Source organism: Ruegeria sp. CDSC025, from assembly GCF_059610805.1.
On sequence record NZ_JBXWOJ010000005.1, the window covers coordinates 1 to 54288 of the forward strand.

The following is a 54288-nucleotide window of genomic DNA, read 5'->3' on the forward strand; positions in this document are numbered from 1 at the left end:
TCGACAACGCATACGGAGACCGAAACCTCATCTGCACATGCCCACCAATGGACGCTTACGAAGAAGCCGCAGAGTAAACAGACGACAACCAGATCAGCCCCCGCACTGGCCAGGGGCTGATCCATCCTGGGTCATATGCCTTTGCCTGTGGCCCAGGCATTTCAGCGGGGGAGACATGAAGCATTGCATCTTCGAAAATGACCTAGCCTATCTGGCTGAGCCAACCTCTGCTGCCTTCGTGCGAACCCACAACATCGATGTGATCGTGCGCGATAGTAGTGCATTTGCCTCGGCCGAGATGATCAGGGAATTTTATCGTGCCCTGAGCGATCTGACCGGCGACCATTCCTATGTCGTTAATCTGCGTTTGGCTGGTGCGGGGTCTGTAGGAGGACCGCAGTACTGGACCGGAAGAGCGGCTGTTTTCTGGGGCGATTTTTCGGATTGTTGGACGTTGTCCGACGCCGAAAGAACATGGGTCTCACAAGTTCTGAATCTTTCGCCACGGACCGTTCTTGTCGGTGGTGCCGTGCTTTTGCTGGCCCAGATTAGATTGTCGGAAAAAACAGTCGCGGCCATTCACCCCAACTTCGATGCAGCAGCGCGTGAAGCAGGTTTGACCAACTGTGGTACAGGCACATATCTGGCGGCGCGCGGGCGCACGCATAGCGCGACGACACGTCTGAGTACGCTGCGTTTGTTGGCGGATTTTGTTTCGTTGGACCATGGTGAGAACATGGCAGATAACCTGCGCGGGTTTATCGGCCTGTCCGAACCCAAGCGGGACTGCGAAAGCCAGCTTGCCAATCGCTTGATCCATCGTGCGGGCGGGGATCACCTGGTTATGTCAGCGGTTGAGGCAATGCTGAACCATGTCGAAGAGCCACTCAGGATCACGGACCTTTCGAACATGGTTGGCACTTCAACCCGGCAGCTTCAGAGACGGTTTCTGAACAAGACGGGGGCAAAGCTATTGACCACATACCGAGAATTGCGTCTGGAACGTGCGCATAGCCTGCTGCGGTTTACGGATTTGCCACAAATCGAGATTGCCACCGCCACAGGGTTTTCGTCTAAAACGTCACTGAAACGTGCTTTTCGAGACCAGTACAAGACAATGCCGGAAGATATCCGCAGCCTCCGCTTTTCCGGTGGAATGGCGGATCGGGGGCTGGTGAACTGACGGCTCGTGCAGTATGCCGATTAGGGCGCACGCATTTGAAATCTAAATCCGCTGTGATCGGCGAATCGAAAAAAGCCTGATCAGACCGAATGCAGGGCAGACCGACATTCGGGCTCAGTATGATCCTTTAAGTCTTTGAAACGCGGGTTTCTGCATCCGGATTCTGATTCTGTTCTGCAACATTCTCGTGATTGCTGCAATTCCGTCCCTTTTCTGCCGGAATCGTCACTGATAAACCCTTGGCCATCGGGCAGTGATTTGTTGAGGGGTACGGGCGGTAAAATGAATACCGGGGTAAACGGTCGTGTTGCCATTTCATGGTCGCAGACAGAGATTGATGGACTAGAGGCGGCACCTCTGGCATTTTTAAATGTAGGGTCGGCCTGGTCCTGGCGCGGTCAGGCATCGATGCTAGCAGGCAGCGCTGAAGTTGTCGGGCGTAAAAACGCATTTGCATCAGGTACAATCGGGCGCGTTATTTCTGCCACGACTTTTTCGGATAATGTCGTCGGAACGCTCGAGCTTATGAACGGGGCGCAACGGTTTTCAGCGTTACTGGTCGTTTCCGATGATGATGAAAGCCCGTCGCTGGTGTTTGAAAGCGGCTGTCCTTCACGCGATCAGGAATTCTGGATCAGCGCATATACTCAGATCAAGCATCAGAGTGGTGAAGTTGCAGAGCAGGACGGAACTGTCGTCGCGTTTCATCGCAAGGCCACTCAGTTCCAGTACACTGGTGTCGCGAACCTACGCGCAACTGTAAACGGTGCCACTTTAGCGGACTAAATCCCGTTAGTGGTGCCGTCTTTGAATCGAATTTCAGAAAGTTTCGGTTCCTTCCGTTCGGCATGTTGACTCTGCCAGCGCTGCGGATATAAGCGCGGCTTCATTGGTGTTGGTGGCCCCCGCAAGGGGAGGCCTGTCATGAGGGAAACCTCAAGAGGACAACGCCCTTCATAGTGGCCTATTAGGGCCTCGACCTTAAGAAGGAGATCAGCCGTGACCAAACGCACGTCTGCCAAGTACAAAATCGACCGCCGGATGGGCGAAAACATCTGGGGTCGTCCGAAATCCCCGGTCAACCGTCGTGAATACGGCCCTGGTCAGCACGGTCAGCGCCGGAAAGGCAAACTGTCTGACTTCGGTCTGCAGCTGCGCGCCAAGCAGAAGCTGAAGGGCTACTATGGCGACCTGACCGAAAAGCAGTTCCGCCGCATCTATGCCGAAGCTGTTCGTGTCAACGGCGATACCGGTGAAAACCTGATTGGTCTGCTGGAACGCCGTCTGGACGCCGTCGTCTATCGCGCCAAATTCGTCGCGACCGTGTTCGCCGCGCGTCAGTTCGTGAACCACGGCCACGTCACAGTGAACGGCAAGCGGGTCAACATCCCCAGCTACCGTGTCAAAGAAGGCGACGTCATCGAAGTACGTGACAAGTCCAAGCAACTGGCCGTTGTTCTTGAAGCTGCTGCTCTGGCCGAGCGTGACGTTCCTGATTACATCGACGCCGACCACTCGAAAATGACCGCGACTTTCGTGCGCGCACCGGGTCTGGGCGATGTGCCTTACCCTGTCATGATGGAACCGAACCTGGTTGTCGAATTCTACGCGAAGAACTAATTTGATCGACTGATAGGCCGATCTAAAGCACTGGAAAGCCTCCCAAAATCGGGGGGCTTTTTTCTTGCCGTAAGCGAATTGTAAGCGTTTCGTCAGATTTCGCCTATAAATCCTAGACGAAACCCCACTGCCTTGATGACCCGTCCCGACGTCAAGTGCTTTAGTCTGCCAACAAGCTCAGTCACGGTCCAATATTACGCGGGTATTTTGCAACATTGGCTTTGGTTCACACGCTGCTTTAATTCAACTTCGCGGCTAAAGCCTTTGCTTGCTTTGGCTTAAGGTGTACTACGATTTTCCTGGTGCGCCCAGTTCTTGCTTCGGTCAGAGTTCCCGCCACTTTCTTTTTCCCAGATTTGGAAACCCGTTTAGACCTACTCATAAGTTCGCAATTAGTTGGTGCTTCTGCGTCATTTGCATTCAGAGGCTTAGTCTGGTCGCTTTCAGACCAAATCCAGCCTTGAAGGGAGTCGAGGCCTGAGCAAACAATCTCTATTCCCTTCTCCTGAACTTTTGGGTGCGTTAATACATAATATCCAATATTTAATAAGACCTTGTATGTTTGCGGTGGAATGTACGCCATTCTTTACTGTCCTTTGTCACTTTTTACCTCGCTCCACTTGCATATTAACTCAAGCTTCTCAGCCCATTTTACGTTGGGTTAATCAGGTGAAATTTCAACCAGCGTAGAAATTACTTTAACTTAACGCATTGATATATAAAATTAAATTATTACAGGTAAGGCCTCCTGCAACCATTCCGCGAAATTCAGAATCACTGGTGGTGTACTGCTCCCCAAAAAACTTTTCATAGTGGGCCGATGGGGACCCAGACCCGGTAAGCGTGGGGACCGTGGGAGACGCCGGACAGTGGGTCGGATCAAGTACGGGTTTGGGAACGGCGGCGAACCCGTCTAAGCCCAATAGGGTGGTGAGATTTCGCCGCCCGCTTCCTTTTGACCGTGTGTTTCTTCTGTGAAAATCCTTTGCAGGGCGCGTGAAACGGCCTTCCGGCAGGGGATACCCCAAAAGGTTAGGTAACGCGCCTACGGGATGTGTATCCCTGCTCAAGACTTCTGGCGACGTTGCCGTTGCCCAAGGCCAGTTGCCGGGAAATCTCCTGAGTTGTCGCCTGAACAGCCCGTCCGATGATGACCTGAGTTTCTTGATCGCTGACCTGCCGGGTTTCGACCTCTGCGCCCGTATTGTTGATGATCGTGATATTCGGGGCGATTGCGCCCACTCCGAGATTTCCGGAACTGTCGCGGCTGAGTGGAACGACTGCTTCCGGTCCAGCTTCCCCCATAATCCCCAAACCGCCGCCTTTCGATGCGAACATAGTCGGTCCGCCGATGACGCCGCCTTTCGCCAGCTGAGGGATATTGTTCAGGCCCTGAATGGCCTCTTGGAAGGCATTGGACGGTAAACCCGGAACCCCACCGAAACTCGACATCAGAATTTTCAGGATGGAGGCTTGGAAAATCATCTTCGCCATTTCCCTGATCATCGTCTTGGCGAACTCTTTGAAATCAACCTCAGCACCCGCCAATGCGTCGGTCATTCCGTCCAATGCGCCGCCGATACCATATTCGTAAACATCCACCATCGTGGCACCCCAGTCCTTGGCGGCTTTATCGGCCTCTCTCAACTTGTCGAGAAGTTCGTTGATCTGGTCGTTCAATTCCTGTGCCGCTTCTGCTGCGGATTGGATTGAACTTGCGCCACCGCCCCCGCTCCGTGGGCTGTCCTCCGGCAGCGTGTATCCTTCTTGAATCCTGTCGCGGAATGCCTGTTGTCCAGCGCCGTAAGACTGTGCGTCCAGCATTTGCTGATAGCCGCCTTCCAGTGCGCCTTCAGCAGCCGCCCGATCTACAACCGCCTGAACCTGTTTCTGGAGAACGCCCAATATCTCTTGTTGGGTCGCCAGTTCATTGGCGTAAATTTCGAGCAGGGCTTCATTCGCAGCCGCCAGACCTTCGGTGGACCCGATTATGTCTTCATATTGCTCCTTGGTCCGTTCTAGGGTCGCGCGTGCGTCGTCATATTGTTGCAGCGTTTCCTTTGCAGCCGACAGAATGGATTTCTGTTCTTTCGCCTGTTCCGCTAGGCGCTGACGGGTCGTCAGGCTGTCAGTTTCGATCCAGCGGCGGCGGATTTCGTTCAGTTGCCGTTGCGCTTCGACCAGTTGGCGGGTGGCGTTCAATTCGCCTTCGGTGGCGACGTTGAAGCGGATGCTGTCCGCCTCATCTTTCATCGCCTGTAGTTCTTTGTTCAGCCCGTTCGCTGCGTCGTCAGCCTCTTTCATTGCCGAGGCAAAAAGGCCCAAAACCGTTACTGCGCCACCAAGAACCGCACCAATCGGACCAAACGCACCCAAGAACTGGCCGCCTTGGATGGCGAAGGCGCGCATTCTGTCTTGGCCTTGGTTCAGGACGATTGCGAGGTCAGCAATCTGGAAGCCTGCCTGACCAGCCATTCGGCGGAAGTTGTTTAGATTGGCAGTGTTGGCCTTCATCGAACGACCCATTGCGGCGGCGGATGCCCCGGTTTGGATCATTGCGTTGTTCTGTTTATGGATCGCAGCTTCGAACTGTCGGGCTTGGGTGATCGCTTGGGAGTTGTCGAGCCGGAAACGGGTCAGAAGGACTTGGTTCGTCATTGTAGTGTTTCTCCCTTAACTGGCCCAAAACTCAGGTTGTGTTCGGTAATGATTAGGTGGACAGCTTTGCGCATTGCCTCAGTGACCTTTTCGTCAGTCACGAACCGGGGATCATCACCCGTGTGCTTAATATTCAGGGCTGTTTCTGCGCCGAACCTACTTGCTTCGGTTGCTATGTCGCGCAGGGCGTCCTGAATTGCTTGTATGTCCATCCTTCTGTGCCTTTTTCAGTTCTTCTTGAACGCGGCGTTGAACGTATCTGTCGGTTGCCTGTCTGAATGATTTCGTCGGTCTGCTGCGGGTTTTCGGCATTCGTCCTTTCACTTCGATCTGTAACTCTGGCGTCGTTCCAATGCGTATTGGACGGATTTGGCGGCGGCATTCAGACCTGCGGCCTGTAGGTCGAACACCCGCCTTTCCAATTCCCAATCCTGAAGGTCGTCCAGTTCCTCCAATTTGAAGGGGCGTCCGTTCGTTACTGGGCGGCGTTTGCCTAATCCTGTTCCGGGTCCGTCGCTCATTCCGCTGGCTCCAAAAGTCTTTCTGCTTCGACTTCCGACTGAATAAGAACAATCAACTCATTGCGCCGCGCGTTCAGCGCCTCGTTGTCAGCCTGTTTCCCGGTTTTCCCCATCAGGTAGCCATCAGAGACCGCCTGAGAGATTAGGGCGCGGATAGCCTCGTCTATGAGCTGATAGTCAATCACGGTAATTCCGACCCCATTGCGTATACAGGCCACCATTCGGCAGCTTTCCCGTGGAGGCTGGTTGAACGGCCCATCTGGACCAATCCTTGTACAGTTGTTCCCTTGACCGGAATGTTTAGGTCGAAGCGGGTGGTTTCGAAGGTGCCGATTTTGACCCCTTGTTTCGTGTACTGACTGACTAAGGCCATTATGCTTCCTCCGGGGTCATAAAGTTTTGGGCCAGGATTTTGTTATCCACTCCGTTGGCAGTTTGGACGGTCAGGATCGTGTCCGGAGATACGCCCAAAGTTCTCAGCGTGTCCGAAACGGTTTCCGGGTCCGACAAGGCGGCAATCGTTATCCCGTCTTTGGCGATGCTCACTGATCCGTTTCGGGAATAGGTCACGGAGATCATTGCCATGTTACATTCTCCAGATATGCGACCGATGGTTCGATCATCCCCCAAGTAACAGGCAGGACAAACCGAAGGGCGGTTGCGTTTATTTGGAAGGTGGAAACGACTTCTGTTGGTGGGACGGTTGTTGCGGCGTCGGAAACCTGAATTGATCCGGCTTCGTCTACACCGTCTGGCGTCTGTCCAGTGGCGGTCATTGTTGGGCCGGGAAGTTCAGTGTCGGCCATCGCCAAAGTAACAGTGTCCGAAGCCAAAAACTCCGGCATATCCCGAGCCAGAACCAATGCTGCCGCGTCCAGCGCGATTACGTTCGTGTCTGGTACAGCGTTGTGGGACGATATGACCGGAACCCCAAACAGGTTGTTGTTTCGCAGCATTTCTTGGAACGGGAAGGTGCCGGACGCGCTGTCGAACAGCATTTCTAGGGCCAGACGACGAACCGAATGCATAATGATTACTGGGCGACGGGCCTTCATAATAACCAGTTGGCGAAGCAACCTGTTTATGTCCGCGACGATTTCTGCGTAGCCGCTTCCAGCCGCTGTCATCGGCGTTATACCGTTTAGGATGCCGGATGGTCGAAGGGCGGGAATTGTGGCGACGTCATCTAACAGAAACTCATCGACCCCGCTGGCTGCGTCCTCAAGAAACATTTGCCGTGCCAAATCTTCGATGTTGGGTGTCGAAACAGTCAGCAATTCGTTCGTGTAGGTCGTAATCCCGGCCAGCTTATGGCGCCAGAGGGTCGCGCTGCCGAGTGTTCCCTTTAGAACAGGAATTGTTGCTTTCTCGCTGACCCAAGCCGGTTTCATATTCCCGTCATCACCCGCCGCGCGCATCGGGATCGTGACCGAGTTGTTGCGACCAAAGGGGAGGGTGTTGGCGTAGTTCATAAGCTGAGAAAACACCGAAACTGGCTCCATCTTTCGATAGAAGTCAGCAACCATACTTTCGACCAATTCCGCCGCCCAACCTGCGGCGGTTGTGTGGGCAGGATCAGTGGCCCCCTTAACCCATTGTTCGGCGTATCGACGGATCAGACGGTGTTCATCCCCCTTGCCGAGATAGTTCAGTGTTTCACGGATAGGGGTTTTGAAGGCTTTTCGGGTTGCCTCAGCGATAAGACCCCAAAGCAATACACGATGATCTGGTTTCGCGATGGTTTTTGGTTCGGTCTTTTCCGGCAACTTGGCGATTACAGTGGTCGGTCGGGCAACTTCCCGACGCAATGCTTTCACTTCGCCCAAAATCTCTGGCAGTTCATCTACCAAGGCCAGTTGTTCGGCCAGCTTTTTCGTCGCGGCCTGTTCGGTCAGGTTTGCGCGGTATTCTGCGCCCCGCTGTTCGATCTTTCGAACCTCACGGGATGCGGAATTGCTGCTGCGGCGATGCAAATTGCTCGGCATTATTCTTCTTCCTTCGATTTGCTGGCGTCGATCAGTTCGAGCACCGTGTCTTCAAGCGTGTTTACTTTTCCCAGAAGGAAGGCGTTGGCCGCTTCCAGTTCCGTTACCGTGTCTTTGAGTTCTTGGATTTCTTGTGATTGTTTGGTGCTGGCTGATTTCACCGCGTCGATGATCAGGCCGGGAATGTTCCCCAAAAGGTCTGATCGTGCCTTACGAATGCTTTCGATCACCCATTTACGGGTGACCGAAGGCTGGGAGGATTTCGTGGGGGCTTTTCTTTCTGAGCGAAAGTCAGGAACTGAGAAATCCGGGATTTCGGGTGTGAAGTCGCTATCGTCATGCTTCATTTTCTCAATTCCTTGTTATTTTGCTTAACGCAATATTATTGCGAAAAGCAGGAATTGAGTTACATCTTTATTTATCGGCTATTATATACCCAATTCCTCAGCGAATTGCGCTGTCTTTAAATTCAAGTATTGAAGGGAATAATCATTTATTGCCTGGGATAGTTGGTTTTGGGCTTTATCAATGTCTGTCTGGGTGAATTTCTGCGGGTCGGCTTTATGGGCCATTTCGACTACACCCAAAAACTTTGCCTTTTGGATAACTGTGCGGAGTGCGTGGGCAGCATTGTTCATTTTAGGCTTCCTCATCATGAGTGAGATTGTAGAAAATGTCGTCTGGCTTTCTGCGGTTCAGTTCGATGTTCTCGTAAAAGATGCCCCAGAATGGTCGGCTGAAGTTTTCTTCGCTGATATCCAAAAAATCTTCTGCACGCGTCATTACGAAAGTCAGGAAATCTGCCCACGCTTCAGGCTTTTCGAACCAAGGGGCTGCCTTGTCGTTGTGGAGGGACGAAATCACCCGTTCCATCTTACTGTCGATGATGAGGGCCGCGCCAAGCATTGCCCCGATGCGCAACTGCCGGATGTTTTCACCATATCGCAGGTTGAAGGCGATTTCGGCCAGCCGAATGATGGGTGGATCCACGCGTGTATGGTTACAGATCGTGTGAACCCCAATCAAAACATCGTCTAAGTCGGAAGCCCTGAGGCCGTTTCGAAGGGTGGCGTTGGTGTAGTCCAAAGCCAGTGAGATATTCAGGGCGCGACGTTCGCCAAGTTCTTCTGGTGTAAGGGTCATTTCTTGGCAGTCCCAATCAATGTGTGATCTGACATCCGGGGAAACTTCTTGGCGTTGCCCGCATAGGGTTTCAGCATTTCTTTGGTCCACTGAGGATCAAGGCCCAGCATATCGCAGATGCGGTAGAACTCACGGGACACGAGGAAGGCTTTGCCGACTGGACCACCGTGGGTTTCCGGTTTCTTGGCCCGAACCCGCAAGATCATCGACATAACCCAAAGATCAATGAGGCGCTGATACTCCATCGGATCAACGCGCATCCGGTGGAAGTCGGATTGCCTGTAAAACTGGCTGAGAACTGGTTCACCGGACTCAAATGGCATTAGGCGAGCAGCCCCTTGTCATCCTCCACAGCGTCCATCTTCCGATGAAACTCTGCGTCCCGTTTGGTGGATTTCGCACTGTCGATGCCGCGCGTTGCGATACCCATCCGCCGCATCATCGAACCTTGTTGCTGTTGCAGTTTAATCAGGGCTGATAGGGCGGGGTTGGCGACCTTCTGACCTTGGGAGCCGATCCCAGTGGTTCCTTCCAGCGCGACCTCCTCTTGCGCCTCCATAATCGCATCTTCCAGCAGGCAGATTTGGCAGAGAACGCGAAGGTCAGGCTTCGACCATTTGTCGTAGGGTCGTGCTTTCAGATATTCGTAATAGGTGAAATAAGTGCTTTCTTTGAACCGTTTTGCGTAATCTGCTGGTGGTTCTGGGGGCTTCGCATTCATTGATTTGTGTAAAGTTGTGGGTTTATGCTTTGCTGGCATTTTTTGCTCTCCAATTTCAGTTGTTATTAAAATTTATATAGGGAATTGGGGCTAATCCGTTACAGAAAAAATAAATTGCCCAAAACAACCAATTAATTCATTCATTCATTGCCGATTTATTTTAATGTTTGACAGTGATTCCGCAGGGCCAAGGGGGGAAAGCGAGTTGGGGGGTTCGCCGGGCTTCTGTGTGCCATTATTTTTGACTGCCCCCGCCCCAAAGCATATCGCCCAATATGATATGAACCGAAGGGTGTTCGATTATTCTGTAGCGGATAACATTTATGTAATGATCGTTCGTGGCGACTGGATACGACCGACCGCTTGATGGGGTTGTCGATCTGTTGCTTTGTCAGGCGTGCGGTGGCGCAGGCGCGCAGGATGTGGTCTCGCGTATGCGTGCGTGCGTGTACGTATATACGTTGGGGAGGTTTGCCGGGTCATTTCCGGATAGGTCCGTTGAGCTTTTGTTCCGGTGGATGCCGCCCGTTCACCCTGAGAACTGACGAGCCGATATAACGCCGTAGGAGGGGTGTTTTGCGCTCGTCAGTAGGTCGGTCTGCGAGAAGGCTGTACCGCCTAAACGGCGTGGCGAGGTTTGGGGGCTTGGGGGTGATCGAAGGCCAGGTGGGGTAGTCCGAAAAAATTTCGTACCTAAGCACTGCGACGGGTGGCCGTTGCCGGGGGAATTTATCGGGGCAACCTATACGCTATAGGTGATGGGTGCCCCCCTGAGAAACCTGTTTACCCAAAAGCTAGAAGAGCAATACGGTAGAGGCGGCAACCATAACAGCCGCCATTGAACCCGTCGCTGGTCGTCTCCAAACTCCAGTGGCGGGTTTTCTAATTTCAACTTTACTCGACACGATGCGATCCGGTAGGATTGGGATAAGGCGGCCATATGGTCGCTTCGTTGTTTTCTCCCTACAGTGCGTCCTTTGCGTCCTGGTGCGTCCTGCGTGCGTCCTACAGCTTAGGACGCAGATTTAGCCATAGAAAACAACTTGTTATTCCCCAATATCCAGCTTGCGTCCTGCGAAAACAGAAAACCAGATGCACGACGCGGTTTTTCCTCTCCACCCGAAAACGCATCCGTCCCTTTTCCGAAAACCACAGGACGCACAGGACGCACAGGACGCAGATTATATTTATCTATATATATCAGATAATTATATATATATTATAAATAGGACGCACTAAGGACGCACTAAGGACGCGATCTAGTAAGTGCCTGATAATATGTTCTGGTCTACTTTGCGTAATTTGGTCCGGTCGGTCTCATCACCATCAACAACAATGGCTTTGACAGCATCGCTAATGCTTTCGCTCGTGGGCATAAACGTCATCAGTTTCTCATTTACAATCCGGCAGCCGCCAGCAGACAGTAGTTTCTCCACAGCAGCCGGGGAAAACAACAAGTCCATTCTCTTGCCGCGCTTCCGTTTGCTTTTGTCGCCTGTCAATTTGCTTTCCGGAACAGTCGGGTCATATTTCGCTTCCGGTCTGTACTTCGCCAGCCTTGTACGCCGCCCCTTTTGTCCTTCGGCAGTGTAGGAGGTCGGAATATGCCAATATCCACCCCGCGCCATTTGCGCCAGCGTTTCTTCTTTCGAAGGCAGCTTGTCCCGGTATTTTCCGGAGGATTGGTAGATGTGGTAAAGTTCATCGAACGAAATGATCCATTCGTCGCATCCCTCACCATCTTCTCCAATCGGGTCCGACAGCCCATCAAGATACTCCAACATATCCGCGACAGCTTTCCCGGTCTGTCTCCGAACCAGTTCCCGGCGCGAATTTGTCATCGGGGCATTTTCCTTGTCCCGAATGTAAAGCGGCTCCAGTGGGTATTTCGCCTCACCATCCCGCACATATTCCCTCGGCAAATCGTCAACCGACAGCGGACCCTCCACAGGCGTCCCATCAGAGAACTGCCCTTCGAAGTTCCGCGCCCACCAGAGCAACTTCGCATATCCATCTTCATTCCGAAGCCAGCGCGACAACTGCCCCACAGCTTCTTTCGGTATCGGGCTGTCTCGAAAGAACACGATCATCAGACGCCGATCACCCATTTCCACAAACACTGATTTCGCGCGGTTCGATGCGATCAGAAGCACACCAAAGTTTTTGTTGCTGTATTCATCTACACCCTTTTTCTCGATGTTGATCGCATCTTCCGTGATCATATCTTTGATCTTGTTGTAGATGCTCATATCACTGTCGTCCGTCTCATCAGCAAACCACAAAGTTCGGTTTTCCAGCGTCGCATTAAACCTTGCCCCGACCTTAGACCCATTGATGGAGCCGAAGTGTTCCGGCCCGACCATCGGCTTTAAGATCATATTCGCCAGAGCGGATTTTCCTGTCCCTTGGGTTCGGGAATACATAAATGCGCCAAAGTGCTTTCGTTCCGGGTAGGCAATCTGAGTCGCAATCATTCGCTTCATCTGGTACCGTTCGAACGGGTCCGGAATGGCCTCATCCAGAAAGTTCCGAAAGTGACGTAATTCTTCCGGGTCTGGCTCAATTGGAGCAAAAGGCAAAGGCTGCCATCGGTTCAGCATCTGTTGTCCATTCGGCCCAGCGATAACCCGCGCAGGGTTTCCCGGTGCGAAAGTTAAGCTGCCGAAATTTGTATCGGGGTTGGATGTAATTTTCCCCTGAACTTTTAGTCCCATTCCTTCATAGTGCTTTCGGTGGTTAAACCGACGCTCAAGGTTTTCCGCCTTGTATATCTTTCCGTTCGCTTGTCGGCTGTCGGTGAATCCGTCCAAATCGGCAATGTATACCCAGTGTTCTGGTTTACCTGACCGGACGCCATATTTGAGAACATCCTCACCTTTCTTGTCTTTCCCCCAGTAATCGTAGGTCAGCCAGGTAACATCAGCCACCATCGTCTCCGGCAGCCGCCAATCGACAGAGGACAGCAAAGGATTGCCCTTTCTCTCCTGTTCGCTTTCGAAGCGTTCGACCGCACTGAACCCGTCTGCAAATCCCCATTTGTCCGGGAAACCGGATGGATAGTGGAGAATTGCGCCTATCGGGAAATTGGCTCTACACAAAGCCTCACTGACGCGATAAGCCGCCTTGCGTCCGCTGTCATCGTTGTCGCAGATTATCGTCAGCGATCGAACATTCCTGCCGCTTAAAACTGACCAATCTGTAACGCGCACCCCCCCAGCGCCTTTCAGGTACGAAAGCACCACCTTGCCATTCAGGAAACGCGACCAAGGGTTGTCGAGTGCGGCTTGTTTCTCCTTATCATTCTTACAGTAGAGATCAGGGAATGCGACCTTCAGGGCTGCGCGTTGGTCCTTCGGTCCTTCGACCAGAACGACATCGACCGGACCCCGTTGGGAAAGTAGCATTGGCAACCCGACAAGCGGCAACCGACCGCTTTCCACGTACCACATTCCGTCATCGTAAGGCTGGAACACCTGACAGATTTTCCCGCCCTCAGAAAAATCCTTTCTCAGTTCGAGCGCGGCCAACCCGTGTTGGGTGATTATGGGGGTGATGGTAACTGGGTCTGTGTTGTCCGTATCGGTAATGTCACCCAGATTGACATAAGACCCGACAGCAAATTTCGGAAAGCCGATGTTGTCTTTCAGGTTCCCCTTCGGCCAGATATCAACTGACCCGATAACACCGTCCAAAATTGTCCGCGCATCGTCTAAGGAAACATAAGTCGGATTGGGCCATTCGATGGCGTGTCGCGCATTGTAAATCGCGGATAACTCATCCGGAAACGGTTCATATTCAGCCTCGTGTCCGATCTTGTCCCCGGCGCAAGTTACTTCGATGAATCCCTCTTTTTCACTGCTGTCTGGGAAAAAGGCGATAGTGACTTCATATTCCTTGTAGTTCTCGCTGTCCCATTCGGTAATGCGCGCCTTTCGCAATCCGATAGGTTCTGCGCCGATGCGCTTTAGGTAAGACCTAACAGCAGGCAAGGCCCATAACCCGCTATCCCAAAGGCTTGTTTCCCGCGCAACTTCGGCCAGAAATTCGTCGGTGGTGGCTGATCTTTTGCCTTTACCGCTGCGCCATTCTTCTTGTTGGCCCTTCATTTTGCCCATACCTGTTCCCTTCCTTTTTCCAGAAAGGGCAGGTATTCTTACCCAATCCTTCCCGTCCGCTGGTTTAGCGGCCCACGCGACGGTGGGGTTTCAGTGTTCTCGACCCGTTGGCTTCTTCCGGCTGGCGGGTCGTTTTTTGTCGGGGATTGGCTTTCGGCAGTGCTATCCTTCCAGTTTCACACTGTCGAAAATCAACCGTCACCCGGCCTTCGTCATCTGTTGCCCTCCAAATTCGGCAACGTCGCGCACTTCCCTTTCATTGATCTCCTTCAGCAACCGCGTGATCTCAGTTTTGGGGATAATGACGCGCCGCCCAATGCGCATTCCGCGTACAAACCCCTGATCGAACATCGCCTTCGCACCATCTTTCGATATGCCCAAGGCTTTGCCGAATTGGACCAACGAAACACACAGGGTTTCGATCCCTTCGGTGTGGTTGTGATTTCCCATTATTACCTCACATTTTGCTTACGATTATTGGTAGTCGCTTATAAAGCCTAGTGGCTACAGTCGCCTAAGTCGAATGAAAAATAGACGTAACGACTTGTAAAATAAGTACATTAACTACAACCTAACAGTAGGCATTATTTTCGTGTAGAACCTTACGCAGATTAGTTCTTATTATCTACAATGTAACAGTAGAGAAACGGACGCAGAATTAATGGCTTACACGATACGGAAAGAGACGCGGCGGGATGGGGTCTATTACTTGGCCGCTTGGCGGGCGAAGGACGTCACCGGACGCACGAAGGTCCAATATGAGCGGTACACTGGACCGGACGGAAAGCGTGGAGCCCAAAAACTGGCGACGTTGCGCGAAGCTGAGGCATCGAATCAGACGGTGGCGGCCAACCGCAATCTGACCTTTTCCGACTACATCCAGAACACCTGGCTCCCGCGCAATACGCTGGGACAAGCCTATTCGACCAAGTACAGCAAAGAACGGATCAGCCTAGACCTGTCCGAGATCATCGGAGACAAACCTTTGGGCGAGATCACCGCGTTCGATTTCAGCGACGTTCAAATAAAGCTGTCCGAACGGGGGCTGGCGACTTCCACGATTGGCAACGCGATGAAGGTTCTGAAACGGGCGATGCGGGATGCATATTCGTGGAACCTAATCGACAACCGACCGTGGGAGGGAGTGAAGCCGATAAAGCAGCGGAAATCACCCCCAAGGGTCGTGACCCGCGAACAAGCCCTGAGCGCCGAAAAACTTCTGCGCGAGGGTGGCGACGAATACAGTGCTGATCTAATCCTGATCCTGACCTACACGGGGATGCGTCTATCCGAGGCTTTGGGGCTGCACTGGGAGGACATCGACTGGGATCGGGGAACTGCACGGATTTGGCGAATCACTGCCCGAACCGACAGCAAGGAGAACCGGATACAGGTCGTGGAGACGCCCAAGACGTCAGCCGGCAACCGAACGCTGCCATTGCCCAAAGTGGTATTGGAAATGTTAGAACGCCGCCGCGCAGCTTCAAACCACTACCTTGTGTTTCCGGACCCCAAAGGACGCCCAATGTATTCGAGCACAGCGACGAAACCAATCAGTAGGACATTCCGAGATTTGGGCATTCGGGGAACAGCTCACGGGTTGCGTCACGGCGCTATAACATTCATGCTGGAGCGCGGTATGCCTTTGAACCAAGTATCAAAACTGGCCGGGCACGAGAGCAGCGACATTACCGCAAAAGTGTATCTTGCTTGGGCAGACGACAACGCCGCAATCGAAGCGATGCGGTCGATTATGGGGGAATAGATAGGAATGAATTGGAAGGAATGCGCAAGGCTGAATGAGTATCACGGCAAGTTTTCGCGCTTTGAGTGGCCAGAGGGGCCGCAGGGATTTGATTGTAGTAGTGACTTCACAATAAACGACATTTGGGGAGCTATTAGCTGGGTCTGGACCTATCCAGGTGACTACCTTCTAAGTATGGAGCCTGTTCAGGTGTTTCTTGATATGCCGAGAGAAACTGTGATCGGTAGCACTTGGTCCACCGCAATCGGGTTCGTATTGTTGTTTTTCGCGCTGACGATCTTCGCAGCAATTACTGAATAGTGTTCAACTTCGTCAGTATGCGCAGCGTTAGGTGGGGAAAGCTGCTGCAGCAATACAGAGGGACACTAAGAATGAACGACAAAGAGTTCGTGGACTGGTTCAATGTTATAACCAACAACCAGCAGGAAATGGTCAAGGGCAGACAGGAAGATTTCTATGTAGTTTTGGGTCTACTGATCGTCATCATTCTGTTGCTGGGTGTCATTCTTTGGCGGGTTTGGTGAACGAAAAATTCCCGCAGGAATTTTTGGTTTCAAATCGTAAGCGACTGTAAGCGGGTTTGCGGTATTTTAGGGATTTATAGGCTATGTCGTTACACTTTATCTAATGAAATCAATGGCATTTGAAGGCAGGGCCTTTCGCGAAAAACTAATCTTCGCCGAAATCGAAATTCGAAAGGCCGCGCGGTTGCGCGGCCTTTTTCGTTTTAGGGGGCTCTGCCCCCAATCACGACCAGCCGCGATGCCCCCCGAGCAATTTTTTTGACCAAATAAAGAGCGGATCAGATTGGCAAGGGTCGTCCTTCTGCAATTGCCTCCATCGCGAAATATGAAGTTACGCTGTCCAGCTCGACTTTTTCGATGAGGCGTTGATAGACCTTGTCGTACGAAGCCATATCCTGCGTAACAACCTTGAGCTGATAGTCGTAGTCGCCGCCAATGCGGTGGAAGTCCACGACCTCTGGTATCGTCAGAACATGCCTGCGAAAGGCCTGTAACCACTCGGCCGAGTGGTGCCGCGTACGCAGCATGACGAAGACCACAAGGCTCAGCCCTAGTTTTTCGCGCGCGATTTGCGCTGTCGATCCGATGATGACGCCCTGATCATTCAGGGCCTTCAGCCGACGCCAGCAGGCGTTTTGCGACAGCCCGATGCGGTCGGCCAGTTCACGTTGGGACAGCGTAGCGTCGGTTTGCAGTTCACGCAGCAGGCGGTGGTCAATATGATCTAGATTTTTGGACATTCCAAATCATACGACACAAGATTTATGAAAACCATCTAAAAATATGCATTATATACACAACACATATCAATCATATTTGTTGGGAAACTTCGGAGTCCGTATAATGACACTTTCCCAATTTCGTTCTGACATTGAAGCTGCTGTTCGTAGCGACACGTTGCGCGATGGCTTAATCGGCGAGAATGTTATGATCCCGGGGCTGCGCGGGGACATACCTTTGGTTTACGCGGATTATGTCGCGTCGGGTCGCGCATTGAAGCAGGTCGAGGATTTTGTGGCCGCGCATGTGTTGCCGTTTTATGCCAACAGCCACACCGAGGCGTCTTATTGCGGGGCCTACATGACCCGACTGCGCCGCGAGGCCCGTGCGGAAATCTCCCGGATTGTTGGCGCCGGGGAAAATGATGCGGTGATCTTTACGGGATCGGGCGCTACAGCGGGTCTCAACCGGCTGGTCAATCTGTTGGGGATCGAGGCTGCTGCACGACCAGTGGTAATGATCGGCCCATATGAGCACCATTCGAACATCCTGCCGTGGCGGGAAAGCAAAGCGCTGGTGATTGAAATCCCCGAAGCACCCGAAGGGGGTGTCGATCTGTCGGCTTTAGAGCGTGCCTTGGTTGAAAACGCGGATGCGGATCTGATCGTCGGATCATTTTCGGCCGCTTCGAATGTGACGGGCATAATCACTGATCCCGACCCGGTTACGCGGCTGCTCAAGGCTAATGGCGCTGTAGCGGTTTGGGATTATGCGGGCGGTGGGCCTTATCTGCCAATGGAAATGGGCCCGGCGGATGCGCGCAAGGATGCGATCGTGGTCTCTCCTCATAAATTTGCCGGTGGGCCCGGCGCGTCTGGTGTATTGATCGTCAATCAAAACGTTGTGCAGCGCACATGCCCCAGCTGGCCCGGTGGTGGCACTGTGAGTTTCGTGTCCCCTTGGGGGCATGACTACAGCGCCGATCTTGCAACGCGCGAAGAGGCGGGAACGCCGAATGTCATAGGCGACATCCGTGCCGCGTTGGCTTTCATGGTCAAAGATGCAGTTGGCGCAGACGAAATCGCAAGGCGCGAGGCGCTTTACAACCAGATGGCATTGGAAGGGTGGGGAGATAACCCAGGTCTGACCTTGTTGGGCGCGGACAATCCACATCGGTTGCCGATTTTTTCCTTTCTTGTTCATGACAGTAAAGGTCAGCCGGTGCACCAGCAGTTATTCACCCGGATGCTGAGTGATGTTTATGGCATTCAAGCCCGGGGTGGGTGTGCTTGTGCCGGGCCCTATGCCCATCGGTTGCTGGGTATTGATCGTGCAGCCTCGGAGCAGTTGCATGCGGCGCTTGGTGCTGGAGAAGAGTTGAAAAAACCCGGTTGGGTGCGTCTGAACTTTTCATATCTGATGTCCCAAGAGACTGTCCGCTTCATCATCGACAGCGTCAATGACCTGTCCCGGCGGACCGAAGAGTTTACTCCCTTTTACGACGCCGACCCGGCGACAGCCCGCTTCAAGGCGGCATAAGGGAATTGCCGCTTTTCTCAACGCTTTGAGACGGGTATGAGGGGCTTCTAAATACGGAGCCTCTTATGACCCAGATCACCCCTCAACCCGGCATTATGGACATCGCGCTTTATCAGGGCGGCCAGTCGAAGGTGGCGGGGGTCGACCATGTGATCAAGTTGAGCTCGAACGAAAACCCCTTTGGCCCCAGCCCCAAAGCGATCGAGGCAGTACGGGACAGTGCGGCCACCCTGAATCGGTATCCCAGTACAGATCACGCCAGTCTGCGTAAGGCCATTGGCGAACGCCACGGGCTGGACCCAGCGCGCATTATCTGCGGCGTGGGCAGTGACGAGGTGCTGCAATTCGTGGCACAGGCTTATGCCGGTTCGGGGGATGAGGTTATCTATACCGAACACGGATTTTCGATGTACCCGATCATCGCTCGGATGGCGGGGGCAACTCCGGTGATGGTGCCTGAAACCGATCGTCACGTGGATGTGGACAACATTCTTGCCGCTGTGACTGACCAGACCCGGATCGTGTTCGTGACCAATCCGGGCAATCCGACATCGACCATGATCCCCGAGGCTGATCTTATCCGACTGGCCGAAAGCTTGCCGCAGACTTGTCTGATGGTGATTGATGGCGCCTATGCCGAGTTTGTCGAAGGGTTCGACGGAGGCCGCGCTCTGGTGGATCGGTTCGAGAATGTGATCATGACGCGGACCTTTTCCAAGATCTATGGACTGGGCGGGATGCGGGTCGGTTGGGGCTATGCGGCGCAAGAGATCATTGATGTGCTGAACCGGGTGCGCCAGCCCTTCAACCTGTCGCTGACTGCGTTGGCCGCTGCCGAAGCCGCCATAAAGGACGAAGAGTACCTGACCTTTTGCCACAGCGAAAATGCACGCTTGCGGGTTTGGCTTTCGGCCCAGTTGTCCAAAATCGGCGTATCTTCGGATGCGTCCAGCACCAATTTTATTCTCGCCCGCTTTAAGGATCAGGCCGAGGCCGAAGCGTGCGACGATTACCTCAAGACACAGGGTTTGATCGTGCGCCGCGTCGCGGGATATAACCTGCCAAATGCTCTTCGGATCACGGTTGGGGACGAGGAGGCTTGTCGCCGTGTCGTTGCGGCCATAACCGCTTTCAAAGGGGGCGCCGCATGAGCCAGGTATATGACCGCGTTGCGCTGATCGGTTTGGGCCTGATCGCATCGTCGATGTTCTGGGCGATTAAACGTGCTGGATTGGCCGCCGAAGTAACCGGCTATGCCCGGTCCGAGGCCACGCGCGACACCGCGCGCAAGATTGGCCTATGCGACCGGATCTGTGACACCGCGCAAGAGGCCGTTGAGGGTGCAGACCTTGTGGTTCTGTGCGTGCCTGTTGGCGCGATGGGTGCGGTAGCGCAGGAGATTGCGCCTGCCCTGAAGTCGGGCGCGACCGTGTCAGATGTGGGTTCGGTAAAGCGACACGTCATTCAGGATGTCTCACCTCACATCCCGCAGGATGTTCATTTCATTCCCGCGCATCCGCTGGCCGGGACCGAGCATTCCGGCCCTGAATCCGGATTTGCCGAGCTGTTCGATAATCGGTGGTGCCTTTTGGTGCCGGTAGAGGGCTCGGACCCGGAGGCCGTAGCGCGACTACGCTCGTTGTGGACGGGTTTGGGTTCGAATGTTGATGAGATGGATGCCGATCACCATGATCTGGTTCTTGCAGTGACATCCCATGCGCCACACCTTATCGCCTATACGATGGTCGGCGTAGCGGATGATCTGCGCCGTGTGACCGATAGCGAGGTCATCAAATACTCGGCCGCGGGCTTTCGGGATTTCACCCGGATCGCGGCCTCGGACCCGACTATGTGGCGCGATGTGTTTCTGACTAACAAGGATGCGACGCTAGAGATATTGGGGCGTTTCACCGAAGAACTGTTTGCGCTGCAGCGGGCCATTCGTACAGGTGACGGCGATCAGCTGTTCGATTATTTCACGCGCACACGTGCGATCCGGCGCGGGATCATTGATGCCGGGCAGGATACGGATGCCCCGGATTTCGGTCGCGGGAAAACCAACCCATGAGGCGCGGCTGGAGCGTTCTGTCGATTGGGTGGTTGGTACTTGGTGCCACAATGGGGAATGCAACGCCATCTGAACACCGGTTGACCCCCGATGACCAACCGGTTCTGGCCTTTGCCGCTCCGGTCGGGATGCAGCCAGAGTTGCAACCGAATACGCTGGTACAGCAGGTGCTGTTCAAAAAGCGTAAGCTGCGCAAAACATCGGTCTGCGGGAATATCGAAATTCAGGGCAAGCCGGTGGGTAATGTTCCCGGCAAGATCAAAGCCTGCGGGATCAAGGAAGCGGTACAGATCACCTCAGTTTCTGGTGTGGCGCTTAGCCGTCCGTCCACCATGGATTGCGGCACAGCAATTGCGCTGAACCAATGGGTCGAGAAAAGCGTGAAGCCCACCTTCAAAAGGCGCGGTCCCGTTGTCGAACTGCAGGTCGCGGCCCACTACGCATGCCGAACGCGCAACAACCGCAAGGGTGCGCGGATATCGGAACACGGTAAGGGCCGGGCCATAGACATATCAGGTTTCAAGATGGCGAATGGCGAGGTTGTGACCGTTCTGAACGGTTGGCGCAAGAACCCGTCAAAGAAGCAACTGACCAAGATCTGGCGCGCCGCCTGCGGGCCGTTCGGAACGGTACTTGGCCCGAATGCGGACCGGTATCACCGGGATCATTTTCACTTGGACACAGCCCGGTATCGCCGTGGCCCGTACTGCCGTTAACGCAGGATCAACCGCGGGGCCGGACCAAGGGGTAGCGGGCCAAGCGCCACATAGCCCTCACGGAAGTTCAACTGCAGATCCAGCGAATCGGGATTGCCCCCCAAGCCAGCCATGAATTTCAGGGCACGTGTCACAGGGTCTACCGCCTGATCGGGCAGGGCCCCTGCGGCGTTGGCCATGGCAACCATCTCACGCCAATTTTCGGCCTTGATCGAAATCTCTCCGGTAGGAATACCCTGATCGTCTACGTCCAGCTCTCCGGCAGCGAACAGGCGCAATGCACCCCATTTCATCTCAGCCAGACGCAGGTCGATCCGGGTGGGCTGAGGTCGGCTTTGTTCCAGTGCAGATCGATCCCACGGTTTGTCAAAGGTGGCGACCATATCCATTTCCAGCGCATCGAATGTCTGGGGCAGTGTGGTGGCGGAATGCATCATGGCGCGCAGATCATCGCCGGGGGAAAAGCCATCGATCCGCGCGCTGATCGCATAGGCTTGAGGATTTTCGGTTTGCTCCATCACCAGACCAAGCGTGGTTCCCGCTGCTAGCAAATCAGCATCATTGGCAACGGACCATGGTCCGGCAGTCAGAGACATTTTCTCTAGCACCAGCGCGACACCAGGTTGCAACTGCAGCTCGGCCTGCAGGTCAGCTGCAACGATGGTCGACGTTTGATCGAAATAGGACAGCAGCTGCGGCGTTTCCGCGAAACGCAGAACCTGTCGACCCGGCCAGATCGCGGGGCTTTGGAATTCGATCCAGTCGGCGCTCCAGGCGGTGCCGTTGACCGGGTCGGCCAGAGCGGGGCTGTTCAGTCGGGTGACGTGGTTGAATGGATAGCCTGCTGTGGCTACGTCCGAAAAATCGGCCAGCCAGCCTCTTTCTTGTTGGTTGTCGAACCAAGTTGTGATCGCGTTGCGCAATCCATATCCGGCGACGAACCAATAGGCGCTCCAGATCGCAGTGATGAAAATGACTACTCGTATTAGCCCGCGCATTGCTAATGGCCCTTTTTCCCGCCTTGAAATTGATGTTTATAGGCGCAAACGGGCAAGGACCAGTGCTATGACGATGTGGGTTTTCGGATATGGGTCGCTGCTGTGGAATCCCGGCTTTCCCGTGTCCCGCAGCGAACGCGCAACCCTGAATGGATATGCGCGGTCTTTCTGCATGAGTTCGATTCATCACCGCGGAACCGAAGAGAAACCCGGCCTTGTTCTGGCGTTGGATGAACAGCGTGACACCCTGTGCAAAGGTCTGGCCCTCGCCGTCGAGGCAGGCCACGAAGAGCGTACCTTGCATGAACTGCGCGAGCGCGAGCTGATCTCGTCGGCCTATGTCGAAAAGATGCTTGATGTGCATTTGGAAACGGACGAGGTCGTAACGGCTGTCACCTATGTTATCGACGCAGATCACGTGCAGTATTGCGGGGGCATGCCGTTGGAAGACCAGGCGCAGATCATTGCCCATGCTGTCGGCGGGCGCGGTCCAAATACCGAATACCTTTATAACACAGCTGAACATCTGACCGAGATTGGTCTGCGTGATCCCGATCTTGAGTGGTTAGCGCAACGGGTGCGAAGCATTACCTCATAAACCCTTGGCGTCACCGGCAGATTTTCGGTAGATTCGCGTCAGAGCAGAAAAGAACCGGGAAAAACGCGCATGGCGCAGGCACAACAGGGCGCGAGACCGCATTTCTCGCAACCCATTCGTCAGATCGTAACGATGCTTGTGGCGATCGGCCTGGCTGGTATGGGCATCTTCATGGCGCTGCCTTACGTTTTGCCGGTTTTCTATGCAAACCCGTATCTGAACGGTTTTATCCTTCTGGTATTTTTCGTCGGCGTAATTGCCTGTTTTTATCAGGTGACACAGTTGATCGGTTCGGTGCGCTGGATCGAGTCCTTCGTTGGTGGCGTTGTTCATGAGGACGCGCGCACGCCTCAGCTTTTGGCACCGCTGGCGTCGCTGCTGCGGGACCGGGGTGCGCGGTCGCAGATCAGTTCCAGTTCGACCCGGTCTATTTTGGATTCGGTGGCCGAACGGGTCGAGGAAGAGCGTGAGATCACGCGTTATATCACCAATGTTCTGATCTATCTTGGGCTTTTGGGAACGTTTTTTGGCTTGGCCACGACGGTCCCCGCTATTGTCGACACGATCCGCAGTCTCAATCCGCAGGATGGCGAAGAAGGGCTGGCCGTGTTCAATCGCCTGATGGTTGGCCTTGAAACCCAACTGCAGGGAATGGGCGTGGCCTTTGGGTCTTCGTTGCTGGGCCTTGCCGGATCGCTGATTGTGGGGTTGCTGGAACTGTTCGCGGGCCACGGGCAGAACCGGTTTTATCGAGAGCTCGAAGAATGGTTGTCCTCGATCACCCGTGTCGGCTTTGCAGCAGGCGATGACGGCAGCAGCACCGAACTGGCGGTTCTGACACCGGTTCTGGATGCAATGTCCGAACAGATGAACGCCCTGCAGGACTTGTTTTCGGCGCAGGAAACCGACCGGGCCGAGCTGTCGGGCAAGCTGGGGCATCTTGTCGGCGCAATCGGAGATATGAACCAGCGTCAGTCTGAGACCGAGAATGTCACCGCTGCGCTGGAACGTGTCGCACTGGGGCAGGACGCTCTGCTGGATCATCTGCGGGAACAGGGGACCAGCGAAGGAATAGACGCAGAAAGCCGCATGCGCCTGCGCTCGATGGATGTTCAGTTGCTGCGTATCCTCGAAGAAATTTCTGCAGGCCGCCAAGAAAGCATGAGCGAGCTGCGCAAGGACATCGAACTGTTGGTCAAAGCTCTTACATTGCCCCGAGGCGCCGTTCGAACCGCTCCGGAAGGAGAGTAATCCATGGCTCTGTCCCGTCGCACAGGTCAGCGGTTTCAGGGGTCGGTCTGGCCGGGTTTCGTGGATGCGATGACCGGGCTGTTGATGGTGCTGACCTTTGTGTTGACCATCTTCATGGTGGTGCAATTCGTGCTGCGCGAGACGATTTCGGGGCAAGAGGATGAACTGACCGCCCTGTCCGGCGAAGTGGCGGCCCTTGCGGGTGCGCTTGGGTTGGAAGAACGGGAAAACAGCCGCCTTCAGGCCCGGTTAGGGGCGCTGAATGCGACCCTGACGCAGGCCGAGGAAGATCTGGCGCAGGCGGAAACCAGGATCACGTCATTCGAAGCACAGGTCGCATCTCTGTTGGCCGATCAGGAGCGGTCGCTGGGGGTTATCGCCTCACTGGAATCTGAGCGTTCGGAATTGCTGAATGAACAAGAGGCCCTGAACCTGGCCCTTGCCCAAAGCCGTGCCGAGGTCGATGCCCAGGCCGAGGCCGCCCGGCTTGATGCTGCCCGCCGCGAAGCGCTTGAAGCGTTGGTGGCGGATCTGGAACAAAATGAGGCCGCGCAGGCCGCATTGGTCACCGAGCTTGAAGGCCAGCTTGACGCCGAAGAGGCCGCGCGCCTGGCCGAAGCTGCGGCTGCCGAAAACCTGCGCAATCGTCTGCAGGACGCGGATGCGGAACTGACCGCTATGACGCTGGCTCTGGAAGCGCAACGCAAGCAAGCCGAAGAAACCCTGACCCTGTTGGCCGCTGCGCAAGCTGCCAAGGCTGAGCTCGAGCGGCAATTTGGTGAACTTGATAGTCAGGAGTTGCAGGCCCAGCTGCAAGCGGCATTGGCCGCCCAAACCGACGCTCTGACAGCGGAGCAGATACAGCGTACATTGGCCGAAGAACGCGCAGCCTTGCTGGCCGTTGCGCGTGAGGCAATCTCTGCCGAGAAAGCCGTTTCAGCAAAGGCGCAGCGTCAGACTGCCTTGCTAAACCAGCAGATGGCAGCCCTGCGCGAGCAGTTGGGTGGATTGCAGGCCTTGCTGGACGATTACGAAGACCGCAACGCCGCCGCTGATATTCGTATTCAAACATTGGGTCAGGATCTGAACGCCGCACTCGCCCGCGCCGCCTCGGAAGAGCGTCGCCGCCGTTTGTTGGAAGAGGCCGAGCGCGCCCGGCTTGAGGCCGAGGCCGAAGCCCTTTCGGGCCAGAACCAAGAACTTACGGCGCAGGCCGAGGATCTTCAGCGATATCGCTCTGAATTTTTCGGCCGGTTGCGCGATGTGCTGGGTAATCAGGAAGGCGTTCGGATCGAAGGCGATCGGTTTGTGTTCTCGTCCGAAGTACTGTTCGATACAGGATCAGCAGTGCTGTCGCCCAAGGGTCAGCTTGAGATCGCCAAGGTGGCCAATATACTGCGCAGTGTCGCGGCTGAAATTCCCGAAGGCCTGAACTGGGTTATTCGCGTTGACGGCCATACCGACAATGTCCCGCTGGCCGGAACTGGCCGCTATCGGGACAACTGGGAGCTTAGCCAGGGACGCGCCTTGTCGGTTGTCCGTTATATGGTCGATGCGTTGGATATTCCACCGCAACGTCTGGCGGCCAATGGCTTTGGTGAATTCCAACCCTTCAACCCCGCAAACACCCCAGAAGCGCGCGCTCAGAATCGCCGGATCGAATTGAAGCTGACAGAGCGCTGATTGCAGCAAGGAAGGCCCATTGTCAGAGTTGGGTGGTTTTCCGGGCGCCCCTGAGATTTTCTTTTGAGACAGGTGACTCGGCTCGGGCAAGAAAAAAGCCCGGCGTAGAAGCCGGGCTTTGATTTGATGCGCTGCTTTTAATCTGCAGTCAGAAGCGGGGGTTTGTCGCCAGGGATGCGCGGTTGATCGGGGCCAAAAATGTCCAGATCCAGCTCTCCCTTCTTGACCGAGACGCGAACGACACCGCCCTTGGCCAGCTTGCCGAACAGCAGCTCCTCGGCCAGAGGTTTCTTGATGTGTTCCTGAATGACGCGTCCCAATGGGCGTGCGCCCATCTTGTCGTCATAGCCTTTGTCGGCCAGCCATTCGGCGGCTTTTGGCGTCAGGTCGATGGTCACATTGCGGTCCAGTAGCTGTGCTTCAAGCTGCAGCACGAACTTCTCGACCACCTGCAGGATGACCTCTTTCGGCAGCGGCGCGAAGGAAATGACAGCATCCAGACGGTTGCGGAATTCCGGTGTGAACATACGTTCGATCGCGGCGGTATCCTCACCTTCGCGGCGGTCGCGGGCAAAGCCGATGGCCGCCTTTGCCTGTTCTTGCGCCCCTGCATTCGAGGTCATGATCAGCACCACGTTGCGGAAGTTCACCGTGCGACCATTGTGGTCGGTCAGCTCTCCGTGGTCCATCACTTGCAGCAGGATGTTGAACACGTCCGGGTGGGCTTTTTCAATCTCATCCAGCAGCAGAACGCAATGCGGATGCTGGTCGACGCCATCAGTCAGCAAACCGCCTTGGTCGAACCCGACATAGCCCGGAGGCGCACCGATCAGGCGGCTGACCGCGTGTTTCTCCATGTATTCCGACATATCAAAACGCAGCAGTTCCACTCCCAGCGTATCCGCCAGCTGTTTCGCGACTTCGGTCTTTCCCACACCGGTTGGGCCAGCAAACAGATAGTTGCCGATGGGCTTTTCCGGCTCGCGCAGACCGGCGCGCGCCAGTTTGATGGCGCTGGACAGCGCCTCAATCGCCACGTCTTGTCCGAAGACCACCCGTTTGAGCGACTTTTCAAGGTCTTTCAGAACCTCGGCATCGTCCTTGGTGACGTTCTTGGGTGGAATGCGGGCGATCTTGGCAACAACGGCCTCAATCTCTTTGACGCCGATGGTCTTGCGGCGCTTGCTTTCAGCAACTAGATGCTGGGCTGCACCGGCTTCGTCAATCACGTCGATCGCCTTGTCGGGCAGCTTGCGGTCATTGATGTAGCGTGCTGACAACTCGACCGCGGTTTTAATCGCGTCGGCTGTATATTTGATCTCGTGATGCTTTTCGAAATAGGGCTTCAGACCGCGCAGGATTTTTACGCTGTCCTCGACCGAAGGTTCGTTCACGTCAATCTTCTGGAACCGGCGGCTGAGCGCGCGATCCTTTTCGAAATGCTGGCGAAACTCTTTGTAGGTGGTCGAACCCATAGTGCGCAGTTTTCCACCCTGAAGGGCCGGTTTCAGCAGGTTCGAGGCATCCATTGCCCCGCCCGAGGTGGCACCGGCACCGATGACGGTGTGGATTTCATCAATGAACAGAACCGCGTCTGGGTGATCCTCAAGCTCGGTCACGACCGCTTTCAGGCGTTCTTCGAAATCACCGCGATAGCGGGTGCCCGCCAGCAATGCACCCATATCCAGCGAATAGATGGTGGTTTCTGACAGGACATCGGGGGCCTCGCCAGAGATGATCTTAAATGCCAGTCCCTCTGCGATTGCGGTTTTGCCAACGCCCGGATCACCGACCAGAAGCGGGTTGTTCTTGCGCCGGCGGCATAGCACCTGAATGCAGCGCTCAACCTCATCGGCACGACCGATCAGCGGGTCGATATCGCCCGCGCGCGATTTCGCGTTCAGGTCGATGCAGTATTTCCCCAGCGCGCTTTCTTTTTGCTCGCCATCGGCGGTGCTGGCCGGAGTTTCCTCTTCTGCCTGATCCGCGCCCGATACCGAACGGCTTTCGCCGTAGGCCGGGTCCTTGGCCACACCATGGGCGATGAAATTCACCGCATCGTACCGGGTCATATCCTGTTCCTGCAGGAAATAGGCTGCGTTGCTTTCGCGTTCGGCAAAGATCGCGACCAGAACATTCGCCCCGGTCACTTCGGTCCGGCCCGAACTTTGAACATGGATCGCAGCGCGCTGGATCACACGTTGGAAAGCGGCTGTCGGTACAGCCTCGGACCCGTCAATATCGGTGACAAGGTTCGATAGGTCTTCGTCGATGAATTCCACCAGAGTGCTGCGCAATTCGTCAAGATCGACGCTGCAGGCTTTCATCACGCGGATCGCATCGGGCTCTTCCAACAATGCCAGAAGCAGATGCTCCAGCGTTGCGAATTCATGTCGCCGTTCATTCGCAGCCGCCAGGGCCGCGTGGATGGCTTGTTCTAGTGTGCTCGAGAATGAAGGCACGCGGGTGCTCCTCTGTCTTGGGTCAGAAGGGGGCGGGCTGAAGGCCGGATCCCCATCCCAACCATGTCCTCATACTATTAGAGTTTGGTTGATCGGAGCCCGGCTTCAAGGGTTTTCTTGCTCTTGACAGTCACATTTGTTGTGACCGTGGCTGTGAAGTAGGTGAAATAGGTATCAAAACCGATCTTTTCTAGCCCTGATTTCAGCAAAAATTTTGGCTGGTTCGGCGCCTGCCATACCCAGATGCGCCTGAATCGCCGGGTCAGCAGCGCGCAGGAAGGGGTTAGTGGCCTTTTCCAACGCCAGAGTGGAGGGAACCGTAGGCTGTTGGGCGGCTCGGGTGCTGTCAATTTCTGCGACGCGTTTCTGCAGCGCAGAATTTCCTGAATCGACGGTGAGAGCGAATTTGGCGTTGGACTGCGTGTATTCGTGCCCTGAACAAACCAGCGTGTCATCCGGCAAGGCGCTCAGTTTACACAGCGATTCCCACATCTGCGGTGCGGTGCCTTCAAACAGGCGTCCACAACCCATTGCCATCAGGCTGTCGGCGGTAAAGACCACCGCGCTTTGCGGCATGTGAAAGGCGATGTGACCAAGAGTATGCCCCGAAACGTCCAGAACAAGGACGGGTTCCCCGCCGATTTCAAAACTGTCGCCGTCATTGACCTGTTGATCCAAAGGTGGCAGGCGATGTGCGTCGGCTGCCGCGCCGATCACCGTCGCCGGGTGCTGTTCCAAAATGGCCGGCAACCCGTCTACGTGGTCGAAATGGTGATGCGTGAGCAACACATGAGACAAGCCCCAGCCACGTCGTTCCAGTTCTGACAGAATCGGTTCGCTTTCGGGCGCGTCGATTAATGCGGTGTTGCCGCTAACCGCGTCATGCGCCAGAAATGCGTAGTTATCACTGAGACATGGGATGGTGACGATCTCAAGAGGCATGGCCTTTTGCCCTTTCGTTGCTAGACTGCGCTCAGCTAATCCGATTGGCCAGGTGTCCGCAATGCATCTTGATGTGCAGGATCTGAGGAATTTCTACTACCGCAGCACTCTTGGTCGTGCAGCGCAGGCGGCCATTCGTGGGCGAATGATTGATCTGTGGCCCGAGGCCAAAGGTCAAACCGTCGTAGGGTTTGGCTTTGCTGTGCCGTTGTTGCGGCCCTACCTGAAAGATGCGCGCCGCGTCATCGGGCTGATGCCCGGGCCGCAGGGGGTGATGCCCTGGCCTGCTGGAATGGCCAACGTATCTGTTTTGACGGAAGAGACCTTGTGGCCGATTGAAACGGGCCATGTGGACAAGCTGGTGGTGATGCATGGACTTGAAACGTCACAACGTCCCGCCGAATTGCTGGCGGAATGCTGGCGTGTGCTTGGTCCCGGTGGACGGGCGCTTTTTATCGTACCGAACCGTGCGGGGCTGTGGTCACGGACCGATCGAACGCCATTTGGATTCGGGCGCCCTTATTCTGCCTCGCAGTTGGAAAGCCAGCTAAGGGCGCATCACTTTATGACGGATAACTATTGTTCCGCCTTGTATTTGCCTCCGTCCTTCCGTCGGTTCTGGTTGAAATCCGGCAGCCTGATAGAGAAAACTGGCCAGCGTTTGCCGACGATCATGGCAGGCGGCGTTCTGATGGTTGAGGCGACAAAGCAAATCAGACCGCCCAGCGGAACCGTCACCAAAGCGACAGGGCGCCGTCAGATCAAGGCGCTGGATGGCCTGCTCAAGCCAGCCTAGCGCAACGCCGGTACTAGCTTCCATCATAAGGCCGAAACACGCGAAAATGGCTGCAGGAATCGCAAAACCTTGCGGTTTGGTAACATTTTTCACCCTCATCAGCCGTATAAAAGGGTCGCACCCAAGCTAAGTATCTGAAATAGAACGCTTTGTGGATAAGGTGCCCATGGTGATAATATGTTGCTAGCTGGGTTTACCTCTGCTACATCCCCGTTGATTTTGATCCCCGGCCTTATGGACGGGGTTTCTTCACGCCCCCGGGTAGCTGCCGCAACGCGAATTCGGGGCCCAAAATATCGGAAGGGTGGACGTGTCCGAACCAGCTTCGATTTCCACAGGCATCGCCGAGCGCTATGCCATAGCGATTTTTGAGATCGCTAAAGAGAATAAAGACCTGGCAGGTCTGGAAACCGGAATCAACGATCTGGCAGCAGCATTGGGTGACAGTGCCGATCTGCGCGACCTGATCGCCTCGCCTCTGGTTTCGCGCGCTGAACAAGAAGGCGCGATTACAGCGATTGCCGACAAGATGGGTCTGAACGCCATCCTGCGCAACACGCTGGGTCTGATGGCGCAGAAACGCCGTCTGTTCGTTGTGCCGCAACTGGTGCAGGTTCTGCGCGACATGCTGGCCGAAGAGCGTGGCGAAGTGACCGCCGATGTCGCCTCGGCCAAGGCGCTGACTAAGACACAGATGGATAAACTGTCCAAAACGCTGTCCGAGCGTGTGGGCAAGACCGTGACAATAAATGCGACCGTTGATGAAAGCCTCATCGGCGGTCTTGTCGTTAAAGTGGGCTCGAAGATGATCGACAGCTCGATCCGCTCCAAGCTCAACTCCCTACAGAATGCAATGAAAGAGGTCGGATAAATGGGAATCCAAGCTGCAGAGATTTCTGCAATCCTGAAGGACCAGATCAAGAATTTTGGTCAGGAAGCCGAAGTGGCCGAAATCGGTCGCGTGCTGAGCGTCGGTGACGGGATTGCCCGTGTATACGGCCTGGACAATGTGCAAGCCGGTGAGATGGTCGAATTCCCCGGTGGCATCATGGGCATGGCGCTGAACCTGGAAAGCGACAACGTCGGTGTTGTTATCTTTGGTTCTGACCGTGACATCAAAGAAGGTGACACTGTTAAGCGCACCAACTCGATCGTGGACGTGCCAATCGGCAACGGTCTGCTGGGTCGTGTTGTTGACGGCCTGGGCAACCCGCTGGACGGCAAGGGCCCGATCGAATCCACCGAGCGCGGCGTTGCAGACGTCAAAGCGCCGGGCATCATCCCGCGTAAATCGGTTCACGAGCCGATGGCAACCGGCCTGAAATCGGTCGATGCGATGATCCCGATTGGCCGTGGCCAGCGTGAGCTGATCATTGGCGACCGTCAGACCGGTAAAACTGCCGTTGCTCTGGACGCAATCCTGAACCAGAAAGTGTACAACGAAGCAGCGGGCGACGATGAGTCCAAGAAGCTGTACTGCGTTTACGTGGCCATCGGCCAAAAGCGTTCGACTGTTGCTCAGCTGGTGAAGAAACTGGAAGAATCCGGTGCGATTGAATATTCGATCGTTGTGGCCGCAACCGCGTCCGATCCGGCGCCGATGCAGTTCCTGGCACCCTATGCCGCGACCGCGATGGCTGAGTTCTTCCGTGACAATGGCCGCCACGCGCTGATCATCTATGATGACCTGTCGAAACAGGCCGTGTCCTATCGTCAGATGTCGCTGCTGCTGCGTCGTCCGCCCGGACGTGAAGCCTATCCTGGCGACGTTTTCTACCTCCACTCCCGCCTGCTGGAGCGTTCGGCGAAGTTGAACGAAGATTTTGGCGCGGGCTCGCTGACGGCTCTGCCGGTTATCGAAACCCAGGGTGGCGACGTTTCGGCGTTTATTCCGACCAACGTGATCTCGATCACCGACGGCCAGATCTTCCTGGAAACCGAGCTGTTCTATCAGGGTATCCGTCCTGCTGTGAACACCGGTCTGTCGGTTTCGCGTGTGGGCTCCTCGGCTCAGACCAACTCGATGAAGTCGGTTGCCGGCCCGGTTAAGCTGGAACTGGCTCAGTACCGTGAAATGGCTGCCTTCGCGCAGTTCGGTTCCGACCTTGACGCCGCAACCCAGCAGCTGCTGAACCGTGGTGCGCGTCTGACCGAGCTGATGAAACAGCCGCAGTACTCACCGCTGACCAACGCTGAAATCGTTTGCGTCATCTTCGCCGGAACCAACGGTTACCTCGACAAGATCGACGTCACCGATGTTGGCCGCTATGAAGCTGGCCTGCTGGCGCATCTGCGTGGCAAGAACGCGGATCTGCTTCAGTGGATCACGGACGAAGATCCCAAGATCAAGGGTGATGCTTCCGACAAGATCAAGGCTGCGCTGGACGAATACGCCGCAACCTTCGCTTAAGGGAGAGGCGGGCACATGCCAAATCTTAAGGATCTAAAAAACAGGATCGAGTCGGTCAAATCGACCCGCAAGATCACCAAGGCCATGCAGATGGTCGCGGCCGCAAAACTGCGCCGCGCCCAGGAATCTGCCGAAGCCTCGCGCCCCTATGCCGCACGGTTCAATGCCGTGATGGCGGGGCTGGCGGCATCGGTTGGGGGCAGCGACAGCGCCCCCAAGCTGCTCCGGGGTACGGGCAGTGATGATGTCCATCTGCTGGTTGTAATGACAGCTGAACGCGGCCTGTGTGGCGGCTTCAATTCGAACATCGCCAAGCTGGCCCGCGCCAAAGCATATGAGCTGAAGGCCAAGGGCAAAACGGTCAAGATACTGACCGTCGGCAAGAAAGGTCGCGACGCAATCAAGCGCGACTATGGCGATCTGTTCGTTGGACATGTCGACCTGAGCGAGGTCAAGCGGCTGGGTTACACCAACGCGCAGGACATTGCGAAGGACGTTCTGTCCCGTTTCGACGCGGGTGAGTTTGACGTTGCCACGATCTTCTACTCGAAGTTCGTCAACGTCGTAAGCCAGATCCCGACGGCACAGCAGATCATCCCTGCCTCGTTTGAGGATGTCGAAGGGGACGACAGCGGCGCGGTCTTTGATTACGAGCCCAGCGAAGAGGCCATCCTGGCCGATCTGCTGCCCAAGGCGGTTGCGACTGCGATCTTCTCGGGACTGCTCGAAAACGGAGCCTCGGAACAGGGTGCACGGATGTCCGCGATGGACAACGCGACACGCAACGCGGGTGAGATGATCGACAAGCTGACGATCCAGTTCAACCGTTCGCGTCAGGCCGTGATCACCAACGAGCTGATTGAAATTATTTCCGGCGCCGAAGCGCTGTAGAGACAAACCGGAGACGAAACATGGCGAATGCAAAAGGCAAAGTCACACAGATCATCGGGGCCGTTGTTGACGTGCACTTCGAAGATGAACTGCCTGAAATTTTGAACGCGCTGGACACCACCAACAACGGCAAGAAGCTGGTTTTGGAAGTGGCTCAGCACTTGGGCGAAAACACAGTCCGCACCATCGCGATGGACGCGACAGAAGGTCTTGTACGTGGTGCCGAAGTCACGGACACCGGCGCACCGATTGCGGTTCCAGTCGGCAACGCGACCCTGGGCCGTATCCTGAACGTTGTGGGCGAGCCCATCGACGAAAAAGGTCCCGTGAAAACCACCGAAACGCGCTCCATCCACCAGGACGCGCCGGATTTCGCGGATCAGGCCACTGAATCCGAAGTTCTGGTGACCGGCATCAAGGTTGTTGACCTGCTGGCCCCTTACGCCAAAGGCGGTAAGATCGGCCTGTTCGGCGGCGCCGGTGTTGGCAAAACCGTTCTGATCATGGAATTGATCAACAACATCGCCAAAGTGCACTCGGGCGTGTCCGTGTTTGCGGGCGTTGGTGAGCGGACCCGTGAAGGCAACGACCTGTATCACGAGATGATTGAATCCGGCGTTATCGTTCCCGACAAGCTGGAAGACTCGAAAATCGCGCTGGTTTACGGCCAGATGAACGAGCCTCCGGGAGCCCGTATGCGGATCGCTCTGTCGGGTCTGACCCTGGCGGAACAGTTCCGTGATGCAACCGGTGCCGACGTTCTGTTCTTTGTCGACAACATCTTCCGCTTTACGCAGGCGGGTTCCGAGGTTTCGGCTCTGCTGGGTCGTATTCCTTCGGCTGTGGGTTACCAGCCGACACTGGCGACCGACATGGGCGCGATGCAGGAACGCATCACCTCGACCAAGTCCGGCTCGATCACCTCGGTTCAGGCCGTCTATGTTCCTGCGGATGACTTGACCGACCCTGCGCCGGCCACCTCGTTCGCACACTTGGATGCGACCACCGTTCTGAACCGTGCGATCTCGGAAAAGGGTATCTACCCTGCCGTTGACCCGCTCGACTCGACCTCGCGTCTGCTCGACCCGGCCATCGTCGGTGAAGAGCATTATACCGTTGCGACCGACGTTCAGCAGATCCTCCAGCGCTATAAGTCGCTGCAGGACATCATCGCGATCCTCGGCATGGACGAACTGTCGGAAGAAGACAAACTGACCGTGGCCCGTGCCCGTAAGATTGAACGCTTCCTGTCGCAGCCGTTTGACGTGGCCGAAGTCTTCACTGGCTCGCCTGGTGTTCAGGTTCCTCTGGATGTCACCATCGCGTCGTTCAAGGCCGTTGTGGCCGGCGAATACGATCACCTGCCCGAGGCAGCCTTCCTGATGGTTGGCGGCATCGATGAAGTGATCTCCAAAGCGGAAAAGATGGCCGCAGAAGCCGCCTAAGGAGCACACCTGATGGCAAACACGATGCACTTTGACCTCGTCAGCCCCGAGCGGAGCCTTGCTTCGCTCGCGGTGACTGCGGTCCAGCTTCCCGGCGCGGACGGGGACATGACGGCGATGCCCGATCATGCCCCCACCATCACCACGTTGCGCCCCGGTCTGCTAAAGGTCGAGGCACCCGAAGGGTCCAGCGAATACCTGGTCACCGGCGGGTTTGCCCAGATCAATGGCGACAGCATGTCGGTTCTGGCCGAAAAGGCCATTCCGGTCTCTGAAGTGACCCGCGCGCATCTGGACGATCTGATCGCCGAGGCACGTGCGTCGCATGACGCGGCCAAAGGCGGCGACGATCAATCAGTCGTCGACGATGCGGCCAAGCTGCTGGCCGATATGGAAGCTCTTGGGACACATATGAGCCTGTAAGTTTCAGGACATGTAGATTTAGAAACGGCCCTGCCTGTGCGGGGCCGTTTTTTTGTGGTGATTTTGGATGAAGGGCGGTCTAAGGTTCCGTAATTCTTTATAAAAGACGACAAAATGCAGACTTTTAGTACCCATCCGATTGGAATCGACCAAGGCGAAGTTGTGCTGTTCTCCGACTTCGCAGATGGCGGTGACATGTGGACAGGCGAGGGGCCGCGCGAACGACGCTCGGACATAGAATTCAGCCAGCCATTCCGTTCCGCGCCTGTTGTACAGATCAGCGTGTCACTGTGGGATGTTGATACATCTTCGGCATTGCGCGCCGAGGTCAAGGCCGAGGACATCACGCCCGAGGGATTTGCTGCGGTGTTCCGTACCTGGTCGGATACCCGCATCGCGCGCATCCGAATATCTTGGACAGCGTTCGGCGAGGTGCCACATGAGGATGACTGGGATATTCTGTGAAGCCAGCCTTGGGTTTAGGACTCGTCCGATGCCTCTATCATGGCGACCCGGTGTGCATGCCGTCCGCCTTCGAATTCGGCTGACAGGAACGCATCCACTATATCCAGCGCCTGACCCTCACCCACGACCCGGGCGCCGACAGACAGCATGTTGGCGTCGTTATGCTGGCGGATCATGCGTGCGGAAAAGGCATCCGAGCAGACACCGCAGCGAATGCCGGGGACCTTGTTGGCCGCCATCATGATACCTTGACCCGTTCCACACAGAACGATGCCAAGCTGACAATCCCCGGAAGCCACTGCTTGGGCGGCGGCCTTGCCATGAACAGGGTAATGGGTGCTCTCAGGTGTCTTGGGGCCGATATCGACGACGTCCCATCCCTGGGCCGCAATATGAGAGGCAACCGCCTGGCGTAATTCGATGGCTGCGTGGTCGCTGGATAGAACAATGCGTTTTGAGGCTGTCACGGTAAACTCCGACCTGTATTGCAGAAAGAAAAGAGGCGGCCCTTGGGCCGCCGCGTTCGATCAATCCCTATGATACATCGACTCGTAGATCGGCGTCAGGGTCTTATCCTCGAACAGTGACGATACACTGGTGCCGTTCCAGATATTCAGGATCGCCTGCGTAAAGATCGGGGCTGTGGGCACGATGCGGATGTTCTTGGCCTTGGTTATTTCTTCTGTCGGCTGGATCGTGTCGGTCAGCACCAGAGATTTCATCACCGAATTGGTCACGCGTTCGACCGCAGGGCCGCTCATGACGCCGTGTGTGATGTAGGAATGAACTTCTTTCGCACCATTATCCAGCAGTACTTGCGCCGCTTTGCAAAGAGTACCGGCCGTGTCGCACATGTCGTCCACGATCAAACAGATCTTGTCTCTGACATCGCCAATTACGGTCATCTCAGCGACTTCGCCGGCTTTTTCGCGGCGTTTGTCCACGATCGACAGCGGGGCGTTGATCCGCTTGGCCAACTCGCGCGCCCGGGCCACGCCGCCCACATCGGGCGAAACGACCATAATCTCGTCGAGGCTGTCCTTGAACTGATGTTTCACATCCAGCGCAAAGATCGGCGAGGCATAAAGGTTGTCGACAGGCATGTCGAAGAACCCCTGAATCTGCGCTGCGTGCAGATCCATGGTCAGGATGCGCTCGATCCCGGCGCCAGTCAGCATGTTGGCCACCAGCTTGGCGCTGATCGGTGTGCGGGCCTTGGTGCGGCGGTCCTGGCGGGCATAGCCGAAATAGGGGATCACGGCGGTAATCCGTTGGGCCGACGAACGGCGCAGCGCATCAGCAATGATGAGCAGCTCCATCAGATTGTCATTGGCCGGGTTCGAGGTGGGCTGGACGATGAACATATCTTCGCCGCGCACGTTCTCGAACACTTCGACAAAGATTTCACCGTCGTTAAACCGTTCGACCCGGGCATCGACCAGACCCTGATCGACGCCGCGATACAGGCTCATTCGGCGTGCAATGGATTCGGCAAGCGGAAGATTAGCGTTCCCAGCGATTAACTTGGGTTCGTGAAGTGTCGGCATCGGCTGAGGTCCCCGGGCAGCAATGGCAAATGTGACAGATTCGTGATGTTGACACCGCTTAGCATGGCCTTACCGTCCAGCAAAGATAACGCTGCGGAGAAAGTGAACATGGCCCAAATTGACTACTATTTTGCGACACTCTCGCCATACACCTACCTGGCGGGACTGCGCCTGGAGGAGATTGCGGCCAAACATGGTGCGACAATCAACTACAAGCCGCTTGATATCGTCGCCCTGTTCGGACGTACGGGAGGTGTTCCGCCCAAGGACCGCCATATCTCGCGCATCGAATACCGGACGCAAGAAATGCAGCGACAGTCAAAAAAGCTGGGTATGGCGTTCAACCTGCAACCGGCCCATTGGCCCACCAATGCGGCGCCGTCTTCCTATGCCATTATCGCGGCCATTCAGGACGGGTCGGGGAATGTGGGACAGCTGGTGCATTCCTTTGTGCGCGCCTGCTGGGCCGAGGAAGAGGACATCGCGCAGGACGACGTGATCCGCGCTTGCCTGGCTGACGCTGGGTTTTCCCCGGATCTGGCCGATAGCGGCTTGCTGCTCGGGGCTGAGACCTATACCGCCAATCTGGAAGAAGCCGTGGAAAGCGGAGTTTTTGGAGCTCCGTTCTATATAACGGAAGACGATCAGCGGTTTTGGGGCCAAGACAGGTTGGACGATCTGGACAGGCATCTGGCCGGGCTGAAGGGATAGGACAACATAATGGCCGTTGCGCAGAACCTGCATGTCACGCAGTTGGGGCAGGGTGGTCGCCCTGTGCTGGCCTTGCATTGTACCATTGCTCATTCCGGGGTCTGGGCAGGCCTAGCCGCGGCGATGAAAGGGCAGGCAAGTTTTATTGCACCGGATATGCTGTCCCATGGGCGCAGCCCGGACTGGGATCGCCAGGGGGATCTGTATGACCGGCTGACCGAAGCCACACTTGAACATCTGACCGAGCCGATGGATCTGATCGGGCATTCCTTTGGCGCGGCGATAGCCTTGCGGCTGGCAGTCGAGCATCCAACATTGGTTCGCAGTGTCGTACTGATCGAACCGGTGTATTTTGCCGTGGCACAGCAGGATGCCCCGGACCTTGTGGCGGAATACGCGCATGTTGCCCAACCTTGTATGGACGCGCTTGCAGCAGGCGACGAACCTTTGGCGGCAAGGCTGTTCAACCGGTTGTGGGCCGGAGATAGGGGGCCGCGTTGGTCAGACATGCACGAAACTGCACGGGCGGGGATGGTGCGTGGAATTCATCTGGTGTCCGAGGTCGAAAACGAACTGATAATGGATTCCAAAGGTTTGCTACGGCCCGAGCGGATCGCACACGCCAATATGCCGGTATTGCTGCTGCATGGCGCGCTCACCCACCCAGTGATGGTCGCGATAAACTCTGGATTGAAATCCCGTCTTCCAATGGCCGAAAGCACCGTGATCGAAGGGGCAGGGCATATGGCTCCGATCTCTCACCCGACAGAGACCGGCGCTCTGATCGAGGCTTTTTGGAACAGACTGCCTGCCACTGCCTGAAGCTTCGGACGCGTCGTTACAAGAGCGCGATGAACCGATCAATTTGCGCAGGCTCGATGGACCAGTCACAAACCAGCCGACAGGCTAGAATTTCGCTGTCATCTGCCCCGTCCAGCTCTGCCCCCCACAAGTGGTAAACAGCACCTGCGGCATGCAGTTGCTTGTGTTGGGCGCGTGAAAACTGGGCAAAAATCATATTCGCCTGCGGCGCGTGCAGGAAAGAGGCACCTTTGGCCCGCAACCCCTCGGTCAGACGGGCGCAGTTGTTATTGGCCTGACGGGCCAGTGTCAGCCACAGATCATCCTGCAGATACGCCGCCATTTGGGCGGACAGATAGCGGTGCTTGGAGAACAGGTGCGCCCCGCGCTTGCGGCGCAATTCGAATTCCCAGGCTTTGCTTTCATCAAAGAAGACAACGGCTTCGACGCCCATCAGCCCGTTTTTGGTCCCGCCAAAACTGACCGCATCCACGCCTGCTTTCCACGTCATCTCGGCGGGTGAGCAGTTCAACGCAACAAGGGCGTTGGAAAAACGCGCACCGTCCAGATGGACTGGCAGCCCATACTCTTTGGCCACGGCGCAGAGCGCCTGCAATTCTGACAGGGTGTAAACAGACCCTCGTTCGGTCACCTGCGTAATGGATACAGGTCCGCGCTGCGGTCCATGCACGCCGCGTGTTTCTTCGGCCAGAATCGAGCCGCGCAGCGCGTCCGGCGCCATCTTGTCCGCGCCCGGAACCAGCGTCAGCTTGGCGCCGCTGTAAAACTCGGGCGCGTTGCACTCATCCTCGTGGATATGTGCCACGGGTGAGCAGAACACCGTCTCCCACGGCTGCGCCAGCGTCGCCAGCGCCAGCGAATTCGCGGCCGTCCCGGTGGCCACCAGATACACGGCGGCGCCAGGTGCCTCGAACACCCCGCGAATGCGATCCCGGACCTCATTCATCAAGGTGTCGGTTCCATAGGCCATCTGATAGCCCTGATTGGCAGCATTCAGCGCTTCCATGACCGCCGGGTGAACCGGCCCCGAATTGTCAGAGGCAAAGTACATTAGCTGGGCTCCTCGATGATATGATCTTCCCACTCTTCCAGCGGAGTTTCGAATTCGGACACGGTCCGCCCCTGCACCGAGACTCCGGCGGCATGAACGCTGTCCGGTGTGCCCGAAATCAACGGGTGCCAATCGTGTAGGGGTTTGCCCTCCCACAACAGGCGATAGGCACAGGTCTGTGGCAGCCAATAGGCGTGATCGTTGATATTGCCCGGCGTCATCACGATACATTCCGGCACAAATTGGTGGCGGATATCGTATTGGGTGCAGCGGCAACTTTCGTCATCCAACAGACGGCAGGCGACGCAGGTCAGCGCAACCTCACCGGTGTCTTCATCTTCCAGTTTGTTCAGACAACATTTGCCGCAGCCATCGCACAAAGCTTCCCATTCAGCTTGGTTCATGCGGGTTAACGGTTTTCGTTCCCAGAACCTGGGGGCCAGGCCGGTGCGGTCGATCGGATCCGTTGTCATCGGTCCGCCAGCAGGCCGCGGGCCTTGTCGCAGTCGGCATCCATCTGCGCGATCAGGCCGTCCAGACTGTCAAAGGTCATCTCGGGGCGCAGGTATTCAACCAGACCCACCGACAGGGTCGCGCCATAAAGGTCACCCGAGAAGTCGAACAGGAAGGTTTCGATATTGGGGACCTCACCATTGAACATCGGTCGCGTCCCAACCGAGGCTGCGCCCTGATAGCTGCCCAGATGAGGTCCATCCAGAACATCGACCAGAACGGCATAGACGCCGAATCTTGGCGGATGCAGCCCCTCAATGGACATGTTTGCGGTGGGAAATCCCAGTTCACGGCCCCGTTGTTCGCCTCCGATCACCTCGCCTTCGATCCGGTGCCAGTGACCCAACATAGTAGCGGCATCCTGCGGGCGGCCCTCGGTCAGTGCAGTACGGATCGCAGTGGATGAAACGACATTTTCGGACCGCTCCATCAACGGAGCGATGGTGACACCGAACCCCATCTCTTGCCCAAAGAGCACCAAGTCATCAGCGGTGCCGCTGCGGCCTTTGCCGAAACAGAAATCGGCACCTACGACGACATGCGACAGGCCGAGCCCGTCGCAGATCACGTTGCGGGCGAATTCCCTTGGCGTCAGGCCAGCCAATGCGGCGTTGAACGGCAGCTCATACAGCTTTTCGACCCCCAGTTTTGCTAACCGGTGCGCGCGGGCATTGCCGCGCATCAGGCGAAAGGGCGGGGTGTCCGGGGCGAAATATTCTCTGGGATGCGGCTCGAATGTCAGTACGCCCAAAGGTGCACTCGGCGCGGCGCTGCGGGCCAGTTCGATCACAGATTGGTGGCCGATATGAACGCCGTCGAAATTCCCGATCGCCACGCTGGCGCCGCGATCTTGGGGTTCGATGAATTGGAGGTCACGAATGATGCGCATAGCGACTGCCTAGCGGGACAGGCGCGCTTGTTCAAGGGTCTGAGACCCCCGGAAACGCTCAGTCGAATTTGCGCGACGGGGCCAGCACCATGGCTTCGCCGACCAGCACCTTCTTGCCATCCACTGCGCAGTGACAATCGAGCTTGACCCGACGCTTGGCAAAATCAATGTCGATCACCTTGACCTCGGCATAGACCATGTCACCCGGGCGAACAGGAGCGAGAAACTTCAGCGACTGCCCCATGTAAACTGTGCCGTGGCCTGGCAACTGCTCGCCGATCACGGCCGAGATCAGACCCGCGGTCAGCATCCCATGCGCGATGCGCCCCTCGAAGATCGTGTCGCGGGCGTAATCGTCGTCCAGATGTACGGGGTTTCTGTCGGTCGACACCTGAGCGAACATTTCGATATCCTCGTCCGTCACCACTTTGCGAAGGTGACGGGACATGCCCATCTCGATGTCTTCAATACAGATCGTGCCGCGTGGAAGATTATCCAACATGTTGCCCTCACTCGAATTCATCGGGCAACAAAAAAATCAAAGTCACCCCTGTTGGGAAACTTTATTACTTTGCAACTGCAGAAAATCAAGCCTTTTTTGACTACCTAAGGCGGCCGATCGTATAGGTCGGATTTATCTTTTCCTTTTGAATATAATCAGTTAGGGATTCATGATGCGGATGTGCTTCGGTTTTTGTCTCGGCCGCGGCTAGCCCGCCCGAGATGAAAAGAGAATCAATGCCTTCCCCCATTCCACCCAGAATGTCGGTGTGCGGACCGTCTCCGATGACAAGAATGTCCCCATCGGGAATGTCGTGGCCAAGTTCCTGCAACCTGCGGCGGGCAAGATCATAGATCGGCGGATGAGGCTTTCCGAAATATAGGCTTTCGCCACCCATTTCCGTATAAAGCCTGGCTAATGCACCTGCGCACCACTCCCGAACCTCGCCGCGGTCCACCACAATATCGGGATTGGCACAAAGCAGCTTCAGCCCCTTTTGTTTGGCGTACAGGAAATCAGCACGGTTCACGGACGGATCGGCCATGGGATCGAAGGGGCCGCAACAAGCAATGCCCTCTGCCTCGGCCAGCGGCACGCGCTCGATATGAATCGGGTGGTCCAACAACTTCAGCGGTTCAAAGAATCCCGCGTCCCGCTGCCATTCGCCCATGAAATAGACCTTTTCGCCCACTGCGCCCCGGAACATGGCCGACCGGGCCGAATCTCCGCTGGTTGCAATCGTGTCATAGGCGTCGTCTGGGACATTGAATTGCGCCAGCTGGGTGGCGACTCCAGCACGCGGCTTGGGAGAGTTGGTCACCAGGACAACAATGCCGCCTTGCGCGCGATAGGCCTGCAGGGCCGCAACCGCTTCGGGGTAAGCAGTGATGCCATTGTGTACACAGCCCCAAAGATCGACGAACAGGGCCTTATAACGGCTGGAAACCTCGGGCAATGCGTGGATGATCTGCGTCATGATGGGCCCCCATTGATCTGCAAAGAGTGTCGTTTGAGCCTAAGACAGTGCGTGTGGTGTTTGGCCAGTAAGGGCAATGCCTAGCAAAAAAGGCGCCCGATCAAGGCGCCTTTGGTGATTTTGGGATCAGACCTTGAGGTTCGGAATGATCTGTTTCTTACGGCTCATGATCCCGGGCAGAACGACCACGTCGCCATCAACCGAGGCGTCAAAGCTTTTCTCGGCCACGGCTTTGACCAGATCGTTGGGAACCAGCAGGGTGGCTTCTTCGTTCAGAATATCGACCACGAACAGCAATACCTGATCGACACCGTCCTCTTTGGCTACGTCGGCCATCGACGCCGCAAGGCTGTCTTTGCGGTCCAGCACGACACCCGGTGCTGTGGTTTCCAGAACCGAAACGCGGAATTTGGTGCCGTCGACTTCGTATTCCTTGCTGTCCATCCGGATCAGCTCGGCGTCCGAGAATGAGGACACATCTGATTTGGCCGCGAACATTTCTGCAGCATAGGCCGAGACGTCCAGACCCAGATCCGCGGCCAGTTTTTCGGCCACAGCGCGGTCATGCGCGGTTGTGGTGGGCGAGCGGAATTCCAACGTGTCCGACAGGATGCAGGTCAGCGCCGCGCCTTTGATGGCATCGGGCATTTTGGCGGCATCGTCGCCGATCATGTCGACCATGATAGTGGCGGTGCAGGCCAGCGGCCGCACGGTGATGTCGATCGGGCCTTTGGTTTCCAGACCGCCGACCAGTTTATGGTGGTCGATAATGGCGCGAATATCGGCGCCGTTGATGCTGGCGGGTAGCTCGGCGGGGTTGTTCGTGTCGACAATAACAACCGGTGCGTCAGCCTCTACGTCTGCGATGATGCGCGGCTTGGGCAGGTCCCAGTGCTGTAGCATAAAGGCTGCTTCAGTGTTGGGTTCGCCCAGCAGGACAGGCTCGGCCTGTTCGCCTTTGATTTCGTTCATGTACCACGACCACAGGATCGGCGAACCAGTGGAATCAGTGTCGGGGGATTTATGTCCAAATACGAGGGTTGTCATTTCAGCGTCCTGAGGAGAGTAGATTTGGGCGCCTTATAGGGTGGTCTGGCACACTTGTCACCCGCCCCTGCGTAAACTGCGACGAAGGGTAAGGCCGGGCCTAGAAAGCGGCACGTTTTAGCGTGTATCCAGCCTGTTCCAACTGGTTCAACAGACCATGGTCATCGCCCAAATGTCCGGCGCCCACAGCAATGACCACCGTTTGGTCCTGAATGGCCAATATGTGCTGCATCCAGTTGTTGTTGCGCCCGACTAGAAGTTGCTGTTCGAAACTGGACCACTCTTCGTCGAAAACCTCTTGCGACAGACCGGATGTTTCAAGCCCCTGTAGTCTGGAAAATTGGATGATCTCTGCGTGCTTTTCTTCCAGATAGGCATTGACCATAGTCGCCAGCTGATCCTCGCTGCTTTCAAAGGCACTGGCCATGCGGATCAGTGATTGCACCTGCTTTTCGATCGGGTGCTGGTCAAACATCGCCATCAGATCGTCAATCTGCTCTAAAGAGTACTGGGGGATGTCATGGGCTTCGGCCATGTCGGTCAGGCGCGCGTCCATTCCATAGCTGGCTTCCGGATTCTCGGTCATGCATGGGGGGACACCCAGCATCATGCTCAGAAACCAGGGGCGCATTTTTGCAGCCATCCAACTGGGGATGCCACGCTCTGCCAGGCCGCTGGACAGGGCGGCCCAGTCTTCTTCCGGCATCAGCTCAATCAGGGTGGGACCTGAGGTGATCAGAACAGGGCTGAGGTCTTTGGCCAGTTCCTGTTCAAATGCAGTCATTTCGTCCTGGGTCACTTCGAAATAGAACGCATCCGCCTGGCTGAGTGTCGGTTCCAGCCTTTCTGTGACGGCGTCCATACGCGGGTCGTTTGTGTGCAGCGTTCCTATCAGATGCAGAACTGTATCGCCTTTTGTCGCGATCCAGTGATTGCCTTCCGGGTACGGGAAGTCGGCCAAAGCCTGCTGCAAATCAGCTTGCGCCTCTGGACTTAGGTCAGACCTCAGGTCGCGCCCCTCGCAGGCCGCTTGGGCCGAGAAAGGTACCAGCAGACAAGCCAAAAAGATCAAAAAACGCATCGTACCATCCTGGTTGGATCAATCCCTATATGGGGTGCGACCTTGCCGGGGCCAAGGCCGGTGTTCAACCTGCCAGGATGGACACTGACCTGATCTGTGTCTGGCATTCCACAGTAATTCGAATAGCATGAGCCACATGGACCGCGAGCAGGATCTCTACCCCCCAATCAAGGCGCTGTTAGAGCGTCAGGGCTATACCGTCAAAGGCGAGGTCGGTGCGGTCGATGTCATGGCTGTTCGTGAGGGTGAAGAGCCTGTGATTGTAGAGTTGAAGTTGCGTTTCTCATTGGCGCTGTTTCACCAGGCAATCACCCGACTGAAGGTTACTGAAAATGTCTATATCTGTGTTCTCAAGCCCCGCGGACGCACGGCCAGGCGGGCGTTGAAGGACAACACGGCGCTATGTCGAAGGTTGGGCCTTGGCCTGATAACTGTTCGGGCGGATGGCGTTGTCGAGGTGCATTGTGACCCTGGGCCCTACGCCCCGCGAAAGGACAAGGCCAAAACAGCGCGGCTGCTGCGCGAGTTTGACAGGCTTGAAGGTGATCCGAACGCAGGCGGTGCCACACGCCACGGCCTCGTCACCGCCTATCGTCAGGATGCTTTGCGCTGTGCGGCGCATCTTGCAGAATGTGGTGCCACAAAAGGGGCAGATGTTGCTAAGGCAACCGGTGTTTCGATTGCGACCCGGCTGATGCGCGAAAACCATTATGGCTGGTTCGACAAAATTGCAAAAGGTGTCTACGCCTTGTCGGAATCCGGACAAGAGGGTCTGAAGCACTGGGCCTATAGCTGGGATCAGCCTGACTGAGTCCCAAGGATAAAAAATTCTTCACGCTTGTTGACTCAGGGATTTCGACCCCCTAGCTATACGCCGTTATCACTCGCAAGGGTCGAGTGCTAACGCCTCACCGCAAGGTGAGGGGAGGATAAATAAACTTTGAGCCCAAGGAGCTGCAAAGATGGCATTGAAACCGCTTCATGACCGCGTGTTGGTTCGCCGTACCGAAAGCGATGAGAAAACCGCTGGTGGTCTGATCATTCCAGACAGCGCAAAAGAAAAGCCCAGCGAAGGCGAAGTTGTTGCGACCGGCGAAGGCGCACGCAAGGACAGCGGCGAGCTGATCGCAATGGCTGTAAAAGCTGGCGACAAGATCCTGTTCGGCAAATGGTCGGGCACTGAGGTTCAGGTCAACGGCGAAGAGCTGCTGATGATGAAAGAAAGCGACATCATGGGGATCATCGAGTAAGCCCACGCGCTTCCTCTGATCTTCATCCCAATACATTTTCTCAAGGAGAAACGACATGGCTGCTAAGGACGTCAAGTTCGACACCGATGCCCGTAACCGCATGCTGGCAGGTGTGAACATCCTGGCCGACGCTGTCAAAGTGACCCTGGGCCCCAAAGGCCGCAACGTGGTTCTGGACAAATCTTTCGGCGCACCGCGCATCACCAAAGACGGTGTTTCGGTTGCCAAGGAAATCGAACTGGAAGACAAGTTCGAAAACATGGGCGCGCAGATGGTGAAAGAAGTCGCCAGCCGCACCAATGACGAGGCCGGCGACGGCACCACCACAGCAACCGTTCTGGCTCAGTCCATCGTCAAAGAAGGTCTGAAGCAGGTTGCAGCGGGCCTGAACCCGATGGACCTGAAGCGCGGCATCGACCTGGCAACTGCCAAGGTTGTTGAAGGCATCAAGAACGCCTCGCGTGAAGTCAAGGACTCGGCTGAAGTTGCTCAGGTTGGCACCATTTCTTCCAACGGTGAAACCGAGATCGGCCAGCAAATCGCAGACGCGATGCAGAAGGTCGGCAACGAAGGTGTTATCACCGTCGAAGAAAACAAAGGCCTGGAAACCCAGACCGATGTTGTCGAAGGCATGCAGTTCGACCGCGGCTACCTGTCGCCTTACTTTGTCACCAACGCTGACAAGATGGTTGCAGACCTCGAAGACTGCATGATCCTGTTGCACGAAAAGAAACTGTCCTCGCTTCAGCCGATGGTTCCGCTGCTCGAGCAAGTGATCCAGTCGCAAAAGCCGCTGCTGATCATTGCAGAAGACGTTGAAGGCGAAGCGCTGGCAACTCTGGTTGTAAACAAACTGCGCGGCGGCCTGAAAATTGCTGCTGTCAAAGCACCGGGCTTCGGCGATCGCCGTAAGGCCATGCTGCAGGACATCGCAATCCTGACCGGCGGTCAGGTCATCAGCGAAGATCTGGGCATGAAGCTTGAGTCCGTGACCATGGACATGCTGGGCACTGCCAAGAAAATCGAAATCACCAAAGACGAAACCACCATCGTCGACGGTGCTGGCGAAAAAGCCGAGATCGAAGCGCGTGTTGCTCAGATCCGCACCCAGATCGAAGAAACCTCGTCGGACTACGACCGTGAAAAGCTGCAAGAGCGCGTTGCCAAACTGGCAGGCGGTGTTGCTGTTATCCGCGTCGGCGGCATGACCGAAGTTGAAGTGAAAGAGCGTAAGGACCGTGTGGACGATGCTCTGAACGCGACCCGCGCTGCTGTTCAAGAAGGCGTTGTCGTGGGCGGTGGTGTTGCTCTGGTTCAGGCCGGTAAAGCACTGGACACTCTGCAAGGCGCAAACGCTGATCAGGACGCAGGCATCAACATCGTTCGTAAGGCAATCGAAGCGCCTCTGCGCCAGATCGCTGAAAACGCAGGTGTCGACGGTGCGGTTGTTGCGGGCAAAGTTCGCGAAAGCGACGATGTGGCATTTGGCTTCAATGCGCAGACTGAAGAATATGGTGACATGTTCGCATTCGGCGTGATTGACCCGGCCAAAGTTGTCCGTACCGCATTGGAAGATGCAGCGTCGGTTGCCGGCTTGCTGATCACTACCGAAGCAATGGTTGCTGACAAGCCGCAGAAAGATGGACCTGCTGGCGGCGGCATGCCCGACATGGGCGGCATGGGCGGCATGATGTAAAACGTCGAATTCGCTTAGACGAATTCTGGCGGCCCCACAGGCGCTTGGCAGTATAGCCAAACTGCCCAGAGGGGAGCTGTAGAGCTAAGGAACGGGGTCGCCTTCGGGCGGCCCCGTTTCGTTTTGGCACGCCGCTTATGACTGAAACTGTGGCTCAAACTGTTCCGAGGTCGACGGTCTAACCGGTCCCTTCAGGAAAGTGAGTACCCAAACCGGTGTGAAACCGGTATCGGGTTGATATGCGACTGTTCCTTCTGACCGCCCTCACCATGTGCGCCTTTGCAGCGAACTCCATTCTGAACCGGATGGCCGTTGAAGGCGGCGATAGCGACCCGGCGGGGTTTGCGGTTATGCGCGTTCTGGCAGGGGCGCTGATGCTGGCGGTGCTGGTTTTGATACGTGGCGGCAGCCTGCCGTTGCGCAGCCCTCGCCGGTTCATTGGCGCTGGCGCCTTGTCGCTTTACATGATCGGGTTCTCGATCGCCTATCTTACACTGGATGCCGGGCTGGGCGCCTTGATCCTATTTGGGATAGTGCAAATCACGATGTTCGTGGCCACTGCCGTGACTGGAAATTCACCGACACGACAGCAACTTCTGGGAGCGGCGATTGCACTGGGTGGCCTCGCCTATGTGCTTTGGCCGTCGGGCACGGTTCAGGTGGATCCGGTCGGAGCCGCCCTGATGTGCGCTGCCGGGATTGGCTGGGCAGCATATTCTCTGGCGGGACGGTCCGAGCCAAATGCGCTTGCCGGGACGGCGGCGAATTTCGTCATTGCCCTTCCGGTGACGGCCGGAGCTTTGCTGCTGTTCGGCGGAGGTTGGCAGATGACGGGCACCGGTTTGTTGCTGTCGGCAATATCCGGGGCGGTCACTTCGGGGCTGGGATATGCGTTGTGGTACCATGTTTTGCCCCAACTGGCACCGACCGTTGCAGCTGTGGTGCAGTTGAGCGTGCCCGTGATTGCTATTCTGGGCGGTGTCCTCTTGCTGAGCGAAACAGCAGAGGCCCGGCTTTTGATTGGCGCAGCGCTGGTGTTGGGCGGCATTGCGCTGGCGGTGCTGCGACGTCAGCGGGGGTAGGGCTTTCATCAGCGGCGCTAAGACATTATCTGGCGCTTATGAAAATTCTGATCGCCCTGCTTATCTTTCTGCTCCCCGCCGCGGCCAGCGCGAAATGCGTGGTCTTGTTGCATGGTCTTGCGCGGACCGAGGCCTCTTTCACCGTGATGGAGCAGCTGTTCAAGTCACATGACTATTCGGTTGTGCGCCCGGGCTATCCCTCGACCGAGATCGGTATTCCCGAACTGGCCGAACAAACCATTCCTGATGCCTTTGCGGCTTGTGGCGATGACACTGTCAATGTGGTAGCACATTCGATGGGCGGCATTTTGTTGCGCTATTGGCTCAAGGATCATAGCCCGGAAAACCTGGGTCGTGTCATCATGCTGGGGCCGCCCAATCAGGGCAGCCAACTGGTCGATGAACTTAGCGCGTGGGAGGTGTTCGGCTATCTCAACGGACCTGCGGGCCTTCAACTGGGCACAGGCGCCGAAGGGATCCCGGGTCGTCTACCGCCGGTGGATTTTGAACTAGGTGTTATCGCCGGCGAAAACTCCTTAAACCCGGTATTTTCTTCACTGATTGATGGGCCTGATGACGGTAAGGTTTCCGTTGAAAGCACCAAGGTCGAAGGAATGACGGATCACCTGGTTCTGCCGGTGACCCATACGTTCATGATGAACAATCCGCGGGTCATGGCTCAGGCCCTGCACTTCATTGAATTCGGCCAGTTCGACCCGCAGATCACCTGGCTTGACGGGGTGATGGAAGCTATTGACGAGATCTGCATCGGACAGGATTGCTCGGAACCTGACTCGGAGTCCACGCAATGACCGCATTAAGCCTGACTCTGACCGGTGCAGAGGTTCTTCTGCCCGGCGAGGGGCTGACGGATGTCGATCTGACCATTGCCGATGGCGTGGTTCAGACAGGCCCTGCCGGGCAGCAGATCGACCTGTCAGGATATCTGGTTCTGCCCGGTATTATCGACCTGCATGGTGATGGGTTTGAACGGCACATCGCGCCCCGTCGCGGTGCCATGAAGCAGATGAACGAAGGGATCCTCTCGGTCGAGGCTGAACTGGCGGCCAATGGCATCACCACAGCCGTTCTGGCCCAGTTTTACAGTTGGGAAGGCGGGGTGCGCGGGCCAGAATTTGCCGGGCAGGTATTCGACGCCATTATAGAAGTCAGGGCCTGCACTGTCACCGATCTGATGCCCCAGCTTCGGTTCGAAACGCATATGCTGGACGATTACGCCGGACTGGCAGAAAAGATTGCGGCTTGGCAGGTGCCCTATGTCGTGTTCAACGACCACCTGCCGCATGACCGTCTGGCTGAGGGGCGTAAGCCCCCGCGTCTGACCGGTCAGGCGCTCAAGGCCGGTCGCAATCCCGAGGTGCATTTCGAAATGCTGCTGTCGATGCATGCTCGCCGGGATGAGGTGTCTACCGCACTGGATATACTCTGTGCTGATTTGACAAAGCAGGGCGTCCGCATGGGCAGCCACGATGACGCCACTGCCCAAACTCGCTCCGATTGGCGCGCGCGGGGCGCGCGGATTTCAGAGTTCCCCGAAACGCTGGAAGCCGCCGAGGCCGCCCGCACCGCCGGGGATCACATCATCCTGGGGTCGCCCAATGTGGTGCGCGGCGGGTCGCATAAAGGGAATGTTAGCGCGCTGGACCTGATTGCGATGGGGCTGTGCGATGCGCTGGCCTCGGATTATCACTATCCCAGCCCGCGCCGGGCAGCCTTGATGCTGGCCAAATCCGGCCTTCTGGACATGGCGGGCGCATGGGCGCTGGTGTCATCAGGGCCAGCCCGCGTACTTGGGTTGCAAGATCGCGGCACGCTCACCCCCGGGCAACGTGCCGATCTGGTCATTCTGGAGGCAGATACAAACCGTGTCGCGGCAACGCTGGCTGCCGGGCGCGTCAGCTATATGGCCGGGGATATCGCCGCGCGGTTTGTCGGCTGATTTACCGCGTGATGCGGTTAAAATGACCCATCTTGCGGCCTGCCTTCACCTCGGCCTTGCCATAAAGATGCAGCGCAACATCACGTTCGGTCGCGAGTTCAGGTACGCGGTCCATATCGTCGCCGATCAGGTTCTCCATCACCACGTCTGAATGACGCTGCCCGTCGCCCAGAGGCCAGCCTGCCACGGCACGGATATGTTGCTCGAATTGATCCACCGCGCAGCCATTCTGTGTCCAATGGCCCGAGTTATGCACGCGCGGTGCGATCTCGTTCACGATCAGACCCTGCGGGGTCACGAACAACTCGACCCCCATGACGCCGACATAGTCCAAGGCGTTCAGGATATTTGCCGCCAACAGGATCGCATCTGTGCGCTTTGCTGCGGGCAGGCGGGCAGGGACGGAGGTGGTGTGCAAAATGCCATCGCGATGCACGTTCTCACCGGGGTCGAAACAGGCGACCTGACCATCCAATCCGCGCGCGGCGATGATTGATACCTCATGGCTGAAATCGACAAAGCCTTCCAGGATCGCAGGCGCGCCCGCCATATCGGCCAGAGCAGTTTCAGCGTCATCGGGGCTGAGTAGCCGGGCCTGTCCCTTGCCGTCATAGCCAAATCGGCGGGTCTTCAGGATGGCAGGGGTGCCGATCTGGTCAATCGCAGCCTTCAGGCTCTCCAGATCCGTGATATCGGCGAAGGGTGCGGTATTCAGGCCCAGCCCTTGCAAGAAAGCCTTTTCGTTCAGTCGATCCTGACTGACCCGCAGCGCCTCGCGCCCCGGGCGGATGGGGCGGTGGACTTCCAGAATGTCCAGTGCTTCGGTGGGGATGTTCTCGAACTCATAGGTGATGACATCGACTGCTTCGGCAAAGGCCTTGAGGGCCTCGGCATCATCATAAGAGGCGGTGGTCACACGATCCGCCACATGACCCGCAGGCGGGGTCGCACCGGGCTCATAAATATGCGACACAAAACCCAGCCGGGCTGCAGCAACGGACAGCATACGGCCCAGTTGACCGCCGCCCAAAATCCCGATTGTCGCGCCGGGGGCAAGCATTTCCACCATTCTCAACTCTCCAAACGTTTGCCAATAGCGCCAAGTGCTGCGTGCAATACCTTGTGCGCGCCCTGATCTTGCAGGGTCTGTGTCATTTGCAGGCTCAGCGTGCCGTCAGTGGCCAGCGCATCGCGTTCGGCCTCTAGGCGGCCTGCGGCCTTCTTATCCATCGCGTGCAGAAAGCCCGATACCAACTGGGTGGTGTAGAATTCGGCCCCGGCTGCGTCTCCGGTTGTGTCTCCCAGCCAAGTTGCTCCGGTCGCCATCAGGTCCAGAAGGCCGGGAACCATGGCGCAAATGGCGAAATGGGCGTTCAGTGCCGCCTCATCTGCGACCTTGATCACCGGGTTTTCCGGTGCGAACAAATCGGCCAGCAGTTGATCGTTGCCGAAAGCGACCAGCGGGCAGCCACCGGCTTCCAAAAATCCCAGCGGAATGGTTTGCACGATTGCCGGCGCCGGAGAGCAGAGCTCGGTTAGTTCATCTTTCGAAACTGCTGCCATGACCGAGACGATCTGATGGTCGGATCGAAACGTTAAGGCGGCCAGAACGTCCGCAGCGATATGTGGGCGCAGGCACAGGAACACGATCTCGGATGCATCAATCACGGCCTGTGGCGTCGTGACAGACACACCCAGTTCAGCCTTTAGCGCGGTTGAAACCTGGTCATTGCGTTCTGTCACGGAGATCTCGTGCCCTTTACGGGCCAAAAAACGCACCATCGGGGCCGCAATATGGCCCGTGCCGATGAATCCGATCCGGCTCATCCCTCGGGTTCTTCGGGGATTGAGGCCGATAGCGCGTCGCGCCAGGCATCCAGCCGGTCGGCCAGAGCGTTATCCTGCAGCGCCAGAATGCCAGCGGCCATCAATCCCGCATTGGCACCGCCTGCCGACCCGATCGCCATAGTCGCAACCGGGAACCCTTTGGGCATCTGAACAATGGAATAGAGCGAATCGACGCCAGACAGTGCCCGCGTCTGCACCGGAACGCCGATCACAGGAACGCGTGTTTTCGAGGCCATCATACCCGGTAAATGCGCGGCCCCGCCGGCCCCTGCAATGATCACCTGCAATCCGCGCGAGACAGCAGTCTTGCCATAGTCCCACAAGCGATCTGGGGTGCGGTGCGCTGAAACGATGCGTTTTTCATAGGCCACGCCCAACTCATCCAGAATATCTGCGGCTTCTTTCATCGTGGACCAGTCTGACTGGCTTCCCATGATGATCCCCACTTTAACGTCGCTCATCCGCTTGCGTCCCTGCCTTCCGAAAGAGCGCGAACTATAGCCAAATCCGCCTTTGTGGCAATGCGGTTCAGATGTCTCAGGCGATGATATCCGGGGTCAGGCGGTCTTCGATCAGGCGAATGATGTCTTTCAGGCGCAGTTTCTGCTTTTTCAACCGTTTGATCGTCAGTTGATCCGAGGTGCCAGTGGCCTGAAGCGCCTCGATTGCTTCGTCAAGATCACGGTGTTGACGGCGGAAAACTTCCAGCTCTACCCGCAGAACCTCATCAGTTTTCATCGAAAGATCGGTGGGCGCGTTCATTGGCGACTCAGAGTTGTTGTGGTGCTTGTCACACAAGATAGTGTGTCAGGCTTGATCCGGCCAGACCTTGTGGACATCGCTGTATATTCCCATATTCTATTATACGCGGTTGCCAGAATGGGGCCGCACAACACGTCGCTTTGGCAATAAAGGACGAAAATACGTGTCTAAACTTACTCTGGGCTCATACCCGCATCTTTTGGGGTTCGAGCAGTTGGAACGCCTTCTGGAGCGGTCTGCAAAGGCCGGAAATGAGGGGTATCCGCCCTATAATATTGAACAGACCTCGAATTTTTCCTACCGCATTACCCTGGCTGTGGCTGGGTTTGCAGAAGAGGACCTGTCGATTACCATCGAAGATCGACAGTTGGTGATCCGGGGACGTCAGCGCGACGACAGCGAAGGACGTATCTTTCTACACCGTGGGATCGCGGCACGTCAGTTTCAGCGCATGTTCGTGTTGGCCGATGGGGTCGAGGTTGGCGAAGCGATCATTGAAAATGGTCTGCTGCATGTGGATCTGACCCGCGCCGTGCCCGAAACCGTGGTGCAAACGATCAACATAAGGAAGGGGTAAGAGCAATGAATACACCGTTTGAAATCAACGCCGAAGGCGATCGGATCGTCTATGTCAAAACAGTTGAAGTCGCCGATCTACCTCGGGAAGTTCGCGAACAGGCCGGAGATCTGAGCCTGCTATATGCGGTACACGATGCCGACGGCCAGCAACTGGCACTGGTTGCTGATCGCAAGCTGGCGTTTAACCTGGCGCGCGAGCATGATTTTTCACCGGTGGCCGTGCACTAAAGCGGCCTCCGTACGTTTTCCTCGTGACATCCATGGCCTGTCGGGCGAGACAGTCGAACCTATGATGGTTCGAATATCGGAGTGCACGACACATGAATTGGT

General features: G+C 56.3%; 62 protein-coding genes (1 of these 62 only partly in view). 31 read left to right on the forward strand and 31 right to left on the reverse strand.

Annotated elements, in window-relative coordinates; translation table 11 throughout:
* The first annotated feature begins 175 nt into the window (after nt 1–175).
* From AC2FH8_RS09105 to rpsD, 3 genes are all read left to right on the forward strand, one after another.
* Nucleotides 176–1183, forward strand: a complete 1008-nt coding sequence (locus AC2FH8_RS09105) for a helix-turn-helix domain-containing protein (RefSeq protein ID WP_496689488.1) — start codon at nt 176–178, stop codon at nt 1181–1183.
* Nucleotides 1184–1465: 282 nt separating this feature from the next.
* Nucleotides 1466–1969, forward strand: a complete 504-nt coding sequence (locus AC2FH8_RS09110; RefSeq protein ID WP_282027585.1) for a hypothetical protein — start codon at nt 1466–1468, stop codon at nt 1967–1969.
* A gap of 213 nt (nt 1970–2182) precedes the next feature.
* Nucleotides 2183–2803 carry a 30S ribosomal protein S4 gene (rpsD, locus tag AC2FH8_RS09115; RefSeq protein ID WP_058279997.1) on the forward strand — a complete coding sequence of 207 codons (621 nt, stop codon included), beginning with the start codon at nt 2183–2185 and terminating at the stop codon, nt 2801–2803.
* A gap of 238 nt (nt 2804–3041) precedes the next feature.
* Here the strand turns inward: rpsD and AC2FH8_RS09120 are convergent, their stop codons facing one another.
* The 14 genes from AC2FH8_RS09120 to AC2FH8_RS09185 all read right to left on the reverse strand — a co-directional run bounded on the left by AC2FH8_RS09120 (nt 3042) and on the right by AC2FH8_RS09185 (nt 14396).
* Complete coding sequence (locus tag AC2FH8_RS09120; protein WP_496689490.1) at nt 3042–3386, reverse strand: hypothetical protein; 345 nt, start codon at nt 3384–3386, stop codon at nt 3042–3044.
* A 449-nt stretch (nt 3387–3835) separates the two neighbouring features.
* Nucleotides 3836–5461: a phage tail tape measure C-terminal domain-containing protein gene (locus tag AC2FH8_RS09125; RefSeq protein ID WP_496689492.1), complete on the reverse strand. Its 1626-nt coding sequence runs from the start codon at nt 5459–5461 to the stop codon at nt 3836–3838.
* Entirely contained in the window at nt 5458–5673 is a 216-nt protein-coding gene (locus AC2FH8_RS09130; RefSeq protein WP_496689494.1) for a hypothetical protein, read from the reverse strand. Before AC2FH8_RS09130 ends, AC2FH8_RS09125 begins: the two co-directional genes overlap by 4 nt.
* Before the next feature lie 108 nt (nt 5674–5781).
* Nucleotides 5782–5982, reverse strand: a complete 201-nt coding sequence (locus AC2FH8_RS09135; protein ID WP_496689496.1) for a hypothetical protein — start codon at nt 5980–5982, stop codon at nt 5782–5784.
* Nucleotides 5979–6203, reverse strand: coding sequence for a hypothetical protein (locus AC2FH8_RS09140; RefSeq protein WP_496689498.1), 225 nt, complete (start codon nt 6201–6203; stop codon nt 5979–5981). The genes AC2FH8_RS09135 and AC2FH8_RS09140 overlap by 4 nt, the downstream gene beginning before the upstream one ends.
* 151 nt (nt 6204–6354) lie before the next feature.
* Nucleotides 6355–6567 carry a hypothetical protein gene (locus AC2FH8_RS09145; RefSeq protein WP_496689500.1) on the reverse strand — a complete coding sequence of 71 codons (213 nt, stop codon included), beginning with the start codon at nt 6565–6567 and terminating at the stop codon, nt 6355–6357.
* Nucleotides 6558–7967, reverse strand: coding sequence for a phage major capsid protein (locus tag AC2FH8_RS09150; RefSeq protein ID WP_496689502.1), 1410 nt, complete (start codon nt 7965–7967; stop codon nt 6558–6560). The genes AC2FH8_RS09145 and AC2FH8_RS09150 overlap by 10 nt, the downstream gene beginning before the upstream one ends.
* Nucleotides 7967–8314, reverse strand: a complete 348-nt coding sequence (locus AC2FH8_RS09155) for a hypothetical protein (RefSeq protein WP_496689504.1) — start codon at nt 8312–8314, stop codon at nt 7967–7969. Before AC2FH8_RS09155 ends, AC2FH8_RS09150 begins: the two co-directional genes overlap by 1 nt.
* An 81-nt stretch (nt 8315–8395) precedes the next feature.
* Nucleotides 8396–8605, reverse strand: coding sequence for a hypothetical protein (locus tag AC2FH8_RS09160; protein ID WP_496689506.1), 210 nt, complete (start codon nt 8603–8605; stop codon nt 8396–8398).
* A 1-nt stretch (nt 8606) separates the two neighbouring features.
* Nucleotides 8607–9110 (reverse strand): hypothetical protein, encoded by a 504-nt coding sequence (locus tag AC2FH8_RS09165; protein ID WP_496689508.1) that lies wholly within the window; start codon nt 9108–9110, stop codon nt 8607–8609.
* Nucleotides 9107–9433 (reverse strand): hypothetical protein, encoded by a 327-nt coding sequence (locus AC2FH8_RS09170; protein WP_496689510.1) that lies wholly within the window; start codon nt 9431–9433, stop codon nt 9107–9109. Before AC2FH8_RS09170 ends, AC2FH8_RS09165 begins: the two co-directional genes overlap by 4 nt.
* Nucleotides 9433–9831: a hypothetical protein gene (locus AC2FH8_RS09175; protein ID WP_496689512.1), complete on the reverse strand. Its 399-nt coding sequence runs from the start codon at nt 9829–9831 to the stop codon at nt 9433–9435. Before AC2FH8_RS09175 ends, AC2FH8_RS09170 begins: the two co-directional genes overlap by 1 nt.
* Nucleotides 9832–11090: 1259 nt before the next feature.
* Nucleotides 11091–13769, reverse strand: a complete 2679-nt coding sequence (locus tag AC2FH8_RS09180; RefSeq protein WP_496689514.1) for a primase-helicase family protein — start codon at nt 13767–13769, stop codon at nt 11091–11093.
* Between the two features lie 375 nt (nt 13770–14144).
* Nucleotides 14145–14396, reverse strand: a complete 252-nt coding sequence (locus tag AC2FH8_RS09185) for a helix-turn-helix domain-containing protein (protein WP_496689516.1) — start codon at nt 14394–14396, stop codon at nt 14145–14147.
* A 211-nt stretch (nt 14397–14607) separates the two neighbouring features.
* Here AC2FH8_RS09185 and AC2FH8_RS09190 point away from each other — a divergent pair, with 211 nt between their 5' ends.
* The 3 genes from AC2FH8_RS09190 (at nt 14608) to AC2FH8_RS09200 (ending at nt 16235) form a co-directional block, all read left to right on the forward strand.
* Nucleotides 14608–15711, forward strand: coding sequence for a tyrosine-type recombinase/integrase (locus AC2FH8_RS09190; protein ID WP_496689518.1), 1104 nt, complete (start codon nt 14608–14610; stop codon nt 15709–15711).
* Between the two features lie 6 nt (nt 15712–15717).
* Entirely contained in the window at nt 15718–16011 is a 294-nt protein-coding gene (locus tag AC2FH8_RS09195) for a hypothetical protein (RefSeq protein WP_496689520.1), read from the forward strand.
* 71 nt (nt 16012–16082) lie between these two features.
* The gene (locus AC2FH8_RS09200) at nt 16083–16235 is read left to right on the forward strand and encodes a hypothetical protein (protein WP_496689522.1); all 153 of its coding nucleotides are present in this window, start codon (nt 16083–16085) and stop codon (nt 16233–16235) included.
* A gap of 278 nt (nt 16236–16513) precedes the next feature.
* Here AC2FH8_RS09200 and AC2FH8_RS09205 read toward each other — a convergent pair whose 3' ends face one another.
* Nucleotides 16514–16975: an Lrp/AsnC family transcriptional regulator gene (locus AC2FH8_RS09205; RefSeq protein ID WP_142636466.1), complete on the reverse strand. Its 462-nt coding sequence runs from the start codon at nt 16973–16975 to the stop codon at nt 16514–16516.
* A 103-nt stretch (nt 16976–17078) separates the two neighbouring features.
* Between AC2FH8_RS09205 and AC2FH8_RS09210 the strand changes: the two genes are divergently transcribed.
* From AC2FH8_RS09210 to AC2FH8_RS09225, 4 genes are all read left to right on the forward strand, one after another.
* Entirely contained in the window at nt 17079–18494 is a 1416-nt protein-coding gene (locus AC2FH8_RS09210) for an aminotransferase class V-fold PLP-dependent enzyme (protein WP_282027584.1), read from the forward strand.
* 65 nt (nt 18495–18559) lie between these two features.
* Entirely contained in the window at nt 18560–19645 is a 1086-nt protein-coding gene (gene hisC / locus AC2FH8_RS09215) for a histidinol-phosphate transaminase (protein ID WP_496677614.1), read from the forward strand.
* Entirely contained in the window at nt 19642–20562 is a 921-nt protein-coding gene (locus tag AC2FH8_RS09220) for a prephenate/arogenate dehydrogenase family protein (protein ID WP_496677616.1), read from the forward strand. The genes hisC and AC2FH8_RS09220 overlap by 4 nt, the downstream gene beginning before the upstream one ends.
* Nucleotides 20559–21278: an extensin-like domain-containing protein gene (locus AC2FH8_RS09225; RefSeq protein WP_282027583.1), complete on the forward strand. Its 720-nt coding sequence runs from the start codon at nt 20559–20561 to the stop codon at nt 21276–21278. Before AC2FH8_RS09220 ends, AC2FH8_RS09225 begins: the two co-directional genes overlap by 4 nt.
* Here the strand turns inward: AC2FH8_RS09225 and AC2FH8_RS09230 are convergent.
* The gene (locus AC2FH8_RS09230) at nt 21275–22276 is read right to left on the reverse strand and encodes a DUF2125 domain-containing protein (protein ID WP_142636475.1); all 1002 of its coding nucleotides are present in this window, start codon (nt 22274–22276) and stop codon (nt 21275–21277) included. The genes AC2FH8_RS09225 and AC2FH8_RS09230 overlap by 4 nt on opposite strands.
* Nucleotides 22277–22343: 67 nt before the next feature.
* On the opposite strand from AC2FH8_RS09230, the gene AC2FH8_RS09235 reads away from it, so the two are divergent.
* From AC2FH8_RS09235 to AC2FH8_RS09245, 3 genes are all read left to right on the forward strand, one after another.
* Nucleotides 22344–22874, forward strand: coding sequence for a gamma-glutamylcyclotransferase (locus AC2FH8_RS09235; RefSeq protein WP_142636477.1), 531 nt, complete (start codon nt 22344–22346; stop codon nt 22872–22874).
* 69 nt (nt 22875–22943) lie between these two features.
* Nucleotides 22944–24125, forward strand: coding sequence for a biopolymer transporter ExbB (locus AC2FH8_RS09240; protein ID WP_282021534.1), 1182 nt, complete (start codon nt 22944–22946; stop codon nt 24123–24125).
* 3 nt (nt 24126–24128) lie between these two features.
* Nucleotides 24129–25808 carry a peptidoglycan -binding protein gene (locus tag AC2FH8_RS09245; RefSeq protein WP_496689524.1) on the forward strand — a complete coding sequence of 560 codons (1680 nt, stop codon included), beginning with the start codon at nt 24129–24131 and terminating at the stop codon, nt 25806–25808.
* Nucleotides 25809–25945: 137 nt separating this feature from the next.
* Here AC2FH8_RS09245 and clpA read toward each other — a convergent pair whose 3' ends face one another.
* Both clpA and gloB read right to left on the reverse strand, forming a co-directional pair.
* Nucleotides 25946–28270 (reverse strand): ATP-dependent Clp protease ATP-binding subunit ClpA, encoded by a 2325-nt coding sequence (clpA, locus tag AC2FH8_RS09250; RefSeq protein WP_142636483.1) that lies wholly within the window; start codon nt 28268–28270, stop codon nt 25946–25948.
* 174 nt (nt 28271–28444) lie between these two features.
* The gene (gene gloB / locus AC2FH8_RS09255; protein WP_496689526.1) at nt 28445–29212 is read right to left on the reverse strand and encodes a hydroxyacylglutathione hydrolase; all 768 of its coding nucleotides are present in this window, start codon (nt 29210–29212) and stop codon (nt 28445–28447) included.
* 61 nt (nt 29213–29273) lie between these two features.
* On the opposite strand from gloB, the gene AC2FH8_RS09260 reads away from it, so the two are divergent.
* The 7 genes from AC2FH8_RS09260 (at nt 29274) to AC2FH8_RS09290 (ending at nt 35642) form a co-directional block, all read left to right on the forward strand.
* A complete protein-coding gene (locus AC2FH8_RS09260) occupies nt 29274–30008 on the forward strand; it encodes a class I SAM-dependent methyltransferase (RefSeq protein WP_281994985.1) in 735 nt (244 codons plus the stop codon).
* 310 nt (nt 30009–30318) lie between these two features.
* On the forward strand, nt 30319–30879 hold the full coding sequence (locus AC2FH8_RS09265) for a F0F1 ATP synthase subunit delta (protein WP_496689529.1): 561 nt from the start codon (nt 30319–30321) through the stop codon (nt 30877–30879).
* Entirely contained in the window at nt 30880–32418 is a 1539-nt protein-coding gene (atpA, locus tag AC2FH8_RS09270) for a F0F1 ATP synthase subunit alpha (protein WP_281994984.1), read from the forward strand.
* 15 nt (nt 32419–32433) lie between these two features.
* Entirely contained in the window at nt 32434–33309 is an 876-nt protein-coding gene (locus AC2FH8_RS09275) for a F0F1 ATP synthase subunit gamma (protein ID WP_281994983.1), read from the forward strand.
* A gap of 20 nt (nt 33310–33329) precedes the next feature.
* Nucleotides 33330–34754 (forward strand): F0F1 ATP synthase subunit beta, encoded by a 1425-nt coding sequence (gene atpD / locus AC2FH8_RS09280; protein ID WP_496689531.1) that lies wholly within the window; start codon nt 33330–33332, stop codon nt 34752–34754.
* A 12-nt stretch (nt 34755–34766) separates the two neighbouring features.
* Complete coding sequence (locus tag AC2FH8_RS09285; RefSeq protein WP_142636498.1) at nt 34767–35177, forward strand: F0F1 ATP synthase subunit epsilon; 411 nt, start codon at nt 34767–34769, stop codon at nt 35175–35177.
* Between the two features lie 114 nt (nt 35178–35291).
* Nucleotides 35292–35642 (forward strand): H-type lectin domain-containing protein, encoded by a 351-nt coding sequence (locus AC2FH8_RS09290; protein ID WP_142636499.1) that lies wholly within the window; start codon nt 35292–35294, stop codon nt 35640–35642.
* A 14-nt stretch (nt 35643–35656) separates the two neighbouring features.
* On the opposite strand, the gene rpiB is transcribed toward AC2FH8_RS09290, so the two are convergent.
* Entirely contained in the window at nt 35657–36109 is a 453-nt protein-coding gene (gene rpiB / locus AC2FH8_RS09295) for a ribose 5-phosphate isomerase B (protein ID WP_142636502.1), read from the reverse strand.
* A gap of 60 nt (nt 36110–36169) precedes the next feature.
* On the reverse strand, nt 36170–37189 hold the full coding sequence (locus AC2FH8_RS09300) for a ribose-phosphate pyrophosphokinase (protein ID WP_142636504.1): 1020 nt from the start codon (nt 37187–37189) through the stop codon (nt 36170–36172).
* A gap of 108 nt (nt 37190–37297) precedes the next feature.
* On the opposite strand from AC2FH8_RS09300, the gene AC2FH8_RS09305 reads away from it, so the two are divergent.
* Together AC2FH8_RS09305 and AC2FH8_RS09310 are read left to right on the forward strand one after the other, a co-directional pair.
* Entirely contained in the window at nt 37298–37900 is a 603-nt protein-coding gene (locus AC2FH8_RS09305) for a 2-hydroxychromene-2-carboxylate isomerase (protein WP_496689533.1), read from the forward strand.
* Between the two features lie 9 nt (nt 37901–37909).
* A complete protein-coding gene (locus tag AC2FH8_RS09310) occupies nt 37910–38722 on the forward strand; it encodes an alpha/beta fold hydrolase (RefSeq protein ID WP_496689535.1) in 813 nt (270 codons plus the stop codon).
* 16 nt (nt 38723–38738) lie between these two features.
* On the opposite strand, the gene AC2FH8_RS09315 is transcribed toward AC2FH8_RS09310, so the two are convergent.
* The 7 genes from AC2FH8_RS09315 to AC2FH8_RS09345 form a co-directional block, all read right to left on the reverse strand.
* A complete protein-coding gene (locus tag AC2FH8_RS09315; RefSeq protein WP_281994979.1) occupies nt 38739–39773 on the reverse strand; it encodes a threonine aldolase family protein in 1035 nt (344 codons plus the stop codon).
* Nucleotides 39773–40246 (reverse strand): YcgN family cysteine cluster protein, encoded by a 474-nt coding sequence (locus AC2FH8_RS09320; protein ID WP_142636512.1) that lies wholly within the window; start codon nt 40244–40246, stop codon nt 39773–39775. The genes AC2FH8_RS09315 and AC2FH8_RS09320 overlap by 1 nt, the downstream gene beginning before the upstream one ends.
* On the reverse strand, nt 40243–41175 hold the full coding sequence (locus tag AC2FH8_RS09325; protein ID WP_142636514.1) for a bifunctional riboflavin kinase/FAD synthetase: 933 nt from the start codon (nt 41173–41175) through the stop codon (nt 40243–40245). Before AC2FH8_RS09325 ends, AC2FH8_RS09320 begins: the two co-directional genes overlap by 4 nt.
* 58 nt (nt 41176–41233) lie before the next feature.
* A complete protein-coding gene (locus AC2FH8_RS09330; protein WP_074736482.1) occupies nt 41234–41677 on the reverse strand; it encodes a MaoC family dehydratase in 444 nt (147 codons plus the stop codon).
* A gap of 100 nt (nt 41678–41777) precedes the next feature.
* Complete coding sequence (locus tag AC2FH8_RS09335; RefSeq protein ID WP_142636518.1) at nt 41778–42653, reverse strand: HAD family hydrolase; 876 nt, start codon at nt 42651–42653, stop codon at nt 41778–41780.
* A gap of 126 nt (nt 42654–42779) precedes the next feature.
* Nucleotides 42780–43700, reverse strand: coding sequence for a manganese-dependent inorganic pyrophosphatase (locus AC2FH8_RS09340; RefSeq protein ID WP_496689538.1), 921 nt, complete (start codon nt 43698–43700; stop codon nt 42780–42782).
* Between the two features lie 100 nt (nt 43701–43800).
* On the reverse strand, nt 43801–44781 hold the full coding sequence (locus AC2FH8_RS09345) for a TraB/GumN family protein (protein ID WP_496689540.1): 981 nt from the start codon (nt 44779–44781) through the stop codon (nt 43801–43803).
* A 136-nt stretch (nt 44782–44917) separates the two neighbouring features.
* On the opposite strand from AC2FH8_RS09345, the gene AC2FH8_RS09350 reads away from it, so the two are divergent.
* The 6 genes from AC2FH8_RS09350 to AC2FH8_RS09375 all read left to right on the forward strand — a co-directional run bounded on the left by AC2FH8_RS09350 (nt 44918) and on the right by AC2FH8_RS09375 (nt 50769).
* Entirely contained in the window at nt 44918–45592 is a 675-nt protein-coding gene (locus AC2FH8_RS09350) for a DUF2161 domain-containing phosphodiesterase (protein WP_142636525.1), read from the forward strand.
* 151 nt (nt 45593–45743) lie between these two features.
* A complete protein-coding gene (locus AC2FH8_RS09355; RefSeq protein ID WP_120632017.1) occupies nt 45744–46031 on the forward strand; it encodes a co-chaperone GroES in 288 nt (95 codons plus the stop codon).
* Between the two features lie 55 nt (nt 46032–46086).
* Complete coding sequence (groL, locus tag AC2FH8_RS09360) at nt 46087–47727, forward strand: chaperonin GroEL (RefSeq protein ID WP_142636527.1); 1641 nt, start codon at nt 46087–46089, stop codon at nt 47725–47727.
* A 239-nt stretch (nt 47728–47966) separates the two neighbouring features.
* Nucleotides 47967–48809 (forward strand): DMT family transporter, encoded by an 843-nt coding sequence (locus tag AC2FH8_RS09365; protein WP_496689542.1) that lies wholly within the window; start codon nt 47967–47969, stop codon nt 48807–48809.
* A 38-nt stretch (nt 48810–48847) separates the two neighbouring features.
* Entirely contained in the window at nt 48848–49621 is a 774-nt protein-coding gene (locus AC2FH8_RS09370; RefSeq protein ID WP_496689544.1) for an alpha/beta fold hydrolase, read from the forward strand.
* Nucleotides 49618–50769, forward strand: coding sequence for an alpha-D-ribose 1-methylphosphonate 5-triphosphate diphosphatase (locus AC2FH8_RS09375; RefSeq protein WP_496689546.1), 1152 nt, complete (start codon nt 49618–49620; stop codon nt 50767–50769). The genes AC2FH8_RS09370 and AC2FH8_RS09375 overlap by 4 nt, the downstream gene beginning before the upstream one ends.
* A 1-nt stretch (nt 50770) precedes the next feature.
* Here the strand turns inward: AC2FH8_RS09375 and AC2FH8_RS09380 are convergent, their stop codons facing one another.
* From AC2FH8_RS09380 to AC2FH8_RS09395, 4 genes are all read right to left on the reverse strand, one after another.
* Entirely contained in the window at nt 50771–51838 is a 1068-nt protein-coding gene (locus AC2FH8_RS09380) for a 5-(carboxyamino)imidazole ribonucleotide synthase (protein ID WP_496689548.1), read from the reverse strand.
* Nucleotides 51839–51840: 2 nt separating this feature from the next.
* Nucleotides 51841–52596: an NAD(P)-binding domain-containing protein gene (locus AC2FH8_RS09385; RefSeq protein WP_496677633.1), complete on the reverse strand. Its 756-nt coding sequence runs from the start codon at nt 52594–52596 to the stop codon at nt 51841–51843.
* Entirely contained in the window at nt 52593–53078 is a 486-nt protein-coding gene (gene purE, locus AC2FH8_RS09390; RefSeq protein WP_271949196.1) for a 5-(carboxyamino)imidazole ribonucleotide mutase, read from the reverse strand. The genes AC2FH8_RS09385 and purE overlap by 4 nt, the downstream gene beginning before the upstream one ends.
* 76 nt (nt 53079–53154) lie before the next feature.
* Nucleotides 53155–53379, reverse strand: a complete 225-nt coding sequence (locus AC2FH8_RS09395) for a YdcH family protein (protein WP_037308505.1) — start codon at nt 53377–53379, stop codon at nt 53155–53157.
* A 163-nt stretch (nt 53380–53542) separates the two neighbouring features.
* Between AC2FH8_RS09395 and AC2FH8_RS09400 the strand changes: the two genes are divergently transcribed.
* The 3 genes from AC2FH8_RS09400 to AC2FH8_RS09410 form a co-directional block, all read left to right on the forward strand.
* Complete coding sequence (locus AC2FH8_RS09400; RefSeq protein WP_142636541.1) at nt 53543–53956, forward strand: Hsp20 family protein; 414 nt, start codon at nt 53543–53545, stop codon at nt 53954–53956.
* Nucleotides 53957–53961: 5 nt separating this feature from the next.
* Nucleotides 53962–54186 (forward strand): DUF1150 family protein, encoded by a 225-nt coding sequence (locus AC2FH8_RS09405; protein WP_142636543.1) that lies wholly within the window; start codon nt 53962–53964, stop codon nt 54184–54186.
* 92 nt (nt 54187–54278) lie between these two features.
* Nucleotides 54279–54288, forward strand: partial view of a PhzF family phenazine biosynthesis protein gene (locus tag AC2FH8_RS09410; protein WP_142636545.1) — the 5' end (the start) only. The gene runs 875 nt beyond the window's last position; 10 of the gene's 885 nt are visible here — the first part of the coding sequence; its start codon is at nt 54279–54281; its stop codon lies off the right edge, out of view.

Excerpts from the sequence above, each read along its gene's own strand:
- AC2FH8_RS09105 (WP_496689488.1), top strand. The coding sequence starts at position 176 with ATGAAGCATTGCATCTTCGAAAATGACCTAGCCTATCTGGCTGAGCCA.
- AC2FH8_RS09110 (WP_282027585.1), top strand. The coding sequence starts at position 1,466 with ATGAATACCGGGGTAAACGGTCGTGTTGCCATTTCATGGTCGCAGACA.
- AC2FH8_RS09120 (WP_496689490.1), bottom strand. The coding sequence starts at position 3,386 with ATGGCGTACATTCCACCGCAAACATACAAGGTCTTATTAAATATTGGA.
- AC2FH8_RS09125 (WP_496689492.1), bottom strand. The coding sequence starts at position 5,461 with ATGACGAACCAAGTCCTTCTGACCCGTTTCCGGCTCGACAACTCCCAA.
- AC2FH8_RS09130 (WP_496689494.1), bottom strand. The coding sequence starts at position 5,673 with ATGGACATACAAGCAATTCAGGACGCCCTGCGCGACATAGCAACCGAA.
- AC2FH8_RS09135 (WP_496689496.1), bottom strand. The coding sequence starts at position 5,982 with ATGAGCGACGGACCCGGAACAGGATTAGGCAAACGCCGCCCAGTAACG.
- AC2FH8_RS09140 (WP_496689498.1), bottom strand. The coding sequence starts at position 6,203 with ATGGTGGCCTGTATACGCAATGGGGTCGGAATTACCGTGATTGACTAT.
- AC2FH8_RS09145 (WP_496689500.1), bottom strand. The coding sequence starts at position 6,567 with ATGGCAATGATCTCCGTGACCTATTCCCGAAACGGATCAGTGAGCATC.
- AC2FH8_RS09150 (WP_496689502.1), bottom strand. The coding sequence starts at position 7,967 with ATGCCGAGCAATTTGCATCGCCGCAGCAGCAATTCCGCATCCCGTGAG.
- AC2FH8_RS09155 (WP_496689504.1), bottom strand. The coding sequence starts at position 8,314 with ATGAAGCATGACGATAGCGACTTCACACCCGAAATCCCGGATTTCTCA.
- AC2FH8_RS09160 (WP_496689506.1), bottom strand. The coding sequence starts at position 8,605 with ATGAACAATGCTGCCCACGCACTCCGCACAGTTATCCAAAAGGCAAAG.
- AC2FH8_RS09165 (WP_496689508.1), bottom strand. The coding sequence starts at position 9,110 with ATGACCCTTACACCAGAAGAACTTGGCGAACGTCGCGCCCTGAATATC.
- AC2FH8_RS09170 (WP_496689510.1), bottom strand. The coding sequence starts at position 9,433 with ATGCCATTTGAGTCCGGTGAACCAGTTCTCAGCCAGTTTTACAGGCAA.
- AC2FH8_RS09175 (WP_496689512.1), bottom strand. The coding sequence starts at position 9,831 with ATGAATGCGAAGCCCCCAGAACCACCAGCAGATTACGCAAAACGGTTC.
- AC2FH8_RS09185 (WP_496689516.1), bottom strand. The coding sequence starts at position 14,396 with ATGGGAAATCACAACCACACCGAAGGGATCGAAACCCTGTGTGTTTCG.
- AC2FH8_RS09190 (WP_496689518.1), top strand. The coding sequence starts at position 14,608 with ATGGCTTACACGATACGGAAAGAGACGCGGCGGGATGGGGTCTATTAC.
- AC2FH8_RS09195 (WP_496689520.1), top strand. The coding sequence starts at position 15,718 with ATGAATTGGAAGGAATGCGCAAGGCTGAATGAGTATCACGGCAAGTTT.
- AC2FH8_RS09200 (WP_496689522.1), top strand. The coding sequence starts at position 16,083 with ATGAACGACAAAGAGTTCGTGGACTGGTTCAATGTTATAACCAACAAC.
- AC2FH8_RS09205 (WP_142636466.1), bottom strand. The coding sequence starts at position 16,975 with ATGTCCAAAAATCTAGATCATATTGACCACCGCCTGCTGCGTGAACTG.
- AC2FH8_RS09210 (WP_282027584.1), top strand. The coding sequence starts at position 17,079 with ATGACACTTTCCCAATTTCGTTCTGACATTGAAGCTGCTGTTCGTAGC.
- hisC (WP_496677614.1), top strand. The coding sequence starts at position 18,560 with ATGACCCAGATCACCCCTCAACCCGGCATTATGGACATCGCGCTTTAT.
- AC2FH8_RS09220 (WP_496677616.1), top strand. The coding sequence starts at position 19,642 with ATGAGCCAGGTATATGACCGCGTTGCGCTGATCGGTTTGGGCCTGATC.
- AC2FH8_RS09225 (WP_282027583.1), top strand. The coding sequence starts at position 20,559 with ATGAGGCGCGGCTGGAGCGTTCTGTCGATTGGGTGGTTGGTACTTGGT.
- AC2FH8_RS09230 (WP_142636475.1), bottom strand. The coding sequence starts at position 22,276 with ATGCGCGGGCTAATACGAGTAGTCATTTTCATCACTGCGATCTGGAGC.
- AC2FH8_RS09235 (WP_142636477.1), top strand. The coding sequence starts at position 22,344 with ATGACGATGTGGGTTTTCGGATATGGGTCGCTGCTGTGGAATCCCGGC.
- AC2FH8_RS09240 (WP_282021534.1), top strand. The coding sequence starts at position 22,944 with ATGGCGCAGGCACAACAGGGCGCGAGACCGCATTTCTCGCAACCCATT.
- AC2FH8_RS09245 (WP_496689524.1), top strand. The coding sequence starts at position 24,129 with ATGGCTCTGTCCCGTCGCACAGGTCAGCGGTTTCAGGGGTCGGTCTGG.
- gloB (WP_496689526.1), bottom strand. The coding sequence starts at position 29,212 with ATGCCTCTTGAGATCGTCACCATCCCATGTCTCAGTGATAACTACGCA.
- AC2FH8_RS09260 (WP_281994985.1), top strand. The coding sequence starts at position 29,274 with ATGCATCTTGATGTGCAGGATCTGAGGAATTTCTACTACCGCAGCACT.
- atpA (WP_281994984.1), top strand. The coding sequence starts at position 30,880 with ATGGGAATCCAAGCTGCAGAGATTTCTGCAATCCTGAAGGACCAGATC.
- AC2FH8_RS09275 (WP_281994983.1), top strand. The coding sequence starts at position 32,434 with ATGCCAAATCTTAAGGATCTAAAAAACAGGATCGAGTCGGTCAAATCG.
- atpD (WP_496689531.1), top strand. The coding sequence starts at position 33,330 with ATGGCGAATGCAAAAGGCAAAGTCACACAGATCATCGGGGCCGTTGTT.
- AC2FH8_RS09285 (WP_142636498.1), top strand. The coding sequence starts at position 34,767 with ATGGCAAACACGATGCACTTTGACCTCGTCAGCCCCGAGCGGAGCCTT.
- AC2FH8_RS09290 (WP_142636499.1), top strand. The coding sequence starts at position 35,292 with ATGCAGACTTTTAGTACCCATCCGATTGGAATCGACCAAGGCGAAGTT.
- AC2FH8_RS09300 (WP_142636504.1), bottom strand. The coding sequence starts at position 37,189 with ATGCCGACACTTCACGAACCCAAGTTAATCGCTGGGAACGCTAATCTT.
- AC2FH8_RS09305 (WP_496689533.1), top strand. The coding sequence starts at position 37,298 with ATGGCCCAAATTGACTACTATTTTGCGACACTCTCGCCATACACCTAC.
- AC2FH8_RS09310 (WP_496689535.1), top strand. The coding sequence starts at position 37,910 with ATGGCCGTTGCGCAGAACCTGCATGTCACGCAGTTGGGGCAGGGTGGT.
- AC2FH8_RS09315 (WP_281994979.1), bottom strand. The coding sequence starts at position 39,773 with ATGTACTTTGCCTCTGACAATTCGGGGCCGGTTCACCCGGCGGTCATG.
- AC2FH8_RS09320 (WP_142636512.1), bottom strand. The coding sequence starts at position 40,246 with ATGACAACGGATCCGATCGACCGCACCGGCCTGGCCCCCAGGTTCTGG.
- AC2FH8_RS09325 (WP_142636514.1), bottom strand. The coding sequence starts at position 41,175 with ATGCGCATCATTCGTGACCTCCAATTCATCGAACCCCAAGATCGCGGC.
- AC2FH8_RS09330 (WP_074736482.1), bottom strand. The coding sequence starts at position 41,677 with ATGTTGGATAATCTTCCACGCGGCACGATCTGTATTGAAGACATCGAG.
- AC2FH8_RS09335 (WP_142636518.1), bottom strand. The coding sequence starts at position 42,653 with ATGACGCAGATCATCCACGCATTGCCCGAGGTTTCCAGCCGTTATAAG.
- AC2FH8_RS09340 (WP_496689538.1), bottom strand. The coding sequence starts at position 43,700 with ATGACAACCCTCGTATTTGGACATAAATCCCCCGACACTGATTCCACT.
- AC2FH8_RS09345 (WP_496689540.1), bottom strand. The coding sequence starts at position 44,781 with ATGCGTTTTTTGATCTTTTTGGCTTGTCTGCTGGTACCTTTCTCGGCC.
- AC2FH8_RS09350 (WP_142636525.1), top strand. The coding sequence starts at position 44,918 with ATGGACCGCGAGCAGGATCTCTACCCCCCAATCAAGGCGCTGTTAGAG.
- AC2FH8_RS09355 (WP_120632017.1), top strand. The coding sequence starts at position 45,744 with ATGGCATTGAAACCGCTTCATGACCGCGTGTTGGTTCGCCGTACCGAA.
- groL (WP_142636527.1), top strand. The coding sequence starts at position 46,087 with ATGGCTGCTAAGGACGTCAAGTTCGACACCGATGCCCGTAACCGCATG.
- AC2FH8_RS09365 (WP_496689542.1), top strand. The coding sequence starts at position 47,967 with ATGCGACTGTTCCTTCTGACCGCCCTCACCATGTGCGCCTTTGCAGCG.
- AC2FH8_RS09370 (WP_496689544.1), top strand. The coding sequence starts at position 48,848 with ATGAAAATTCTGATCGCCCTGCTTATCTTTCTGCTCCCCGCCGCGGCC.
- AC2FH8_RS09375 (WP_496689546.1), top strand. The coding sequence starts at position 49,618 with ATGACCGCATTAAGCCTGACTCTGACCGGTGCAGAGGTTCTTCTGCCC.
- AC2FH8_RS09380 (WP_496689548.1), bottom strand. The coding sequence starts at position 51,838 with ATGGTGGAAATGCTTGCCCCCGGCGCGACAATCGGGATTTTGGGCGGC.
- AC2FH8_RS09385 (WP_496677633.1), bottom strand. The coding sequence starts at position 52,596 with ATGAGCCGGATCGGATTCATCGGCACGGGCCATATTGCGGCCCCGATG.
- purE (WP_271949196.1), bottom strand. The coding sequence starts at position 53,078 with ATGAGCGACGTTAAAGTGGGGATCATCATGGGAAGCCAGTCAGACTGG.
- AC2FH8_RS09395 (WP_037308505.1), bottom strand. The coding sequence starts at position 53,379 with ATGAACGCGCCCACCGATCTTTCGATGAAAACTGATGAGGTTCTGCGG.
- AC2FH8_RS09405 (WP_142636543.1), top strand. The coding sequence starts at position 53,962 with ATGAATACACCGTTTGAAATCAACGCCGAAGGCGATCGGATCGTCTAT.